The organism is Parapedobacter sp., from assembly GCF_053550995.1.
Genome location: NZ_JBMQOC010000103.1, coordinates 1 through 57,671 on the forward strand (window position 1 = coordinate 1; position 57,671 = coordinate 57,671).

At 52.4% G+C, this 57,671-nt stretch carries 47 protein-coding genes (1 of these 47 running past the window's edge); 29 read left to right on the forward strand and 18 right to left on the reverse strand.

Annotation, left to right across the window (positions count from 1 at the left end):
• The 6 genes from ACO1NT_RS13475 to rfbB all read left to right on the forward strand — a co-directional run.
• Positions 1–1,974 (forward strand): c-type cytochrome (locus ACO1NT_RS13475; RefSeq protein ID WP_449049182.1); only part of this gene is annotated, 1,974 nt, incomplete at its 5' end.
• Positions 1,928–3,124, forward strand: a complete 1,197-nt coding sequence (hemW, locus tag ACO1NT_RS13480) for a radical SAM family heme chaperone HemW (protein WP_449049183.1) — start codon at positions 1,928–1,930, stop codon at positions 3,122–3,124. The genes ACO1NT_RS13475 and hemW, both read left to right, overlap by 47 nt.
• A 151-nt stretch (positions 3,125–3,275) precedes the next feature.
• The gene (locus ACO1NT_RS13485; protein ID WP_449049184.1) at positions 3,276–4,259 is read left to right on the forward strand and encodes a UDP-glucuronic acid decarboxylase family protein; all 984 of its coding nucleotides are present in this window, start codon (positions 3,276–3,278) and stop codon (positions 4,257–4,259) included.
• Positions 4,260–5,288 carry a UDP-glucose 4-epimerase GalE gene (gene galE / locus ACO1NT_RS13490; protein WP_449049185.1) on the forward strand — a complete coding sequence of 343 codons (1,029 nt, stop codon included), beginning with the start codon at positions 4,260–4,262 and terminating at the stop codon, positions 5,286–5,288. It begins immediately after the preceding gene.
• 46 nt (positions 5,289–5,334) lie between these two features.
• Positions 5,335–5,916: a hypothetical protein gene (locus tag ACO1NT_RS13495; protein ID WP_449049186.1), complete on the forward strand. Its 582-nt coding sequence runs from the start codon at positions 5,335–5,337 to the stop codon at positions 5,914–5,916.
• Complete coding sequence (gene rfbB, locus ACO1NT_RS13500) at positions 5,913–6,977, forward strand: dTDP-glucose 4,6-dehydratase (RefSeq protein ID WP_449049187.1); 1,065 nt, start codon at positions 5,913–5,915, stop codon at positions 6,975–6,977. Before ACO1NT_RS13495 ends, rfbB begins: the two co-directional genes overlap by 4 nt.
• Here the strand turns inward: rfbB and ACO1NT_RS13505 are convergent.
• Positions 6,974–7,597 (reverse strand): LEA type 2 family protein, encoded by a 624-nt coding sequence (locus ACO1NT_RS13505; protein WP_449049188.1) that lies wholly within the window; start codon positions 7,595–7,597, stop codon positions 6,974–6,976. The genes rfbB and ACO1NT_RS13505 overlap by 4 nt on opposite strands.
• A 129-nt stretch (positions 7,598–7,726) precedes the next feature.
• Positions 7,727–8,101: a hypothetical protein gene (locus ACO1NT_RS13510; RefSeq protein ID WP_449049189.1), complete on the reverse strand. Its 375-nt coding sequence runs from the start codon at positions 8,099–8,101 to the stop codon at positions 7,727–7,729.
• 197 nt (positions 8,102–8,298) lie between these two features.
• On the opposite strand from ACO1NT_RS13510, the gene ACO1NT_RS13515 reads away from it, so the two are divergent.
• The 12 genes from ACO1NT_RS13515 to ACO1NT_RS13570 all read left to right on the forward strand — a co-directional run bounded on the left by ACO1NT_RS13515 (position 8,299) and on the right by ACO1NT_RS13570 (position 25,341).
• Positions 8,299–9,462: a DNA polymerase III subunit gene (locus ACO1NT_RS13515; protein ID WP_449049190.1), complete on the forward strand. Its 1,164-nt coding sequence runs from the start codon at positions 8,299–8,301 to the stop codon at positions 9,460–9,462.
• Positions 9,452–10,810, forward strand: coding sequence for a PSP1 domain-containing protein (locus ACO1NT_RS13520; protein WP_449049191.1), 1,359 nt, complete (start codon positions 9,452–9,454; stop codon positions 10,808–10,810). Before ACO1NT_RS13515 ends, ACO1NT_RS13520 begins: the two co-directional genes overlap by 11 nt.
• Positions 10,811–10,813: 3 nt before the next feature.
• Positions 10,814–11,290: a gliding motility lipoprotein GldH gene (locus tag ACO1NT_RS13525; protein ID WP_449049192.1), complete on the forward strand. Its 477-nt coding sequence runs from the start codon at positions 10,814–10,816 to the stop codon at positions 11,288–11,290.
• A gap of 8 nt (positions 11,291–11,298) precedes the next feature.
• Positions 11,299–11,487 carry a hypothetical protein gene (locus tag ACO1NT_RS13530; protein ID WP_449049193.1) on the forward strand — a complete coding sequence of 63 codons (189 nt, stop codon included), beginning with the start codon at positions 11,299–11,301 and terminating at the stop codon, positions 11,485–11,487.
• Positions 11,488–11,630: 143 nt separating this feature from the next.
• Positions 11,631–14,639, forward strand: a complete 3,009-nt coding sequence (locus tag ACO1NT_RS13535) for a SusC/RagA family TonB-linked outer membrane protein (RefSeq protein ID WP_449049194.1) — start codon at positions 11,631–11,633, stop codon at positions 14,637–14,639.
• Positions 14,640–14,654: 15 nt separating this feature from the next.
• The gene (locus ACO1NT_RS13540; protein ID WP_449049196.1) at positions 14,655–16,208 is read left to right on the forward strand and encodes a RagB/SusD family nutrient uptake outer membrane protein; all 1,554 of its coding nucleotides are present in this window, start codon (positions 14,655–14,657) and stop codon (positions 16,206–16,208) included.
• A 202-nt stretch (positions 16,209–16,410) separates the two neighbouring features.
• Positions 16,411–16,776 (forward strand): PadR family transcriptional regulator, encoded by a 366-nt coding sequence (locus tag ACO1NT_RS13545; protein ID WP_449049197.1) that lies wholly within the window; start codon positions 16,411–16,413, stop codon positions 16,774–16,776.
• A 55-nt stretch (positions 16,777–16,831) separates the two neighbouring features.
• Positions 16,832–18,460: a PspC domain-containing protein gene (locus ACO1NT_RS13550; RefSeq protein WP_449049198.1), complete on the forward strand. Its 1,629-nt coding sequence runs from the start codon at positions 16,832–16,834 to the stop codon at positions 18,458–18,460.
• Positions 18,461–18,652: 192 nt separating this feature from the next.
• The gene (locus ACO1NT_RS13555; protein ID WP_449049199.1) at positions 18,653–21,082 is read left to right on the forward strand and encodes a TonB-dependent receptor domain-containing protein; all 2,430 of its coding nucleotides are present in this window, start codon (positions 18,653–18,655) and stop codon (positions 21,080–21,082) included.
• Positions 21,083–21,245: 163 nt separating this feature from the next.
• The gene (locus ACO1NT_RS13560) at positions 21,246–24,134 is read left to right on the forward strand and encodes a triple tyrosine motif-containing protein (RefSeq protein ID WP_449049200.1); all 2,889 of its coding nucleotides are present in this window, start codon (positions 21,246–21,248) and stop codon (positions 24,132–24,134) included.
• A gap of 37 nt (positions 24,135–24,171) precedes the next feature.
• Complete coding sequence (gene efp, locus ACO1NT_RS13565) at positions 24,172–24,732, forward strand: elongation factor P (RefSeq protein ID WP_449049201.1); 561 nt, start codon at positions 24,172–24,174, stop codon at positions 24,730–24,732.
• Positions 24,733–24,750: 18 nt separating this feature from the next.
• Positions 24,751–25,341 (forward strand): 5-formyltetrahydrofolate cyclo-ligase, encoded by a 591-nt coding sequence (locus tag ACO1NT_RS13570; protein ID WP_449049203.1) that lies wholly within the window; start codon positions 24,751–24,753, stop codon positions 25,339–25,341.
• Here the strand turns inward: ACO1NT_RS13570 and ACO1NT_RS13575 are convergent.
• On the reverse strand, positions 25,325–26,617 hold the full coding sequence (locus tag ACO1NT_RS13575) for an HAD-IB family phosphatase (RefSeq protein WP_449049204.1): 1,293 nt from the start codon (positions 26,615–26,617) through the stop codon (positions 25,325–25,327). The two genes, ACO1NT_RS13570 and ACO1NT_RS13575, sit on opposite strands and share 17 nt — an antisense overlap.
• Before the next feature lie 9 nt (positions 26,618–26,626).
• Positions 26,627–27,634 (reverse strand): NAD-dependent epimerase/dehydratase family protein, encoded by a 1,008-nt coding sequence (locus ACO1NT_RS13580; RefSeq protein WP_449049206.1) that lies wholly within the window; start codon positions 27,632–27,634, stop codon positions 26,627–26,629.
• Between the two features lie 45 nt (positions 27,635–27,679).
• Here ACO1NT_RS13580 and ACO1NT_RS13585 point away from each other — a divergent pair, with 45 nt between their 5' ends.
• Positions 27,680–28,861, forward strand: coding sequence for a formimidoylglutamase (locus tag ACO1NT_RS13585; RefSeq protein WP_449049208.1), 1,182 nt, complete (start codon positions 27,680–27,682; stop codon positions 28,859–28,861).
• Positions 28,862–28,866: 5 nt separating this feature from the next.
• Here the strand turns inward: ACO1NT_RS13585 and radA are convergent, their stop codons facing one another.
• From radA to ACO1NT_RS13600, 3 genes are read right to left on the reverse strand one after another with little or no spacing between them, the layout of a single operon-like run.
• Complete coding sequence (gene radA / locus ACO1NT_RS13590) at positions 28,867–30,243, reverse strand: DNA repair protein RadA (protein WP_449049209.1); 1,377 nt, start codon at positions 30,241–30,243, stop codon at positions 28,867–28,869.
• Between the two features lie 2 nt (positions 30,244–30,245).
• On the reverse strand, positions 30,246–31,403 hold the full coding sequence (locus ACO1NT_RS13595; RefSeq protein ID WP_449049210.1) for a dipeptidase: 1,158 nt from the start codon (positions 31,401–31,403) through the stop codon (positions 30,246–30,248).
• A 7-nt stretch (positions 31,404–31,410) separates the two neighbouring features.
• Complete coding sequence (locus ACO1NT_RS13600) at positions 31,411–33,192, reverse strand: serine hydrolase domain-containing protein (protein WP_449049211.1); 1,782 nt, start codon at positions 33,190–33,192, stop codon at positions 31,411–31,413.
• Positions 33,193–33,276: 84 nt separating this feature from the next.
• Between ACO1NT_RS13600 and ACO1NT_RS13605 the strand changes: the two genes are divergently transcribed.
• From ACO1NT_RS13605 to miaA, 3 genes are read left to right on the forward strand one after another with little or no spacing between them, the layout of a single operon-like run.
• Positions 33,277–34,074, forward strand: coding sequence for a hypothetical protein (locus tag ACO1NT_RS13605; RefSeq protein WP_449049212.1), 798 nt, complete (start codon positions 33,277–33,279; stop codon positions 34,072–34,074).
• 41 nt (positions 34,075–34,115) lie between these two features.
• On the forward strand, positions 34,116–35,288 hold the full coding sequence (locus ACO1NT_RS13610) for a Gfo/Idh/MocA family protein (protein WP_449049213.1): 1,173 nt from the start codon (positions 34,116–34,118) through the stop codon (positions 35,286–35,288).
• Positions 35,267–36,196 (forward strand): tRNA (adenosine(37)-N6)-dimethylallyltransferase MiaA, encoded by a 930-nt coding sequence (gene miaA, locus ACO1NT_RS13615; RefSeq protein ID WP_449049214.1) that lies wholly within the window; start codon positions 35,267–35,269, stop codon positions 36,194–36,196. The genes ACO1NT_RS13610 and miaA overlap by 22 nt, the downstream gene beginning before the upstream one ends.
• On the opposite strand, the gene ACO1NT_RS13620 is transcribed toward miaA, so the two are convergent.
• The 4 genes from ACO1NT_RS13620 to ACO1NT_RS13635 form a co-directional block, all read right to left on the reverse strand.
• Positions 36,186–37,739: an Rne/Rng family ribonuclease gene (locus tag ACO1NT_RS13620; RefSeq protein WP_449049215.1), complete on the reverse strand. Its 1,554-nt coding sequence runs from the start codon at positions 37,737–37,739 to the stop codon at positions 36,186–36,188. The two genes, miaA and ACO1NT_RS13620, sit on opposite strands and share 11 nt — an antisense overlap.
• 11 nt (positions 37,740–37,750) lie before the next feature.
• Positions 37,751–37,930, reverse strand: coding sequence for a hypothetical protein (locus tag ACO1NT_RS13625; protein WP_449049216.1), 180 nt, complete (start codon positions 37,928–37,930; stop codon positions 37,751–37,753).
• 180 nt (positions 37,931–38,110) lie between these two features.
• Complete coding sequence (locus tag ACO1NT_RS13630) at positions 38,111–38,941, reverse strand: tetratricopeptide repeat protein (RefSeq protein ID WP_449049217.1); 831 nt, start codon at positions 38,939–38,941, stop codon at positions 38,111–38,113.
• Between the two features lie 32 nt (positions 38,942–38,973).
• On the reverse strand, positions 38,974–39,258 hold the full coding sequence (locus ACO1NT_RS13635) for an HU family DNA-binding protein (RefSeq protein ID WP_325637451.1): 285 nt from the start codon (positions 39,256–39,258) through the stop codon (positions 38,974–38,976).
• Positions 39,259–39,509: 251 nt separating this feature from the next.
• On the opposite strand from ACO1NT_RS13635, the gene ACO1NT_RS13640 reads away from it, so the two are divergent.
• The 3 genes from ACO1NT_RS13640 (at position 39,510) to uxaC (ending at position 43,002) form a co-directional block, all read left to right on the forward strand.
• A complete protein-coding gene (locus ACO1NT_RS13640; RefSeq protein WP_449049219.1) occupies positions 39,510–40,331 on the forward strand; it encodes an SDR family oxidoreductase in 822 nt (273 codons plus the stop codon).
• Positions 40,332–40,417: 86 nt separating this feature from the next.
• A complete protein-coding gene (uxuA, locus tag ACO1NT_RS13645; RefSeq protein WP_449049220.1) occupies positions 40,418–41,581 on the forward strand; it encodes a mannonate dehydratase in 1,164 nt (387 codons plus the stop codon).
• Positions 41,582–41,598: 17 nt separating this feature from the next.
• Positions 41,599–43,002, forward strand: a complete 1,404-nt coding sequence (gene uxaC / locus ACO1NT_RS13650) for a glucuronate isomerase (protein WP_449049221.1) — start codon at positions 41,599–41,601, stop codon at positions 43,000–43,002.
• Here the strand turns inward: uxaC and hemL are convergent.
• From hemL to hemA, 4 genes are all read right to left on the reverse strand, one after another.
• A complete protein-coding gene (gene hemL / locus ACO1NT_RS13655; RefSeq protein ID WP_449049222.1) occupies positions 42,997–44,382 on the reverse strand; it encodes a glutamate-1-semialdehyde 2,1-aminomutase in 1,386 nt (461 codons plus the stop codon). The genes uxaC and hemL overlap by 6 nt on opposite strands.
• Before the next feature lie 82 nt (positions 44,383–44,464).
• Positions 44,465–45,442 (reverse strand): porphobilinogen synthase, encoded by a 978-nt coding sequence (gene hemB / locus ACO1NT_RS13660; RefSeq protein ID WP_449049223.1) that lies wholly within the window; start codon positions 45,440–45,442, stop codon positions 44,465–44,467.
• Between the two features lie 49 nt (positions 45,443–45,491).
• Positions 45,492–47,129 (reverse strand): hydroxymethylbilane synthase, encoded by a 1,638-nt coding sequence (gene hemC / locus ACO1NT_RS13665; RefSeq protein ID WP_449049225.1) that lies wholly within the window; start codon positions 47,127–47,129, stop codon positions 45,492–45,494.
• A gap of 77 nt (positions 47,130–47,206) precedes the next feature.
• On the reverse strand, positions 47,207–48,448 hold the full coding sequence (hemA, locus tag ACO1NT_RS13670) for a glutamyl-tRNA reductase (protein WP_449049226.1): 1,242 nt from the start codon (positions 48,446–48,448) through the stop codon (positions 47,207–47,209).
• Between the two features lie 178 nt (positions 48,449–48,626).
• On the opposite strand from hemA, the gene ACO1NT_RS13675 reads away from it, so the two are divergent.
• The gene (locus ACO1NT_RS13675; protein ID WP_449049228.1) at positions 48,627–49,838 is read left to right on the forward strand and encodes a serine hydrolase domain-containing protein; all 1,212 of its coding nucleotides are present in this window, start codon (positions 48,627–48,629) and stop codon (positions 49,836–49,838) included.
• A gap of 17 nt (positions 49,839–49,855) precedes the next feature.
• A complete protein-coding gene (locus ACO1NT_RS13680; protein ID WP_449049230.1) occupies positions 49,856–50,221 on the forward strand; it encodes a CoA-binding protein in 366 nt (121 codons plus the stop codon).
• An 8-nt stretch (positions 50,222–50,229) separates the two neighbouring features.
• Here ACO1NT_RS13680 and ACO1NT_RS13685 read toward each other — a convergent pair whose 3' ends face one another.
• Complete coding sequence (locus ACO1NT_RS13685; protein WP_449049232.1) at positions 50,230–50,745, reverse strand: N-acetyltransferase family protein; 516 nt, start codon at positions 50,743–50,745, stop codon at positions 50,230–50,232.
• 15 nt (positions 50,746–50,760) lie between these two features.
• The gene (locus tag ACO1NT_RS13690; protein WP_449049234.1) at positions 50,761–51,783 is read right to left on the reverse strand and encodes an LLM class flavin-dependent oxidoreductase; all 1,023 of its coding nucleotides are present in this window, start codon (positions 51,781–51,783) and stop codon (positions 50,761–50,763) included.
• Positions 51,784–52,619: 836 nt separating this feature from the next.
• On the opposite strand from ACO1NT_RS13690, the gene ACO1NT_RS13695 reads away from it, so the two are divergent.
• Positions 52,620–53,663 carry a LacI family DNA-binding transcriptional regulator gene (locus ACO1NT_RS13695; RefSeq protein ID WP_449049236.1) on the forward strand — a complete coding sequence of 348 codons (1,044 nt, stop codon included), beginning with the start codon at positions 52,620–52,622 and terminating at the stop codon, positions 53,661–53,663.
• Here ACO1NT_RS13695 and ACO1NT_RS13700 read toward each other — a convergent pair.
• Entirely contained in the window at positions 53,605–54,696 is a 1,092-nt protein-coding gene (locus tag ACO1NT_RS13700) for a LacI family DNA-binding transcriptional regulator (protein WP_449049237.1), read from the reverse strand. The two genes, ACO1NT_RS13695 and ACO1NT_RS13700, sit on opposite strands and share 59 nt — an antisense overlap.
• Positions 54,697–55,015: 319 nt before the next feature.
• On the opposite strand from ACO1NT_RS13700, the gene ACO1NT_RS13705 reads away from it, so the two are divergent.
• Positions 55,016–57,671, forward strand: the 5' portion of a protein-coding gene (locus ACO1NT_RS13705) for a SusC/RagA family TonB-linked outer membrane protein (protein ID WP_449049238.1). 446 nt of this gene lie beyond the right edge of the window; the window shows 2,656 of its 3,102 coding nt (coding positions 1–2,656); its start codon is at positions 55,016–55,018; the stop codon falls past the right edge of the window.

Here is a 57,671-nt window from a genome sequence, read left to right on the forward strand (position 1 = left end):
CCCGATGGCACCGAGATGGAGGTATATACCCACGGCATGCGCAACATCTATGATGTGGCCATCGATCCGTTGATGAACATGTTTACCCGCGACAACACCAACGATGGTGGGGGCTGGAACATCCGGTTCTCCCACCAACTGCAGTCGGGCGAATACGGGTATCCCCTGCTGTTCAAGCATTATACCGAAGAAATCATCCCGGCCCTGGTGGATGTAGGCGGTGGCTCGGGAACGGGCTCCCTGTTCCTGAACGACCACCGGTGGCCCGATGCCTATAACAATACACCGCTGATGGCCGACTGGGGCCGTAGCTACCTGTACAGGCACCCGGTTACGGCCGATGGGCCGACATACACCCAATCCGAGGAACCGTTCATCCAGCTGCCGCAGATTACCGATGTGGATATCGACGGGTCGGGCATCATGTACCTCTCGGCTTGGGATGGGGCGGGGTATTCGGGTAGCCCGGATATCGGGTATGTGGTTCGCGTGGTACCCGATGGGTGGGAATACCAGCCATTTGCAGACGTGACCCAGAAATCGGAACGCCAGCTCATCGCCCTGCTGGAGTCGCCCGATGCCAAAGCCCGGCAGGCTGCCCAGTTCGAGCTGCTCAGCAGGGATCCGGGCGAGCGGGTGGCTTCCTCGGTATGGGAGCGGGTCGAAGACGGGTCGTTGGACAAACCGCAGCGGGTAGCGGCATTATACACGTATGCGCAGTTGGCGGGCAAGGCCGGCGTCGACCGGTTGGTGGAAGCGACCCGGGATACCGCCTTGCAGGAGTCTGCCCTGCGGGCCTTGGCCGACCGCAAAGGGTTGGCCGACGCTGTGCCGGCAGCCCCTTTCTTAACTGCACTCCAATCGGATAACCCGCGCATACGGGCCGCGGCCACCATCGGCGTGGGCCGGCTGGGTATCCGGGAGGCCATAGACCCATTGCTCAGCACCGAGGTGCCGGCCTCTTTCAAAGCACCGGCGCTGGGCACCGAAGGCCCGCATGCTACCCCCAACGCCGAAATCATTATCCCCCACCTGTCGGTGAGGGCACTGGTGGCGCTGGATGCCGTGGCCGAATGCATCGATGCGCTGGGCACCGAACAGACCGATATGGCGCTCTGGGCCATGCGCTATTTTCACGACGACCGTGTGGTGGATGCGCTGATCGGTGCGTATGACCATACGGAAGATGCCGTCTACCGCGGAAAGATTATCAACACCCTCGCGCGCATCTATCACCGCGAGCCGGCATACGATGCCTCCTGGTGGTGGGGTACGCGCCCCGATACGCACGGCCCATACTATAAAACGGAAGAGTGGTCGTCGACACCCGCGATTCGCGGTTTCCTCATCACGCAATGGGAAGCGGCCGACAAGACGGAAAGGGAATCCTTCAGCGCCCTCAACACCAAATACAGGCTGGGTATCGACCGCTTCGGCACCGTCGATTTGGAGAAGGCACGGGAAGCGGCGGCGAAAGTAGACCTCGAAGCCATCAAGAACAAGAAGGGACAGGTGGGTGAGTCGTCTATCGAGGACGTGCTGCTGGCACTGCAGCAAATCAAAGGCGACCCGGAAGCGGGGGCAGCGCTCTTCGCGAAGCAGGGCTGCGTAGCTTGCCATACCGTCGATGCCAGCGGACCAATGAAGGGGCCATTCATGGGGCAAATCGGATCCATCATGAACCGTGAAAAGATTGCCGAATCGATCCTCAAACCGAATGCGTCTATTTCGCAGGGATTCGCCACGGTACAGATTGAGCTGAAAAACGGAGACATGCACGTGGGATTCGTCACGGCAGAGTCGGCCGATAAAATCACCATCAATAACATTGCCGGTGTCGCCACGGAAATCAAAACAGCGGACATCAAAGACCGCCAGGAACTGGAAATGTCCATGATGCCCGAAGGCCTTGCGAACGCATTGAGCTATGAGGAGCTGGCTTCGCTGGTGGCTTATCTGGAAAAACAGAAATAATATCGGCATGGCCGGTATCTATTTCCACGTACCTTTCTGCAAGCAGGCATGTCATTATTGCGATTTCCATTTCAGTACCTCGGTGAGGTACCGCGATGACATGGTAGCGGCGCTATGCCGCGAGGTAGCCTTGCAATCGGACTACCTCGCCGGCCAGGATGAGGCGATTGAAACCATCTATTTCGGCGGGGGGACGCCGTCGTTGTTGGCGGCGGCTGATATCGACCGACTGATCGGTACAGTAGGTAATCACTTCGCGATCGAGGGCGATGCGGAAATCACCATTGAGGCCAATCCGGATGACTTGGATGACGCGTATGTGGCCGCGTTGCGCAACACGCCGATCAACCGCTTCAGTATCGGCATCCAGTCGTTTTTTGAGGCAGACTTGCGGTGGATGAACCGGGCGCATAGTGCGGTTGAAGCGCAAGAGGCCATCAAACGGGTACAAGATGCCGGTTACACCAACATCACGGCTGATTTGATTTACGGGTACCCGCTTCTGTCCGATGCGAAATGGCAATCCAATATCAGTCGTATGGTAGAAGCGGGTATCCCTCATATTTCGGCTTACGCCATGACCGTGGAACCGCGTACAGCCCTGGCTGCATTCATCCGTAAAGGTCGGCAATTGCCTATGGACGAAGAACAAGCGGCTGCCCAATTCGACCAGTTGATGGATGCATTGGCTGCAGCCGGTTTCGTCCATTATGAAATATCCAACTTTGCCCGGCCAGGAAATTACGCCTGCCACAATAGCAACTATTGGAAGGGCGTGCCCTATATTGGCATCGGCCCTTCGGCCCATTCGTTCGATGGCGAGACCCGCCAATGGAACATTCGTAACAATGCCCATTATATCCGTGCGATCCGAGCGGGCAGCATACCATGCGAAAAAGAACGGTTAACAAGCGCCGATAGGGTTAATGAGTATATCATGACTGCCCTGCGAACCATCTGGGGGCTGAACATGGACGTGTTGGAGCAGCGGTTCGGCCTTCAGTACCGCACCGCGATACATAGGGCCTTGCCGCCATTCGTGTCAAGCGGAGACATCGTGCTCGAAGGACCGGTGGCCACCCTGACCAGAAAAGGCAAGCTATTTGCCGACCGTGTCGCTGCGGAATTGTTCGTCGAGCAGGACGATTGACACATTTGTCGCTGAAACGCGACAAAAAGCAACGAACCGACCTGAATTTTTTGGTTATAACCGACGGGGATGCCTACATCTTTGCGATAATCCTTATATTCGCCCCAGATACACTAAGGCCGGAAACTTAGTCGGTTACGCTAAGCGCATTATGTCGAGAAAACGCATACTCATCACCGGTGCGGCGGGATTTTTGGGATCGCACCTGTGCGACCGCTTCATCCAGGAGGATTACCATGTCATCGGCATGGACAACCTGATCACGGGCGACCTCCGCAACATCGAGCACCTCTTCAAGCTGGAGCACTTCGAATTTTACAACCATGACGTGTCTACGTTCGTGCACGTGCCGGGCAAGCTGGATTATATCCTGCACTTTGCCTCGCCGGCCAGTCCGATAGATTACCTGAAGATCCCCATACAGACGCTGAAGGTGGGCTCGCTGGGCACGCACCATCTGCTGGGGCTTGCCCGTGCCAAGGGTGCCCGCATCCTGGTGGCCTCCACCTCGGAAGTATATGGCGATCCTACGGTAAGTCCCCAGCCCGAATCGTACTGGGGTAATGTGAACCCGGTGGGACCACGCGGTGTGTACGACGAGGCGAAGCGCTTCCAGGAGGCCATCACCATGGCCTATCACACCTTCCACGGACTGGAAACACGCATTGTGCGCATTTTCAATACCTATGGCCCGCGGATGCGGCTCAACGACGGGCGGGTATTGCCCGCATTCATCGGCCAGGCCCTGCGCGGGGAAGACCTTACCGTGTTCGGCGACGGCTCGCAGACACGGTCGTTCTGCTATGTCGACGATCAAGTGGAAGGTATTTTCCGCTTGCTGCATAGCGACCATCCCCATCCGGTCAATATCGGCAACCCTGATGAGATCACCATCAAGCAATTCGGCGAGGAAATCATCAAGCTTACCGGTACCACCCAGAAACTGGTGTATCGCGACCTGCCCGTAGACGACCCCAAGCAACGGCGGCCGGATATCACCAAGGCCCGGCAGTTACTAGGCTGGGAGCCCCAAGTAGGCCGCGCCGAAGGGCTCCGTATCACTTACGACTACTTCAGATCCCTGCCTGATCAGGAAATAAAACATAAGGACTTTACATATTACAATAAGAAATAAATGAGCAAGATATTGGTAACGGGCGGTACGGGCTACATCGGGTCGCATACGGTGGTCGAACTGCAGAACGCGGGCTACACCCCGGTAATTGTCGACAACCTGTCGAACTCCAATGTAGGGGTGCTTGACCAGATTGCAAAGATTACGGGAACCAAGCCCGAGTTCCACAACTTCGACCTCTGCGATGAGGAAGCGGTGCGCGCATTTGTGGCCAGCCAGCCGGACATCACCGGCGTTATCCACTTTGCAGCCTATAAGGCTGTGGGCGAGTCGGTGCAGCTGCCGCTGAAATATTACCACAACAACTTTTTCTCGTTGATCAACTTGTTGAACGCGTATCGCGGCAAGCCGGTGAACTTCGTGTTTTCATCGAGTTGTACGGTGTATGGCCAGCCCGACGAGCTGCCGGTTACCGAGGCTGCGCCAGTGAAGAAGGCCGAGTCGCCCTACGGCAACACCAAACAGATTGCCGAGGAGATCCTGTCGGAAACCGCTGCTGCAGCGGGCAACTATCAGGTGGTTTCGCTGCGGTACTTCAATCCGGTGGGTGCCCACGAGACGGCGCTGATCGGCGAACTGCCGTTGGGTGTGCCGCAGAACCTGGTGCCGTTCATTACGCAGAGTGCCATCGGAAAGCGCGGCCCCATCACGGTGTTCGGCGATGATTACGCTACCCCCGATGGGTCGGCCATCCGCGACTATATCCATGTGGTGGACCTGGCCAAGGCGCATGTGGCAGCGATCAAGCTGCTGGAACGGGGTAACCCGAACGGCAACTATGACGTGTTCAACATCGGGACAGGCAACGGCAATTCCGTTTTGGAGGTAATCCGGGCATTCGAGGAATCGACGGGTGTGAAGCTGGATTACCAAATCGGGCCACGCCGTGCCGGCGATGTGGAACAGGTATGGGGCGACGTATCCAAATCGACGGCCGAGTTGGGCTGGAAGGCTGGACTGGGCATTGCAGACATGATGCGGTCGGCCTGGAAATGGGAACAGTACCTGCACGATCATCCGTTGACATAGGCAGGGGCGGCTGGACAAGGTACTGGCAGCTGGAAAAAACACGTAGATGAAACTTAATCAACAACCGGAGTTGAAGAAAGCCATCCTCGCCCTGCCCCAGGCGGAGAAGGATAAGCTGCTGGTTCGGTTGGTTAATAAAGACACGATGTTGGTAAAGCAACTGCATTTCCAACTGCTGGAAGATGAAATCGATTTAGATGAACGGGCGGCCACGCTTCTCGGCCAACTGCAGCAGCTTATCGACCGGGCAGCAGGATATATCCCCAACATGAACCAGGCGCGCCATGCGGATAACCTCATGGGCGAACTGAAATATGGAAGCGGCTTGATTAACGAGCATGCTACCATTACGAAAGACAAAATGAGCGAAGTACGGTGCCGCTTGTTTCTTGTATCGCAGAGTTTCGGTCACTTTGGCCGACTGTTTGAGGAGCACTTGTACCAGCGGAACGACCGGCTATTGAAGTACCAGGCCGGCCGGATGAAATATATCCTCGGGAAATATGATAAACTGCATGAAGATCTGCAGTTTGAATTTCGGGACGAATTGAATGATGCATTGGCCTTTGCGCACCAGTCGGGCATGCAGCCCTATGTGGAGGCGCTGGGCTTACCTAATGAAGTATGAATAACCCAACAAAAAAAATCATTGTTACCGGCGGAGCCGGGTTTATCGGATCGCATGTGGTACGTAGGCTGGTAACCACCTACCCACAGTATGAAATCATTAACTTAGACAAGCTTACCTATGCGGGTAACCTGGCTAACCTTACGGATATCGAAACGGCACCCAATTACCGTTTTGTGAAAGGTGACATTACCGATGCGGCATTTATCGATAACCTGTTTGCTACGGAGCAGCCCGATGCGGTGATCCATTTGGCGGCTGAATCGCACGTTGACCGATCGATCAGCAGCCCGAATGAGTTTGTGCTCACCAATGTGGTGGGTACCGTGAATCTCCTGAATGCCGCCCGGGGGCAATGGGTTGGGGCATATGACAAACACCGTTTTTACCACGTATCTACCGATGAGGTATATGGAGCACTCGGCGAGACCGGCATGTTCACCGAAGAAACCGGCTACGACCCCCACTCGCCCTACTCGGCATCCAAAGCATCGTCCGACCATTTCGTGCGTGCCTACCACGATACGTATGGAATGGACACCGTTATTTCCAATTGCTCCAACAATTACGGCTCACACCATTTCCCCGAAAAGTTGATCCCGCTGGCCATCAACAACATCAAGAACAATAAAGCGGTGCCTGTTTATGGGAAAGGGGAAAATGTGCGGGATTGGCTATGGGTGGAAGACCACGCACGGGCCATCGATGTTATTTTCCATCAAGCGGCTTCTGGGCAGACCTACAACATTGGCGGACATAACGAGTGGACGAATATCGCCCTTATCCGACTGCTGTGCAGCATCATGGACCGTAAACTGGGGCGTGTTGAAGGCGACTCGGCCAAGCTGATCACGTTTGTAAAGGACCGTGCGGGACACGACCTGCGCTACGCTATCGACGCGAGCAAGCTGAAGCGAGATCTCGGGTGGCAGCCAAGCCTGCAATTTGAGGAGGGCTTGGAAAAAACGGTAGACTGGTACCTGGCCAACGAAGATTGGCTAAACGACGTTACCTCGGGCCACTACCAACAGTATTACGAAGGGCAGTACACCCGGCGCTAGCGCGGGATGAGCCCGGCTTTCAGCAATACACTGGCGTCTACCTGCTTCTCGATGTCGATATAGCCGGGATAGTTGAGCTGCTTGTTGCCTAGGGCAAGCGTGGGTTTGATGCTGAAGGTGAGGTTAACTTTTTCGTCGGTAGTACCATCGCGTGCACTTTGGATGAAAGCGAGCAGTTTCTGGAGTGTCTGTTGGTCGGAAAGGAATGGGTAAACGTTGGTCTGCAATTTCACCGGGACGGTAACCGTTTCGCCTGCCGGCACTTCGATGGGCAAGTCTGACGTGCCTTCCAAAACCTCTCTGCCTTCTACGGCGATTTTATAGGCGAATTGTTGGATGCCCGCCAGGTTGTTGGTGGGATTGGTAATGCGCAGATTCAAAATACCCGATAGGGGGATGTCGCGGTTGAGGAAGCCCAATGCCACGCCGGGCAACCTACTGATATCTACCCGCCCGTTTGCCACCAGCTTATTTACGTCGGTTCCCGCTAAGTATACACTATCGGCCGAAACAAATGCATACTGGCACTTTTCGAGCGCCCGCAATGCTTTGGCTTGCCGATCGACACCGCACCCGGCAAAAAGGAGGGTGACCCCAATGAACTGTAAAATAATTCTCATGGTGCAGCACGCACAACATTGGGGCCAAACTCGCTCCCCATTGTCCGATTTATCCGACGGATTGTCCGCAATGGTGAACTTCATGAAAAATGGCCGGCAAACCGGCCATTTTTTATCGACTACCCTTTTTTATCGACTGCAATCCGCTGTCCATGTACCTTCATCATTAGTAACCCCAATATTGAGTGAACTTGCGGTAATTCGAATGCCTGTGAGCCCTTCACCAATACTGACATATACATTGTCGTCCCCTTCTTCGAACCGTACGCCGGTGATATCGGGAATGCCACTTCCGAATATAAAGGAATACGAACTGCCAACTTTTGCTACCGTTACTTTTCCGTCTTCATCGATAATGGTTTCGCCACCGCCATTGAACGATATCGTACCTTCGTACGTCCCCACAAACAAGTCTCGGTCGGCCGGACTGGTATCCTTGTCGCAGGAAACCAAAAATAGCAGGGATACGACCGCTAACGTTCCAATCATCTTCATTGTTTTCATAACTTTCTCCTTTTGTTTTCAAGGTACAAAAGGCAAGCGCTGTGCCAAAATGGCCTGCCTAGTGCCAATACGTAGTACCTAAACTCTTCAGCCCTGCCAAAAACTACGAACATTCCCCTCCTTTTATGTACCTTTGAAAATCTGACTTTCGGCAGCTGACGCTGTCGGTCCGACGAGCAAATACAGTAAAAGAAGGCATGTTATTCAAGGAAATAGGCGGTCAAGAAACGGTGAAACGGCACCTGCTCAATACGGTAAAGGAGAGCCGGGTAAGCCACGCGCAGCTCTTTCTCGGGCCGGAGGGCAGCGGTAGTTTGCCATTGGCGGTGGCTTATGCCCAATACCTGAACTGCGAAAACCGGCAGCCGACAGATAGTTGCGGTGAATGCGCGTCGTGCCGCAAATACAATAAGCTTATCCACCCCGACCTTCACCTTTCCTATCCTTTTTTTGCGAAACACAAGGAAGATACTGCTGCTACCTTCGCTGAGGTATGGCGAAAGGCTTTCCTAAACAATCCCTACATGGGGATGGGGTATTGGCGCGACCAACTAGAGGCGGAAAATAAGCAGGCCAATATCAACATTGCCGAGGCACACCACATCATCAAGAAACTAAGCCTGAAAGCCTTCGAAGCGAGATACAAGGTGTTGATCATGTGGTTGCCCGAATACTTGGAAACCCAAGGCAACGCCCTGCTGAAACTCATCGAGGAACCTCCAGAAAACACCTTGTTTATCCTCGTAGCCGAAAATGCTGATAAGATATTAAATACCATCATATCCCGTACGCAGTTGGTGAAGATCAATCGATTAGACAATGCCAGTGTAAGTCGTTATCTGGTAGATCGGCACGGTGTAAGTGAATATCAGGCCAACGAAATAGCTTTCATTAGCAACGGAAACCTGCAGCAGGCCATCAACCTACTGGGTGAAGACAATAAGGGCTATTTCGACCTGATGGTGCGGTGGCTGCGCTATTGCGTGATGGATGCCGGTGCAGATATCATCCGGACATGCGAGGACGAATTGTCGAAGTTGGGCCGCGAAAATCAAAAAAGTTTCTTACTTTACGCCATTAATATGATGCGGCAGGCGGTACTGTTTAAGGCCGATATGCTGCAAATGATCCACTTGCCCGCTGCCGAATTGGATTTCGTGCAGAAGTTTGGCCAACGCTATCAGTTGGAACAGGTGGAAGAAACGGTCCGACTATTGGAAGAGGCCCACTATCATATTGAACGCAATGCGAATCCGAAAATATTGTTTTTAGATTTATCTTTGCAGTTAGTTTTAATTTTTAAGTATCAAACGTTCCGCCGGCAGGCGGACTCTATATATAGCGAGAATTATGGGATGTAGCAGTTGCTCATCCGGCGGCGGGTGCGGTACTTCAGGTACGACACCGGCAGGTTGCCAGAACCATGGCACCTGCGGAACGAGCGGATGTAATAAGTTGAATGTATACGATTGGCTGGCCGACATGGACATGCCAACAAACTATAAACCCTTCGATATTGTGGAGGTCCGGTTCAAGGGGTCTCGGAAAGAGTTTTTCGTGAACCACGAAAACCTTTACCTCGAAATGGGCGAAATGGTGGCCGTGGAGCCCAATACAGGGGGATATGACATCGGCCATGTGTCGATGACCGGCGAGTTGGTGCGTTTGCAATTGAAAAAGAATAAAGTAACGCCCGAAAGTGTCACCAAGAAAATATATCGCAAAGTAACGGACGCCGACATAAAAAAATGGCAGGCAGCAAAGGACCTCGAATGGGAAACCATGCACCGCGCCCGTACCCTGGCGCTGGATTTGGGGCTGTCGATGAAAATCAGCGACGTAGATTATCAGGGAGATAAGTCGAAAGCAACGTTTTATTATACGGCCGATGGGCGGGTCGATTTCCGCGAACTCATCAAGCGTATGGCCGAAGCTTTCCGTATCCGTATCGAAATGCGCCAGATCGGGATGCGCCAGGAAGCCAGCCGCTTGGGCGGTATCGGCTCTTGCGGGCGTGAGCTCTGCTGCTCTACCTGGCTTACGGACTTCAAAACCGTCTCTACCTCAGCGGCCCGGTACCAGAACCTATCGCTCAATACGCTCAAGCTGGCCGGTCAGTGTGGTAAACTCAAGTGCTGCCTCAACTACGAGCTGGACAGCTATATGGATGCCCTCAAAGATATCCCAAACAACATCGAACGGATAGAAACACTACGCGGAACGGCATACTTGCAGAAAACGGACATCTTCAAGAAGCTGATGTGGTTTACCTATCCCGGCGAGGAAAATTGGATTCCGTTGACGACCGACCGTGTCAAGGAAATCCACCAACTGAATAAAGAAGGGGTGAAACCGGAGGAAATCGGTGCGGTGGTGTTGGAGGAAGTCGTTGAGGAAAAGCCTGTAAGTTATGATTACGAAAATGTGGTGGGCCAGGATAGCCTGACCCGCTTGGATGACCGCAACAAGAAAAAGCGCCGCAGCGGCAAAGGCAAGCGGAAGCCCGATGAAAGGCGGGCCGGGGGCAAACCGGAGAACAAGGCCCGTAATACGGGGCAGTCTACTACGAAAAAAGACGATGCAGCGGAAAGAAAGGGCGACGCGACTGCCGGCGAAGGAAAGCCGAAATCGAAAAGGAGGTTTCGAGGCAATAACCGTCGTGGTAAGCCAGGGGGGCCACAACCGTCCGGCGGAACGGCAAACGGATAGCCCATGCAGTACAGACTGACCGTATGGCAACTGGTTTTTATTTTGGGTATGCTTGTTATATCGTGTACCGACACGGCCCTATTAGACAAGAATGTGGCTATTGCAGACAATACGTGGTACTACGATAGCCAGCCCCAACTGACCGCGCACATTGTCGACACGAACCGGCGGTATGATATCTATCTGAACCTACGCCATACACCTGACTACCGCTATTCAAACATCTTTTTGTTGGTGCACCAGTCGGGGCCGGGCATGCAAGATACTACCGAGCGGTTTGAACTCCACCTTGCCGAGCCCGATGGCCGTTGGCTGGGCCGTAGCACCGGCAGTATGTATGCCCACCAAAAACTCATCAAAGAAAATATTCATTTTGCCGATACGGGGTTATATCACTTCACCATCGAGCAAAACATGCGCGAAAATCCGTTGCGCGAGATTGCCGACGTAGGCCTGCGTATTGAACCTGTAACGAAATAAGGCGAACCATGGAACGGTTTAAGCACCTCATCAAACACCCGTATTTTAGCTACCTATATGTCTTCGTGGTGGTATTCTGTCTCATTTGCCTGCTCGCCTTACCACAGGGGCATTTACTGACCACTTATGCTATGATTGCCGGCATAGCGATGTTTGTCCTCCACCGCTATAGGAAGTGGTTGCTGAAACAGTCCTAAAAAAACACGTTGTTAAAAAACAATTTCCTATCTTCGTTGTTGTGGAAGCAGTGTTTGACGACACACCGTCGGCGCTAAGCTTTTGATTTTGATCGCGACGAACCCGTGATCAACACCAATTAATTACAAACTTATACACTAGTATGAAAACAGTTGTATTCTTTTTTCGGCGCGTGGGCGGTTACGTTTGCGCGTTATCGGCATTGCTATGGGCCATGCCAGGGTATGCCCAAACAGGGGGCATACAAGGAAAAGTATCGGACGAAAACCAGCAGCCACTGGTGGGCGCGTCGGTACACATCGCGGAACTAAACCGACAGGCCGGAACGAATGAGCAAGGCAATTATTCCTTTACGGATGTTCCGGATGGCAGTTACACCCTCACGGTATCTTACATCGGCTATGAACAAGCCGAACGCACTGTTACTGTATCGGGGTCGGTACAAGTGGCCGATTTTAACCTCACATCAAGTGGAGAAAGCTTGGATGAGGTGGTGGTCATCGGATACGGTACCGCCCGCAAAAGTGACCTTACCGGTTCGGTGGCCTCCGTGCAGGCCAAAGATTTCAATAAGGGTGTCGTCGTGGCGCCCGACCAGCTGATACAGGGCCGTACGGCGGGGGTAATGGTTATTAATAATACCGGCCAGCCGGGGGGCGCCACCACTGTTCGGATTCGGGGGAACTCGTCCATTCGCGCCGGAAACAACCCGCTTTTCGTGGTAGACGGTGTCCCGCTATCGGGTACGTCGGCACGCCCCGGTGCTGGCGGCGGTTACGGGTCCGATGGCGGTAATCCGCTCAGCTACCTTAACCCGAACGATATCGCCAGCATGGATATTCTGAAGGATGCCTCCGCTACCGCCATATACGGCTCGCGTGGTGCGAACGGTGTGGTACTCATCACCACGAAACGTGGCCAAACCGGGGCACCTTCCTTGAACGTAATGGCATCTACGGGGTTTTCCACGTTGCTGAAGAAACCGGAGGTGCTCACGGCCAACGAGTTCCGGCAGGCCGTGCAATTTTATACGCCCGATGATACGCAGGCCGATCATGGCGGTGACGTTTATGGATTTGATGCGATTACCCGTACGGCCATGACACAGAATTATAACGTGGACGTATCCGGCGGCAACACGGATGGTCGCTATCGGATTTCTGCCGGTTATTTCGATCAGAATGGCATCATTGAAACTTCCCGGATGCGGAAATATACGGCTAATCTGAGCAGCAGTTTCCGCTTCCTGGAAAGCAAGAAACTGGGGTTGGATATGAACCTGTTGGCTACACAGAGCAACGAGAACGTCGCACCGATTAATTATGGTGTCGGCTTTGAAGGGAATATCATTTCTCAGGCCCTACAATGGAACCCGACCCTGCCGTTGCGGGATAGCGACGGCGAGTTGACTTATCAATCACCCTCACTCATCAACCCGTTGACGTCGCTCGAAGCATTCAAAGATATTGTGGCCGTAAATACCATCTTAGCGAGCTTCGCACCCTCCTATAAAATAACCGACGAACTGGAATACAAGCTATTGTATAGCTATACGAGGCAAACAGGTAGGCGCACCGGTAGGTTTATAGCCGGCATGATTAATCCGAGCAACGTGAATAATGGCAGCGCGTTCATTGGCAATGATTTCGAGACCAACCACCAGTTGACGCATACGTTATCGCTTAACAAAGACATTACCACTTTGCTTAACCTGAACGCGGTAGTGGGTTACGAATACCTGAATTTCGACACACGATGGAATTCGGAAAGCGGAAGTGGCTTTTCTGAATTGGGCGATCTGGATTATTACGACTACCTCAATTATACCATTGCAAGTAACCGGTCGATTAATTCTTACCGGAATCCCTCCAACGAATTACAGTCGTTTTTTGCTCGGGCGGCCTTTAATTACGACGATCGATACCTATTTACGGGAACCATCCGCCGCGATGGGTCGACCAAGTTTGGCGAGAACAACAAGTATGCGAACTTCCCGTCACTGGCATTTGCCTGGAATGTATCCAACGAGGCGTTTATGCAGGATAATGAGCTTTTTAGCAACCTGAAACTCCGTTTGGGTTGGGGGCAGACCGGCAATCAAGAATTCCCGTCGGGCGCGTCGAAGGACCGTTTCGTGTTTGGCGCCCAAAGCATAAGTCAGTCCAACTTTGGTAACCCGGACCTGCGATGGGAAAGTTCCGAAACCATTAATGCTGGCATTGATTTCGGCCTGTTTAACCAACGGCTTTCCGGATCGATCGATTACTTTAAGAAAACGACGACCGACGCGTTATTTGAGCAAACACTTGCCCAACCCGCCCCCAGTGGCCGGATATGGGTGAACCTCGATGGCGAGATTGTGAATGAAGGGGTGGAGGTCGCCTTAACCGGCAACGTGGTGCAGAACGATCGTTGGAACTGGAATATTGCGGCCAATGCCACCTTTCTCAAAAACGACGTGAATGGATTGGTTGGGTTTTACGAGACCGCCGCACTACGCGGACAGGGTTTCTCCGGTGTACTGGGGCAACGGATGGTAAGTGGCCAGCCGCTTAACGTTTGGTATTTAGCGCGGTTTGAAGGTATAGATCCCACAACCGGTACTAGCAAGTATCGTGGACGCAATGGTGAAGTAAGCACGGAGATTGATCCAGCGCAGAATAAATTTTATGTGGGCAGCCCTAACCCTACCACCTTATTAGGTATATCGACAGATATAAGCTATCAACGGTTTACCGCCACCTTAAACATGCATGGGGCGTTAGGCCACTATTTATTCAACAATACGATGGCGACCGTATTGGGGGTGAATAACCTTTCGAACCGGAACATAGGCAAGTCGTTCTTTGATATGCAACTCGGTGAGTCTACGTCCAACTCCGCTGCACCGTCGACACGGTATTTGGAGAAAGGCGATTTCTTGAAACTATCTAATGTGAGCCTGAGCTACAACATAGGCAACCTTGGTGGAATACGCAATGTAAATGTTTCACTCACTGGCCAGAACCTGTTTGTCTTTACCGGATACAACGGGTTTGACCCGGAGGTAAACACTGACGGTACAACGAACGGGATACCATCACTCGGTATTGAATACCTGCCGTATCCACCCGCAAGGACGTTCCTACTAGGTCTTAATTTTTCACTATAACAATATGCTGGAATCATGAAAACATATCGCTTATTATATCGAACGACGTTTTTGCTCATATCGGGATTGTTGATCTCCTGTACGGATTTGGATGAACAACTGCGGAGTGAATTGGAGCAGGGGGTAACCAATGTGAGTACCGCTGATTTGTTAATTGGCGCATACTCCGCACTGAATACGCCCTATCAGCAAGAGCAACGGTGGGTGCTTGAAGAAATCTCTACCGATGCGGCCATGGCGCCTACCCGAGGTGGCGACTGGGATGACAACGGCGTGCACCGCGCCATACACCTGCATACATGGAATGCAGACAACTCGTATATGAACGGCACCTTCAATAACTTACTAGCCGCACAATTTCAGGCGTCCAACGTGCTCCGCAACGAGCCGACCCCACAACAGGCGGCTGAAGCACGATTTATCCGTGCCTTGAGCATGTATGACGTATTGAATCTGTGGGGAGTAGTGCCTTATCGGGATGATTTGGAAGATTACCGGAAAAATCCGACAACCATGCAGACCCAGGAGGCCATTGATTTCATTGCCAATGAACTGAATGCCATCATGAACGACCTGCCCAGTGGCGGCGAGGCATACGTGGCCAATAAGAATGCGGCGCGGACGTTGCTGATGAAACTGTACCTCAATAAAGGCACGTTTCTGAACCGCGAAAACCCGACGTTTGATGCAGCCGACATGAACCAGGTGATTACTTTGGCCAACGCCGTCACGGCCAGCGGTGAATATTCCATATCGGCACCGGGAAAATACTTCGATAATTTCGCACCAAACAACGACGTGGTTTCCACGGAGAACATTTTCACCCTCTACAACGAATTCGGCGTACGGGGCGGAAGCGTGGACCGGACGTGGAATACCATTGCCCACTACAACATGACACCGGGCGGCTGGAACGGCTGGTGCACGTTGTCCGATTTCTACGACCTGTTTGACGAAGGGGATGAGCGGTTGGGTATTGCCTACGATTACCCAGCAGATACCATGGATAACCCCGGTAATCGTCGCAACGTCGGTTTTTTCGTGGGCCAACAGTATAACCTGGAAACCGACGAGCCCTTGATGGCTAGGAATCCGTCGTCGCAACCATTGGTCTTTACACCGGAAGTAACGCTCAGAACATCCGGAAACACGCTGGAAACAGCGGGTATACGCGTGATGAAATATGCATTCGATTATGGCGTGCCCTCGGGGCAACGGAACAACGATTGGGTGGTGTTCCGGTATGCCGATGTGTTGCTGATGCAAGCCGAAGCCATCCTGCGCGGTGGTAACGGTTCGGAAGCGGACGCACGTGCGCTGGTAAACAGTATCCGTGAAAATAGGAGCGTAGAACCGCTTGCTACGCTCACGCTCGATAACCTGCTCGATGAGCGGGGGCGTGAGTTGTACTGGGAGGGTTGGAGAAGGCAGGACCTCATCCGGTTCGGTAAATTTCTGGAACCCTGGCAGGAGAAACCCACTGATGCAGGACCGCACACGCTGGTATACCCCATACCGAGCCAGCAAATTGCGGTAAACCCGAACCTGACACAGAACCCGGGTTACTGATAACGCCGGCTAATACCGGAAGTGAAACCCATCGCAGATTGGATCCCTCACCAATTTGCGATGGGTTTTTTTGGTTTAAAACGAAGTGTTTGTTGCCGTGATAATGATGAGTTGAAATATTTTTATCTTATTATCAGCTAGTTGTGAATTTATATACTACTATGTATTGCATAGTACAAACTAAAACATATATCTTTGCAATATGATAGTAGATAACACGCAAACCCAAATGAGGAAGGGGATACTTGAATACTGTATCCTTTCGATTATCTCGCGGGGCGAGATATATGCCTCAGACATCATCGGCGAGCTCAAGAAAGCCCAGCTGCTGGTGGTAGAGGGTACCTTATATCCTTTGCTCACCCGGTTGAAAAACAATGGGCTTCTCAGCTACGTTTGGAAAGAATCCACGTCGGGCCCGCCGCGCAAATACTACGAAATTACGGCGGCAGGAACCGAGGTGCTCAATAAATTGGATACCACTTGGGAGGAACTGCTATTTGCCGTGCAGACGTCTACGGCGGGGCGTGTTGAACGAACGGCAGACGACGATGCGGGCAGACAATAGACATCAGACAATAGACATCAGACAATAGATATCAGACAATAAAAACCACAAGAAAATGAACAGGACCATCATCATTAACATAAACGGTATCGTTTTCCACATCGAAGAGGATGCCTATGACGTGTTGCGTTCCTATATGATTGAAGTGAAAAAGCACTTCGGGAATACCGCGGATAGCCATGAGATCGTGGGCGACATCGAAAACCGCATTGCGGAGATGTTTAACGATCGCATTGTGCAAGGCAAAAAGGAAGTTATCACCATGCAGGATGTCAATGACGTGATCGCCCAGATGGGGCGTGTGAGCGACTTTGAGACCGAAGGGCAGGAAGAAGGTTATTCGGCGGACGAAACATACGATTTCGTGCCAAACAGCGGAGAGCGTAAACTGATGCGCGACCCGGACGACAAGGTGTTTGGAGGTGTTTGTAGCGGGTTGGGGCATTACTTCGGCATCGAAGCACGGTGGGTGCGGCTGATTTTGGTGCTGCTGTTCATCTTTGGCGGCACGGGGCTTTTGCTCTACATCATCCTGTGGATCGTGATGCCGCTGGCCCGTACACGGGCCGATCGGATGGCCATGCGCGGCGAGGCGCCAAACCTGCAGAATTTCAAACGCAGTTTTCAGGAGGAGATGGAGGGCCTCCGTTCAAATTTTACCGGAGCCGAGGCGGGTATTAAGCGCGGACTCAACTCGGCTGGAAATTTCTTTGTACGCGCATTCGTGGTGTTCGTGAAGATTCTCGGTGTACTCGTGATTATGGGACTGTGCGGCGGATTGATTGTATTGGTAGTTGCCATCGTCGCTAGCTTCGGTTTCTTCGGTGCGGACGCCGATATGGCCATGTTCCCACTCAATGTCATCGATCCGGATTTCCGTACACCGATGCTGGTCAGTGCTTTGGTCGTAGCCGTTATCCCTTTCATCGCGTTGGTAGCGCTCATTATCCGGATTTTGTTTAACCGCAGCGCAATGGGGCAATACACCGGATTTGCCCTATTGATTGTGTGGTTGATAGCCGTGGGCTTCACCACGGTATACGGTACACGTACGATCAACGATTTCCGTGAGGAAAGCACCGTGGTGGAAGAGCGGCCGCTGGAGCAGCATCCCATTTATCGGCTCACGAGAAATGATATGACGGTGATCCGGCTCCAGGATGATTCGTTGGACCGGATATCGAGTATCCGTCAACGGGCCGTCATCCGCAACCGGAATATCCTCGAAGGGCAAAGCCGCATGTATATGCGCATCGTAAGGGTGGATTCCCTCCAGGCACCGTCGCTCACCTATGAATATTCGGCGCATGGTGCTACCTACGAACGGGCAGCTGAGCGCGCGGGAAAGATCGATTACGACTTCCGGCAACAGGGCGATACCCTGGTGTTCGGCAGCCACTTCCGTATCGCCAATGACGACCTGATGCGCGACCAGCGGCTCTACCTGAAGTTGAATATGCCGGTAGGTGCCAGGCTGATTATCGATAGCGATCTGCAACGTCATATTTATGACCTGCCGTTTAACCAATGTGCCGAAAACTATGGATATCCGGATCGGCCTGAGAAAACCGAGTGGGTGATGACCGTTTCGGGCTTGAAATGTGCCGTTGAACCGCCGGCGCCGAAAGAAACGCCTGTGATTGTCGATACGGTACGTGTGGATAGCGTAGCCATTTTAAAATAATTTCAATATCGATGCAACTTTTCCATCCATCCAGGCGTCTTACCATCAGTACTCGGATTCACAAACAAAAAACGTATATCGCCGCGGGCCGTCGATAAGTTGAAATAAACAATACACAACACGCATATTTACCGTTAGTCGAGAAGGCATGTGCTTTTTGACAAGGGGCTGTTATGCAAAGACGAAAACAAAATGAACCAATTTTATATATGGATAACCATACTGGCCGTTTGCTGCAGTGCCCGTGCCTATGCGCAGCAGGCGAACCTTACGGGAAAAGTGGTTGATGAACAGGCCCGGCCCCTCGATTTGGCCACGGTGCATCTCTTGAACGCGAAAGACTCGGCGGTCGTCCGTACCGTATTTCCGGACAAGCAGGGGGGATTTGCGTTCATGGGCATTGCGCCGGGCACCTACCGCGTCAAGGCCGTGCTTGTAGGGTATGACGATGGGATCAGTGAACCGGCAAACGTTGCCTCGTCCGCACAAAGCACAGCTGTCGGCACATTGGTGCTGCGTAGCGGCAACCGGGTGCTGGAGGAGGTCACTGTGGCCGCACCACAGCGGCCCTTGGTGGAACGGCGTGCCGATATGCTGGTCGTGAACGTGGAGAACTCCACCTTGGCCGCGGGCAATACTGCTATGGATATCCTCGAGCGCTCGCCCGGTGTAACGGTAGACAAGGACGACAACATCAGCCTCATGGGCAAGCAGGGTGTCACGGTGATGATCGATGGCCGGCAAACCCATCTTTCGGCGGAACAATTGGCCAATTTCCTTCGGAACACGGATGGCAACACCATCAAATCCATCGAGTTGATTACCAACCCGTCTTCCAAGTACGATGCATCAGGCACGGCGGGCATGATCAACATCGTGCTCAAGAAAAACCGTCTGGCGGGCACCAACGGTTCGTTGACATTGGGTGCCGGTTATGGGGTCGGCCACAAGGCAAACACGTCGCTCAACCTGAACCATAAGCAAGGTCCGGTGAATGTATATGGTACCTATAGTTACATGAACAACCGTGGGGGCAACGAGTTCGATATTTTTCGGTCGATTTCATTGCCCGGCGGAGCCAATACCGATTTCCAACAATACACCGATTTTTTACGGCATAATTCGAGCCACTCATATCGCGCGGGCGTGGACTACCAAACATCCGACCGCAACGTAATCGGTGTGTCGTTCAATGGCTATGCCAGCGGTAACGACAACGATAATTCGAGTCGTACGCTCATCGGGCAAACCATCCTCTCGCCCGATTCGACACTCACCACTTCATCGATGTTTGATGGCAGCTATACGAGTTTGGCAGTGAACGTGAACAACCAGTTTACCATAGACACCAACGGCCGTAAATTGGTGGCCGATGTCGACATCTCCCGCTTTTCGAATCATAACAAAGCCAACTACAACAATACGCTCTTCTTGCCTTCGGGCGACATGAAAAACGAGCCTTTGCTGTCGCGCAGCGACATGCCCACCATCATCGACATCCGCGTGGCCAAGGTCGATTATACGCATCCGTTCAATAAAGATAGTAAGCTGGAAGCGGGGGTGAAGTACAGCAATGTGGCATCCGACAACGATATGCGTTTTGAGAACCAAGTGGGCGGCGTATGGCAGAACGCCGAGAACCGCACCAATCACTTCGTATATGAAGAACAGGTAGCCGCGGCCTACGTCAATTACCATACCCAATTGGGCAAATGGGGGTTCCAGGCAGGGCTCCGCAGTGAATACACCGTTTCTGACGGTAACTCCATCACGCTGGCCAACCGCATCAAGCGCGACTATATCGACGTCTTCCCCAGTGTATTCGTGAACTATAACCTGTCCGACAACCACCAGATGGGACTTTCGTACAGCAAGCGCATCAACAGGCCGAATTACGGAAACCTGAACCCGTTTGAATATTTCCTCGACCAATATACGTTCGAGAAGGGTAACCCATACTTGCGGCCTGAATATACCCACGCATTCGACCTATCGTACACCTTGTTGCAACGCTATAACTTGAGTGCGGGTTATAGCCGCACGAACGACGTGATTGCCGAGTCGATGAACCAAAATGACGAAACCAAGCAGACGTGGGTATCGCGGGATAACCTGGCCAAACAGGATATCTGGTATGCCAACGTGAATGCGCCGGTGAAAGTGGCGAAATGGTGGGATACCAACAATAACCTGAATGCCTTTTACATGGCTTTCGATGGACCCCTGAACGGCGAATACCTCCATCAAGGGCAATTTGCATGGCAGTTGCGTAGTAACCATACGTTTACGATTTGGCCAACGTTTACGGCGGAAGCATCGGCGAACTACCGCTCTTCGCTTATCTACAGCGTGTACCGTATCGGTGCGCAATGGTCGATCGATGCAGGCTTGAACAAATCGTTCTACGATAAGAAGGTAAACCTGAAATTTTCGGTCAGTGATATCTTCGACACGCGGGTACAGGATGTACGTACCCGTTTTGGCGGCCTGCACGCCGTCATCAATCAGAAAAACGAAACAAGGGTTGCGCGGCTTACCCTAACCGTCAACTTTGGGAAACTCAAAAACGGCGCCCGCCGGGAGACCCAGAGTGAGGAGAAAAGCCGTATCAGTATGCCTTAGTGTGTTTGGGCATATAAATTTGTGGTTCACCGCCGCCGATGCGAATCGACGGCGGTTTTTTTGTTCCCATACAGAATGTCCACCGATTAGCTGTTTCTTCCCGACGGCTTTTTTGTCAATTTCGAAATCCTTATGTTTGTCAATAAATAAGATGCCGGAAAACATGGTTAGACCGATAAGAGCGGCTATTCTTACACTCGCCTGTATCGTGTTGGCCACCATTGGCAAAGCACAGGAAATCCAGCGTATCGGCTCGCCCTTGGTGCAGCAGTATACGAAGTCGGATTACAAAGCGGGCAACCAGAATTGGGCGGTGGCAGTAGGCAGCAACGGAATCATGTATGTAGCCAATGCCGATGGGTTACTGGTATTCGACGGCCAATATTGGACACTGCATCCGCTGCCAAATAAAAGTACCGTGCGTAGCGTGGCTGTGGATAGCGCGGGCCGCATCTACACGGGTGGTTTGGGCGAATTTGGTTATTGGGAGGACGCGGGTTACGAGCAGATGCGCTACCAATCGATCAGCCAGTTACTCGGCAAGGACGAACAGACGCGTGACGAAGTGTGGAAAATCATTGTGGATGGTGACCGCGTACTCTTCCAAACGTTTTCTACCATCTATATTTATGAAGATAACCATCTGCATCAGGTGCGGGGTGGTGGCCAGCCTTTTCTTTTCTTGCACCAGGTGCGCAACCGTATCTTCATCGAGTTGATCCCGTCGGGCCTACACGAGCTGACCGGCGATAGTTTGGTGCCAATCAAAGATAAGGATATACTGCAAGGAGCCAATATCCTCACCATGCTGCCGTTCGGAACGGACGATATCCTAATCGGTACCGCTAAATCGGGGTTGTATATCATGGATAATACCGCGACCATCCGCAAGTGGGACAACGCCGCCGACGGCATGCTCCGGGCGGCGCAACTCAATAACGGCCTGAAGGTGCTGGATAAGTATTATGCCTTTGGTACTATCCTCCAAGGTGTGGTGGTGATGGACGGAACCGGTCATGTCGTGCAACACCTCCACAAGGGTAATGGCCTGCAAAACAATACGGTGCTGGGTATGCACTTAGACCATCAGCGCAACATTTGGGTGGGGCTCGATAACGGAATAGACCGCATTGAGATTAATGCGCCGTTGTATTATTATGCAGATAATACCGGCAGCATTGGCACGGTGTATGCAGCGCGCATTTTCGAGGGTAACATCTACCTCGGCACCAACCAGGGCTTATTTTACAGTCGCTGGGTGGAAAGTAAAGGGTATCACCCCTTTTCATTTTCCTTGGTAGCCGGTTCGCAGGGGCAGGTGTGGGACCTCACCGTAGCGGATGGTGAGCTATTGTGCGGCCACAACGACGGTACCTTCATCGTGTCGGGCGATAAGCTCGTGAAACTATCGCCGATTACCGGCGGATGGACGCTTATACCGGCCGCCAGCAGCCCGAATACCCTGTTGCAAGGAACCTATACGGGGCTGGCCATTTTCGAGCGGACGGCACAGGGATGGCGGTTTTCAAACCGCGTAGCTGGATACAATGATCCCACCCGTTTTATCGTGCCCGAGTCGGCCACAGGCGTGTGGGCCAGTGGCTATAAAGGATTGCGCTACCTCAAACTAGATACGGAGTTGACGAAGGTCAACGACGTACAGACGTACGATACCACCAGTGGACTGCCTCCGAGTACGTTTGTGAATGTATTGGAGCTGGCGGGGAACCCCGTGTTCGCTACCGACAGCGGGTTTTTCCGGCATGATGAAATTACGGATAAGTTTTATCCATACCACCAGTTGAATGGCCAGCTCGGATCATTTGCTTTTTCCAATCGGATCATCCATGCCGACAGCAATCGCTATTGGTTTATCAACCGCGCGCGCATTGCGTTGGTCCATTTCGGCCCGAAAGGGGAGGTCCGGGTCGATTCCACGAGGTTTGCCACCCTCAACGGGCGGATGATGAAGTTTTATGAAAGTATCAACCGCGTGCGCGACGATCTGTACCTCATTAGCTTAGACGATGGTTTTGCCATTTACCAAGCCTCCGATACGGTAGCGACCCCGGAAAAGGAACTTCCTTCTCCCCTTATCCGGGCGATGAGTAACATTACCGACAGCCTTTCGGACAGGTGGTATACCATTGGTACCCATCCCGAAATCCCCTACCGCCATAACAACCTTCGCATCAGTTACGCGCTACCCTGGTATAGCGCCATACCGTTGCAGTACCAATTTTACCTCGAAGGGTATTCCCGTACCTGGTCGGAATGGAGCGAGGCCGCCCAGAAGGAGTTTACTAACCTGAAACAGGGGGCCTATCGGTTTAAAGTGCGTGCGAGGACCGCCGATGGCACGGTGTCGGATATCGCCGAGCTACGGTTTACAATCAGCCCCCCATGGTGGCTCTCTTGGAGCGCATGGGTGTTGTATGGGTTGATTTTGGCAATTGTTCTCATCGCTGGCCGAGGTTGGTACCGACGTAAAATACGGAAACATCGGGAGCTGATACAGGCCAATATGGCAAAGAAACAGCGCGATATGCTCGCCAAGGAGACCGAGGAGAACGAACAACGCGTTGTAAAACTGAAAAATGAACAATTGGAACGGGAGCTGGCCAGCAAGAACCGTGAGCTGGCCAATACCACGATGAGCATCGTTTACAAAAATGAGCTATTGAATAATGTGCACGACGAGCTGCTGCAACTGCACGATAGTGAGGGGCGGAAATTATCAAACGAACAGCTCCGCAAGATCAATAAGATCATTGAGGATGCCCGGAGTGACGAGCGCGACTGGCATGTTTTTGAAAAGAGCTTTAATGAGGCGCATGAAAACTTCTTCAAAAAACTCAAAGCAGACTATCCGGAGCTGGTGCCCAACGACATGAAACTCTGCGCATACCTGCGCATGAACATGAGTAGTAAAGAGATTGCGTCGCTGCTGAATATTACTACCCGTGGTGTGGAGATTAGGCGGTATCGGCTTCGGAAGAAGCTGAACCTGACACCCGATAAGAACCTAACCGAGTTCCTGATGGAAGTGTAAACTTTTTTTATCTTTGCACCATATTATACAATAGATTATGGCCAAAGCTTCAGATGTAAAAAGTGGGAATATCTTGCGCTTCAACGGTGAATTGGTATCCGTGGAGGAATATATCCATCGGACTCCCGGCAACTTGCGGGCATTCTACCAAGCCAAGATGCGGAATGTTAAAACCGGAAAACTCGTCGAATATCGTTTCCGTACCGACGAGGAGGTGGAAATTGCCCGCGTGGAAACCAGTGATTACCAATACCTGTATGAGGATGGCGATACGTTTGTGGTGATGGATAATACCTCGTTTGAGCAATTCAATATCCCGAAGCAGCTTTTTGGTGACTCGGCGCGTTTTCTGAAAGAAGGTATGCAGGTGTTGGTGGCGATGGAGAGCGAGGAGCCGATTATGGCACAGGCACCGACAACCGTGGAGTTGGAAGTGACGTATACCGAACCTGCAGTGAAGGGAGATACGTCTACCAACGCACTGAAAAATGCCACCGTGGAAACGGGCGTAGAGATCAAAGTGCCGCTTTTTATCAACCAAGGGGATAAAGTGAAAATAGATACGCGTTCCGGTGGTTATGTCGAGCGTGTGAAATAGTTCCGGGCTCTCTGCCAAATGTACCCGTCTACGAAACAAACCCTACGCAAAATATACCGTGAAAAGCGGATGGGTCTTTCGACCGAGGAATTCCAGCACTTGAATGGCCAATTGATCGCGCGTGTGGAAACGCTTGAGATGGCGCCATGGCAAACGGTACATCTTTTCCTACCCATTGCCGGTAACAAAGAGCCCGATACGTATGCGATTGCCGATGGGTTGCGCCAACGGCATCCCGATATCCGTATCGTGCTCCCCAAGACCGAACAGGGAACCCGGCAGATGAGCCATCTGGTGTGGGATGCTTGGACCACCTTGGTGCCCAACCGCTGGGGGATACCCGAACCGCTGGGGGGTACGGCCGTGCAACCGCGCGAAATCGATGCGGTATTTTTACCGTTGCTGGCTTTTGATGAACAGGGCAACCGTATCGGCTACGGCAAAGGCTTCTACGACCGGTTCCTGGCCGAATGTCGGCCTACGGCTACGAAAGTCGGATTATCCTTATTCGACGCGGTGGAATCCATCAGCGACGTCTCTCCGCATGACGTGGCAATGGACCTATGTGTGACACCTACCCGAATATGGAGGTTTAATACAATACCCTGAATTTAATCGTATTATCTATCTGCCGGAGTTGCCGGAGCAGTTGCTTGCCGTACTGGGTATCCACGTCGGTCACGGCATAGCCGATATCGCCTTTCGTTACCAGAAACTGGGCAACGATGTTGATGCTGTTCTCGGCAAAGACTTTATTGATCTGCGCCATCACGCCCGGAACATTGCGATGGATATGCAATAGCCGGTGGGCCTTATCCATTTTGGGTAACGGCAAGCTGGGGAAGTTCCTGCTGAGATACGTATCGCCTTTATTGATGAACTCGGCCATTCGGCGCGGGATGAATTCCCCATTGCGTTTCTTATCTTTTTTATCGTCGAAAAGAACAATCCCCTTTTCATTGCAGATATCGCGGTTTACACGGTGCTTGCTGTCGCCAAGGTAGCCGATGACCTTGAGCTTGTCCGCCCTGGCCAACTGCTCATCCGCTAGGATGATATCCTTGCCCAGCAGCAGCATCCCTACGTCTTTAACGTATTTCTCTTCAAACGTTGGCTTGGTACGGATGGAAAAGCCATCCCGTTTCAGGATGTGGGCGGCAATCTCCGGTACCTCGCCCACGATGAGGCATAGGATACGGTTTTTCGGATACGAGATGGCGCGTGGGAGGTCGTTCACGTAGAGGAACTCGTCAAAGCTGGGCGTTACGTGGTCCGCTTTCTCCGATACGCTTTTACGCTCGATATTTTCAGTAAAGGCAAAGAAACGTTCAATGAGCCCAGACTCCTTCAACTGGAAATCGGAATAACCATCGCCTATACCATAGATCTTGCCGGGCAGTTGCAATTGCTTCAGGAGTTTCACTTTGCCCCCTTCTTCCGACAGCGGGTTCCCATCGTCATATCCCGTGATGTTGCCCGATTCGTCGAATGTAAACGTGTTGGCATATACGTTTTCTTTCTTGATGTGGTAAGGGATTACCACGGGAAAGATAAACTCCTTGAAACCGCCGGAAACGATCAATACGCTGTCTGCATTCTTCTTGAAGAATTCCTTGTTGCGCGAAAAGGAGCGCGACACTTTCTTTTTCAATACCCAAATGAGCTTGGCGAGGTGTTCGCGATTAGCTTCCAATAGTTTAACGCGGGCGGCAAGGCTTTCGCGGAACGATAGCTGGCCATTCATGGATAGGTTGGTGAGGCGATCGATCTCTTCATACACCAGCTCCTTGGCGGGGTGGTTGGCCAGTGAGATACGAGCCAGTTCGTCTAATGCCTCCACCTGGGTGAAGGTACTGTCAAAATCAATGATGTAATAATTCTCCAATGGATGTTGTTATTTCAGGGTTTTACAAATTTCGTGTAGTGTGTTATCGATGGGTTCGAAAGCTATGCCGGTGGCAGCAACCACCTTTCGGTTTGAAAAACGCAGCCGCAGCCGTGCCGATTTAGCGGTCTCGCGTGTGAGCGTTGGGCGCTTACCGGTAAACAGGGAAAGTAAGGCGGCTGCCCGCCAGGCCATGCTGAGCATCCATGGCGTGGCGCGGTATTTCGGGGCAGGTCTGCCCAAAAGATTGCTACAGCGGGCTAGGAGGTCACGGTACGCCATGTTGGTATTGCTCAACAGGAAACGTTGCCCGGTGATGGTAGGATTGTCCATGAGCAATACCATCGCTTTGGCGGTGTCTTCCACATCAATGAGGCCGACGGATCCGTCGGTATAGAAATGGAGCCCTTTGTGGAGCATCGCGAAGATCGATCCGCTGGTGTCACTGCCTTCAGCCCGGGCCGAGGGCCCGATGATAAGGGCTGGATTGACGATAACGGCATCCAGTCCTTCGGCAACGCCCCGCCATACTTCCATTTCGCCCTCGTATTTGGAAACCGCATACCCCGGTTGGCCGGGCGTATACTCCCAAAGATCATCTTCCGTTGCCTCGCCGTGATGCTTTGGCTGGCCGACTGCCGCGATGGAGCTGACGTGCAGTAACCGTGTGCGGTGTTGTAAAGCCAGGTTGACCACGTTGGCCGTGCCGGCCACGTTCACCGTCATCAGCCGTTGCCGATCGGCAGCATGGTACGAAATCATACCGGCGCAATGATAAACCTTCGATATACCCATGAACGCATCACCTAGCGCGAAGAAATCATTGACGTCCGCATTTACCCATTCCAGTGCCGGCAGGTCAACGAGCGCTTGCGGAACAACCGAGGTTTTCCGTTTGGTAGCCCGGACGGCCACCCCTGAAGCGAGTAATCGTTTGATGAGTATCGAACCAAGAAAACCTGTTCCTCCTGTTACTAAAACCACCGTCGCAGCATAGTTTGATAATAATGTTTTCAAAAGTAAGGTAATAAATGGATATTTGCCAAACGTCAAACAACTATCATGTCCTTATCGGTTTTCTTTTCATCCGTTTCCCACCAGGATTTCACACCCGACGCCGGGTTCTTCCGATCGCAGATCGGGGCGTCCGTCCATCTGTTCGATCGTGATTTCCCGGACTTGGAGGGGGAAAAGCCCGATTTGGCGTTGTTCGGAGTGCTGGATGACCGGATGGCCGTTGACAACTTGGGTTGTGCAGCGGGGGCGGATGAGGTGAGGCGCCACCTGTATGGGCTTTATCAGGGCGAATACAAGCTGCAACTGGCCGACCTCGGTAACATCCGGGCCGGAGAGACCGTAACCGATACCTACGCTGCCGTGAAAACCGTGTGTGAGGAACTCATCAAAGCGGGTATCGTACCGATTATCATCGGTGGCGGGCAAGACATTACCTATGCACAGTATCTGGCGTACGAGAAGCTCGAACAACGTGTGGACGTCTCCATCGTCGATGCGCGGTTTGACATCGATCAAGACCAAACGGAAAGTGCTCCGTTAAATGCACAGACGTACATCAACCATATCATCCTGCATGAACCCGATTACCTTTTTAACCTAAATAACCTTGCTTATCAGACCTACTTCGTCAGTAAGGAGTCTATAGCCATGTATGATAAGCTGTATTTCAACGCGGTACGACTGGGCCTGATTGCTGGACAAGTGGATCAGGTGGAACCGGTTATCCGGTCGGCCGACATGCTCAGTTTTGATATGGCTGCGATCCGGCAGTCGGATGCGCCTGGGAGTGCCCATGCGACGGTCAACGGGCTGTACGGCGATGAGGCATGCCAGATTTGCCGCTACGCCGGGATGAGCGATAAGCTTACATCGATCGGTTTCTACGAATACAATCCGGCGCTTGACAGCCGTGGGCAGACGGCCATGCTCCTCGCCCAGATGATCTGGTACTTTATCGATGGGTTCTACAACCGGAAAAACGATGCCCCGCTGGTACCCAAGTCGGCTTACATTACCTACCGCACGAGCGTACATAACGAAGCTTATGAACTGGTCTTTGTGAAAAGTAAGAAATCCGATCGGTGGTGGATGCAGGTGCCCTATTCGGGCACGAAATCTGTGAACGAGCGATACCACCTGGTACCTTGCCGCTATGAAGACTACCAAATGGCCGTGTCAGGCGAAATGCCTGACCTGTGGTGGAAGACCCATCAGAAGCTGATTTGATCCCATCACCCGAATATCGCTTGGAATACCTCTTCCACGCGGGCAACCGGTTTGATATCGATTTGATAGTCGCTGCGTTCCAATCCCTTGGTATTATACTTGGATAGGAAAATGGTCTCGAAACCGAGTTTTTCTGCTTCGGCGATCCGCTGTTCGATACGGTTCACGGCGCGTATCTCACCCGAGAGGCCCACTTCGCCGGCGAAAGCCACCGTAGCGGCCACCGCCATATCTTGCTGGGAGGAGATGATGGCCACGATGACCGCCAGGTCAATGGCTGGGTCCTCCACCCGTAGACCACCGGCGATGTTGAGAAAGACATCCTGGGCGCTGAGGCGGAAACCGAAACGTTTTTCCAATACGGCGAGCAGCATGTTCATCCGTTTGGTATCGAATCCGGTAGAGGAGCGCTGGGGTGTGCCGTATGCCGAGTTACTCACCAATGCCTGCACCTCGATCAGCATGGGGCGCAGCCCTTCGAGCAGCACGGCAATGGCGGTGCCGCTGGTGCCATCTTCACGTTGCGATAACAGGATTTCCGAGGGGTTGCTCACTTCGCGCAGCCCCGAACCCTGCATCTCGTATATGCCCAGTTCGGAGGCCGATCCGAACCGGTTTTTTACCGCCCGCAAGATGCGGTACGCGTGGTGGCGATCGCCTTCAAACTGTAACACGGTATCGACCATATGCTCCAGTACCTTGGGCCCGGCGATGCTGCCATCTTTGGTGATGTGGCCGACGATGAATACGGGGACGTCGGTTTCTTTGGCAAAGCGGAGCAGTTCGGCCGTACATTCGCGCACCTGCGATACGCTGCCGGGGGCAGAGTCTACCTGCGCGGAATGCAGCGTTTGGATGGAATCGATAATGACCAGGTCGGGTGCAATGGATTCCACCTGTGCAAATATATTCGTTGTCGCGGTTTCGGTGAGGATGTAGCAGTTGGCCTGTGAGGCTTGGGAAAGCCGCTCCGCCCGCATTTTGAGCTGCTGCTCGCTTTCCTCCCCCGAGACATATAGGGTCTTTGCCTTCATGGTGAGGGCGAGTTGCAGCATCAGGGTGGATTTTCCGATGCCCGGTTCGCCACCGATAAGCACGAGCGATCCGCGCACGATGCCACCACCCAGTACCCGGTTCAACTCGCGGTCGGGTGTTACCGTTCGGCTTTCGGCCACGGGTTCGATTTCATGTATCACGGCCGCTTTGCGTGCGGGCTTTTTCAGGTTTGAGGCCGTTCGCCAATCGGGTGTGCGTGCGTTGGCCCGCGCTACCACTTCCTCCACGAAGGTGTTCCACTCGTTGCAAGAGGGGCATTTGCCGAGCCATTTGGCCGATTCATAGCCGCAGTTTTGGCAGAAGAAGGATGTTTTCGTTTTCGCCATGGTCAATTCGTTTGGGCTGCCATTACGCGGAGCACATTTTCACCGAGGATTTTTCGGATATCGGTTTCGGTATATCCCCGTTGCCGGAGACCCGCGGTGAGGTTGGGGAAGTCGCTGCAGTCGTTGAGTCCTACCGGTGTGGATGATATCCCATCGAAGTCGCTACCAATGCCGACATGGTCTATCCCTGCGGTTTTTACCATATAATCGATATGGTCGAGCAACAACGACAGGGGTGGGCGGAGTTCTTCTTTCGCTGCGGGGGGTAGGCGGCTGAATTTGGCGTCGTTCGAACGTTTCACGCTGTCGTTGGCGGCAACGTACTTTTCATACAGGCGATTGATTTTCGTGTAATGCATGGGGTCCAGGAATCCCGAATAGAAGTTGAGGCAGATGACCCCCCCGTTTTCGGCAACCGCTTTGATCTGGTCATCCTGAAGGTTGCGCGGGTGCGCCATCAGCGCGTAAGCGTTACTGTGCGATACGATTACGGGTTTGGTGGTCGCTTCCATTGCATCGAAGAAGGTTTGCCGGCCCACGTGCGAGAGGTCAACCATCATGCCCAGTTCGTTCATCCTATGGATGACCTGGCGTCCGAAATCGGTCAGCCCCTTATGCTTCAATTTTTTGGGGTTACGGCTTTCATCCGTGGCCGAGGTCGCCCATTCGGTGCTGTTGTTCCAGGTCAGGGTGAGGTACCGTGCACCGCGGGCAAAGAGACTATCGAGGTAATCCATACGGCCCTCGATCATGTGCCCGCCTTCCACACCGATCACCGCCGCGATTTTCCCTTGGTCGGTGATGGTCCGTATGTCGGAAGGCGTGGTCGCCAGGGCGATTTCACCCGGATACTTACGGATGACTTCCATTAGTCCATCGATCTGCTTATTGGCGTAAGCAAATGCAGTGCCTTTGCCATACTTTTCGCCGCACCATACGGCAAAAACCTGCACATCGATACCCCCTTCTTTAATCCGGGGGAGGTCGGTATGGCCCGAGGTTATCCGTTTGCCAATGTCTTTGTCCCGCATTACCGACTGGTAGAGCACGTCGTTGTGTGTGTCGATAACGAGGGCATCGTTGTGGATACGTTGGGCATCCTGCGCGAATAGCTCGCCCGTGAAAAGGATGGCAGCGACGAATAGCATGGTTTTTTGCATAGCGGATCTATTTCTTGCGGATGGCTTCGTAGAGGGTGTCTTGTATCCGGCTACGTACGTTCAACTCATACAGTTTGGTGCTCCTCACCGGATGAACCCGATTGGACAGGAAGATATAAATCAGTTGTTCTTCGGGGTCAATCCATATGCAGGTGCCGGTATAACCGGTGTGGCCAAAGGTAGCGGATGAGGCCAGTTTGGAAGGATAAGCTTTGCTGGTATCGGGGTTGGCCCGGTCGAACCCTAGGCCCCGCCGGCTGGTTTTCGATTGCTTGGACGAAAATAGGTCCACCGTTTCCGGCTTGAAGTACCGATCGCCCCCGTATTCGCCGCGGTTGAGGAGCAGCTGTCCATAGATGGCCATGTCGTTTGCTGTGGCGAAGAGGCCGGCATGGCCCGCAACGCCGCCGGCCATGGCCGCACCCTCATCGTGCACATATCCTTGTAGTAGCGTTTTTCGGAAAGTTGTATCGTTTTCGGTCGGCACGATACGCTGCTTCGGGAAGCGTTGTCGAGGGAGGTAACCGGCTGTTTGCATACCCAATGGGCGGTAAAACTCCTGCTGGATATAATCTTGGATAGGCATGCCCGTTTGGTGCTCGGCCACTTCCTTCATCACATACATGCTGATGTCACTATATACATAGTTTCCCGTGGGGTTGATTTTCGAATGGAGCATGGTGGGCCACATGACATCATCGTAAAACCCTGTGCGGATAAAGCAGCCATCGGCAACTTTCACGGAATACGCAGCCGACGAGTCGGAGCTGAGATCGTCCGGTTCGAGATCGGCGTAAAACGGGATGAAGGGAATGAATCCCGCCTCATGGAGCATCACGTCGCGCAGCACGGTGCCGTTTTTGTTGGTGCCCTGCGCCTGTAGCAGGTAATGGCCCATGGTGCTGTCGAGGTTCACGATACCCCGCTCGGTGAGGCGCATGATGGTAGGCGTGGTCGCCGTAATCTTCGTCACGGAAGCCATATCGAAGATATCAGAAACCTTGGTGGGCTCCTCCTTTTCATAGGTGTGGTATCCATATGATTTCTCAAAGATTACCTTTCCGCTTTTTACCGCCATGACCACCCCGCCCGGGATGGCCCGTTCGCGGATAGCCTCTTCCATAATGTCGTCGATATCGGTTTCCAGCTGTGCCTGGTCGATGCCGAGCGTGGAGGCATCCGCATACCCCAACCGGGTCTTTGCAGTGGTATAGCCTGCGCCTACCGTATACCGGGGCGAGAATGATTTCGGTAGCTTGGCCGTACATGCAAGGCCGCCGAACACCGACATGGCAGCATCCACAGCGGAGGCTTCCGTTTTTGCCGGGGTCCACAAAATGGGATAATAGCGGAAGTCCAGTGCTTTAAGGTTTGTGCCGTCACCAAATACGGCGAGTATGACTTGTTTGCCTACGGCTTGCGTAGCGATAAACTGCAAGAGCCGTTGATCGGAAAGGTCTTCCGTGGTCAACGCCGCAATGATGGTATTGTAGAACTTGATGTCCTCATCGAGCGGTAAATAGCTCTCCGGTTGCGTTGGTATCACAAAGCGGTCTAGGGGTGCATAGCGGCTTAATTGGTCACCGAAGGCGACTGACATGGTTTCATCGAGACGGGTGATGAGCGCCATATGCCGCTTGGCGAGGTTGCGGAGAGGGATAACATTGACTTGGTTGTTTAACAAAACGGTTTGGTTTATCGGTGCGTAGGTTGTGGGCTGTGCGTATAGCGCCGCATCGACGTACATGCAAGCCACAAACATGCACAGCAGCATAATCATTCTCTTCATAGTAGACGAATATCGGTAATTTGCGCAAAAAATAGGTGCCTCTCGTATTTTTTATGAATTTTGTAATTCGTTTACCGGTGTCTGATGTTTGCTTTGAACGGCCCTTTCTATACATTTCGCTCTGCGTTAGCCGATCGGCTAACGTTGCCGTTTTATGTGGCAGTACTGTCGGAAAGGGTGGGCTTGCTGTATCCGGAAGACGAGAAGCTCCATATCGTTTACTACGCATGTGGGGCTGAACGGCGCATTCCGATGCCCGGTGGCGGCAAGTGTATCCACATCGATGAAGACCTTTGGGCGACAAAGCCGCAACTGTTGCTCAACCGCATTGCCGCACTGATGGGACAGGCGAAGCGCGTGCACGCGCGGAATACCGTGATGGCACGGCTAGAGAAACGCGTGGCGCTGTCTTTCCTGGAGGAACATCACTTGCAGGTGGCATTGCCGGGCAAATACCGGTACGGCCTTTACCACGATGGCGAGTTGGTAGCCGTGGCGGTGTTCAGCGGTGGCCGGCGCATGATTGATAAGCCGGCGGATTACCGTTCGTATGAGCTGCTCCGTTTTTGCCATAAACAGGGGCTACGCGTGGTGGGTGGTTTCAGCAAGTTGCTCGATGGGTTCCAGCGCGATTTTAATCCCGGCGACATCATGACGTATGCCGATAAAGATTGGTCGGATGGCAGTAGTTACCATAAGCTGGGTTTTACGGCGGTGGGCGAGACTGCACCGCAGCTATTCTGGGTGGATAGGCGTACGATGCAACGATATTACGAGCGTACCTTGCCCCCCGAAATCGCGGCAACGCTCCCCGAAGACCGGCCCGCGGCCGGATATGTGGCGGTTCGAAATAGCGGGAGTATCAAGCTAGTATATTTTTAGTATATTCGACGGATTTTAAACTTTTTAACGCAAGAAAACAGATGAACAGAAAACTTCGCATGGGCATGGTAGGAGGTGGAAAAGACGCCTTCATCGGTGCGGTACACCGTATTGCTGCCAATATGGACGGGTTGGTGGAATTGGTATGCGGCGCATTTAGTATCAACCCCGACATCGCGCGCGAATCAGGAAAAGCACTTTTTATCCCCGACAACCGGGTATACCTCACCTTCCAGGAGATGATTGAAAAGGAGAGCCAGCTCCCCGAGGGTGAACGCATGGATTTTGTGACGATTGTAACACCGAATTTCGTCCACTTCGAACCGGCGAAGCTCGCCTTGGAACATGGGTTCAATGTTGTTATTGAGAAACCGATGACCTTTACGCTCGAAGAAGCCAAGGAACTCAAGGAAATCGTAGACCGTACCGGTAACGTGTTGTGTCTTACCCATACCTATAGTGGCTATCCGATGGTGAAGCAAGCCAAGGCGATGATCAAGGAAGGATTTTTAGGTAAAATAAGGAAAGTAGTGGTCGAATACCCCCAGGGCTGGTTGAGCCGCCTTTCGGAGCGCGAAGGGAATGCCCAGGCCGCTTGGCGCACCGACCCGAAAAAATCTGGGAAGAGTGGTTCGATGGGCGATATCGGCACACACGCGGCACACTTAGCCGAATACGTGACCGGTTTGGAAATCACCGAACTCTGTGCCGATTTGTCTACGTTGGTCGAAGGGCGCATGCTGGATGACGATGGCAACGTCTTGCTGCGTTTCAACAACGGCGCACGTGGGGTGCTGGTGGCTTCCCAGATTTCCGCCGGTGAGGAGAACGCGTTGCGCATCCGGGTGTATGGCGAGAAAGGCGGCATCGACTGGGCACAGGAAGACCCCAATAACCTCATCGTGAAGATGCTCGACCAACCGCGGCAGTACATCCGCACGGGCAATGCCTATGCGGCACCCTATACGCTGAGTAGCTTCGCGGTACATAATACACGTGTACCATCCGGACACCCCGAAGGGTTACTGGAAGCATTCGGTAATATCTACCGCAATTTCGTACTCACGGTCTCCGCTAAGCTTAATGGCGAGACGCCCACGGCGGAGATGTTGGATTTCCCGCAGGTCGATGAGGGTGTGCGCGGCATGGCGTTCATCGATAACGTGGTTGCCAGCAATGGTTCCTCCGAAAAGTGGACCAAATTCGTGGTGTGAGGGCCACGCCCCGTCTTATCGTGATTCTTGGCCCCACCGCCTCCGGGAAAACCCGGTTGGCGGTGGAGGTGGCCAAGCGGGCCGGTGGGGCCATCATCAGTGCGGATTCCCGGCAGGTATACCGTGGCATGGACCTCGGCACGGGGAAAGATCTTGATGATTACGGTGATATCCCCTATGCATTGATCGATATCCGGGACGCCGGAGATACGTATCACGTGGGCCAGTATCAAAGCGATTTCCATGATGCATTGGATCGTATTGAAGAGCAAGGGAAACAACCCATTCTGTGTGGCGGCACCGGATTATACATCCAGTCGGTATTGCAGCAATTTGATTATAGTGGGGTACCCGTAGATAGGGCCCTGCGCAGTGAACTGGAAGCACTGGATACCGCCGCCCTGCGTGATAGGCTACGCGTGCTGCCCGTGCCTGCCGGTTTCAAAGCCGATACCAGCACGAGGAAGCGGCTTATCCGCGCGACGGAAATCTGTACGTGGTGTCAGTACCATGTCCTACCCCAACACCATCACCCGGTCGTTCCGGCCATCCTTTTTGGTATAAACCCACCGGTAGACATCCGCAGGCAACGCATCACCGAGCGGCTTCGCATACGGCTGGAGCAAGGGCTCATCGAAGAGGTAAGGCACCTATTGAAAAAAGGTATACCCCCCGAGCGACTGGTCTATTACGGATTGGAATATAAATACGTAACCCGCTACCTCTTGGGCGAATTGGACTATGAAACATTTTTCGCCCGGCTCAATACGGAGATCCATCGCTTTGCTAAAAGGCAGATGACGTATTTCCGGAAGATGGAAAAGGATGGGCTAGCCATACACTGGTTGGCGAATGGGTCGATAGATGATATGGCCACCGAGGTGATGGCCATATCCGCTACAATTTGATCTCGACCTCTTTGCCGTTGAAAAAATGGAATTCGGTGAGGAAGTATGATGCCACCGGTTTTACCTTGATCCAGCGGCCGAACTTGAAATACCACTTCATCCGCCGTGATACGAAACCCGATTTGAGGTACGTATAGATATATGGGTGCACACACAAGGTGATGTCCTTTTCGTTCTGTTCCTGCAGGATGAAGCTCAAGTTATTTTCGATGTCATCCATCAAAACAATGCTCGACCGTATCTCGCCGGTGCCATCACATGCAGGGCACTTTTCATTGGTGACAATCGTCATTTCGGGCCGCACACGCTGCCGCGTGATCTGTACCAACCCAAACTTGCTGGGGGGAAGGATGGTATGCCGGGCGCGGTCGGTCGCCATGCATTGTTTGAGGTAGGCGTGCAACTCCTTGCGGTTGGCCGGCTTATGCATATCGATGAAGTCGATGACCACAATACCGCCCATATCGCGCAGGCGGAGCTGGCGGGCAATTTCTTTGGCCGCCTCCATGTTCACCTGCAGTGCATTTTCCTCTTGGTTCTCCTTGTTGGCGGTGCGGTTGCCACTATTCACGTCAATGACGTGCAATGCTTCCGTATGCTCGATAACCAGGTAAGCACCGCCGTGCAGGTTTACCGTTTTGCCGAAAGCTGCCTTGATTTGGCGCTCTACACCGAAATGCTCAAAAATGGGCTCGCGGTGTTTGTACAGCTTAACGATTTTTTCCAGGTCGGGCGAAATTTCCTGTACATATGAACGGGTCTCTTCATAGATGGCCTGTTCGTTGACATAGATATGCGAAAATTCGTCGGTAAGGATATCACGCAAGATGGTGGACGTGCGATCCATTTCGCCCAATACCTTATGTGACGGTTCGGCAGTACGCAGACGGCTGGTGAGCACTTCCCATTTTGAAATGAGATCCAATAAATCCTTTTGCAGCTCGGCGACGCCTTTCCCTTCCGAAACGGTACGTATAATAACGCCGAAATTCGTGGGCTTGATGCTTTCTACGATTTTCTTCAGGCGATTCCGCTCCGTGTTGCCTTTGATACGCTTGGAAATGGAAACTGCGCTTGAAAACGGGACGAGTACAACATACCTTCCCGCAATGGACAAGTCCGAACTTAACCGTGGCCCCTTGGTAGAAATGGGCTCTTTGGCAATCTGTACCGGCAGCAGCATATTCCGGGTGAGTACCTCAGATATCTTACCGGCTTTATTGATGTCCTTTTCTAACCTTAAACTATCGAGCAGTTTCTCTTTGTAACTGCCTTTCTTTACTAATTTGGTGAGCTTGATGAGCGATTGGACCTGGGGGCCCAGGTCGAGGTAATGTAGGAACGCGTCTTTCGAATAACCGACATCTACAAAGGCGGCATTAAGGCCGGGCATGATTTTCTTGATCCTGCCCAGATATATGTCCCCAACAGCATAATTGTTGTTCGCCTGTTCCTTATTGAGCTCTACAAGCTGTTTGTCTTGAAGTAAAGCGATAGTGACCCCTCTTTCGGGAGCCGAATCGATAATTAACTCCTTTACCAACAGCTACTCCTTTAGCAAAGCAGGTCACCATCGATGAACACGGTAGCCATGTTCTCATCATCATTTGCGAAAGGATAATAACCTGCTTTGAATGAAAAATAAAATACGTTTAATCCAGATCCCATGCATCTTCCTGGAACATGGTAAGGGCAGAGTTTTATTGCAGGTGCACCAGCGATGTGTGCTGCCATATCACCCGCGCTCATTTATATACCCTATGCCGGAAGCAGGATCTTGTCAGGCAAGGTTATTTTTTCTTGTGCCTGTTTTTTCTTAAACGTTTCTTACGTTTGTGGGTAGCCATTTTGTGTCTTTTCCTTTTTTTTCCGCTTGGCATAGCTTAAATTTTTTAAATGAATAAATTAAAATGATTATTTACTCAATTCATCAATTTTACGATTGATAAATTGGGTTAGGGTCGGATCGGCCGCCAAATCCCTGCTTTTTTCAAAAGCGGCGATGGCCTCACGATTCAGCCCAATGTTTTCGTAACTTGTTGCCAGATAAAAATAGGATTCGGCATCGGGCTGTTGGGATACAACCGTATTGAACCGATCGATAGCGAGGTCAAACTGGCGTGACTGCATCGAAAATAAACCTAGGCTTTTGTTTGCCCCGACGTGGGATGGCTGTACGCTGACGACCTCCCGGAGTAATGCGATGCCAGCCATGGGGTTTGCTGTGCCGGTTACGTACGCGCTACCCAAACCTACCTTCGCATCCAAACTTGTCGAATCGAGCGCCAGCGCTTTTTCGTATGCGTTAATGGCATAGCCGTTGAGGGCGCCGGCAGCCAACGTGTCTTGCAGGTTGGTGTACGCTGCGCGGTAGGCATCGCCGGCTTTGAGCCAATCTCCAAACTGGCCATCCAGCTCGGCTAGTTGCTGGTAAATGAAACCCAATGGGGCTTTCTCATTTACATCGTCCCATTGGGTGGCAAGCTGTTGCAGGAGCGTGCGTTTGTCTGCACCTTCCGCATGCTGCACCTTTTCCTCAAGGGCCGATATTTCCTGGATGATGCTAGGGTTAAGCCCCTCTTTAGCCTGCTGCGATACGGATTCAAGTGTAACTTGGGGCCCGGTAGCCGTGCTCGCGGTGGCCTTGTCTTCATTAACCAAACCTTTGATAGGTTGCGCCAATAAAAATCCCATCAACACAATGATTGATGTAATGGCGACTACCTGTTTGGTCCGTTGCTGCATGTGTACGTGTGTGGTCGGCTTTTACGCAAAAATTATTTATTACCAGTTTTTACCTTTTCAACGAAGGTCTTAGCTGGTTTGAAGGTCGGCACATAATGTGCAGGGATAATGATGGCGGTGTTTTTTGAGATATTCCGAGCCGTTTTTTCCGCTCTTTTCTTAACGACGAAACTACCGAACCCCCGCACATAAACATTCTCGCCCCCAACCATCGCATTTTTGACAACTTTGAAGAATGCCTCAACCGTTTCTTGAACATCTACTTTCTCCAGCCCGGTTTTGTTTGCGATTTCTGCTATAATTTCTGCCTTAGTCATATCTATAATTTTTGTAATTAATTATTTTTCAATACATAAGCCCTTCGAATGTTGGGGATGCAAAAGTATCGCTTTAAAACGACATCTTAAAATAATTTTGTTAAAATTTTGTAAATCCGCGAGTTACCGCTTATTGGCCGTTGCCGTACCTACAACGTTTTCGTGAATATTTATAGAGAAACGTGTTCCTATTAAATCCATTTTTGCCTAATATTGGGGATTAAAATACGCAATAGACCTTATTAAGAACTATGGATGGGATACAACAGTTTTCTTTGGCCGGTAAAGTGATTGTGATTACGGGCGCAACGGGGGTTTTGGGCGAGTCGTTCTCCCTGGCCACGGCAGCGGCGGGAGCGAGGGTAGCGGTATTGGGGCGCAACCGAGAACGGGCTGATGCACGGGTTGCGGCGATAAAAGAGCAGGGTGGCGAAGCCATCGCGGTAATTACCGATGTATTGGATGAGGAGGCGGTGCACCGGGCCAAGGACCAAATATTGGATGCTTGGGGAACCATAGATGGGCTGGTGAATGCCGCGGGGGGGAATATCCCCGGCGCCACCATCGGCCCCGACCAGAACCTTTTCGATACCAAGATTGCCGATACCCAAAAGGCCGTTGAGCTGAATCTCTTCGGTACGGTCATCCCTACCCACGTTTTCGGCAGGGTGATCGCCGAGAAGGGGAAAGGGTCCATCGTAAACATTTCGTCGTTGGCAGCCCAACAGGCCATCACCCGCGTAATGGGTTATAATATGGCGAAGTGCGCCATCGAAGGGTACACCAAATGGATGGCCGTGGAATTGGCCCAGCGTTATGGCGATAAAGTACGGGTGAACGGGATTGCACCCGGCGTGTTCCTTACCGAACAGAACCGGGAATTGCTTACCAACCCCAATGGGTCTTATACCGACCGGGCACAGCGGTTCGTCAACAACACCGCTTTCGGACGCTTGGGCGACCCGAGCGAACTCACCGGTACATTGATCTTCTTGTTGAGTGATGCGTCGGGCTTCATTTCGGGCGAAACCATTTTGGTGGATGGCGGATTCAATGCCTGGAGTGGGGTGTGAATTTGTGAGGTTGTGAGTCTGGGAACATGATTATGGCGAGCAAATAGCATACAGCAAATAGCAAAAGACAAAGAAGCAAAAAAGCAATGACAAAAAAACTTGAACAGACGTGGCGGTGGTACGGTCCTGCCGATACGGTTTCATTGCAAGACATCAAACAGGCGGGAGCGACGGGCATTGTGACGGCCCTGCATCACATTCCCCATGGCGACGTATGGCCGCTAGAAGATATACAGGAACGGAAGGCGCTTATCGAAACGGCCGGACTGACCTGGAGTGTGGTGGAAAGTGTGCCGGTGCACGAAGCTATAAAAACACGGCGTGCCGATGCGGAGCGATACATAGCGAATTACCGGCAGAGCTTAAGGAATCTTGCTGCAGCGGGAATCAAAACGGTATGTTATAATTTCATGCCGGTATTGGATTGGACGCGCACCCAGCTGGATCTGGAGATGAAAGACGGCTCGAAAGCACTCTATTTTGATTGGAATGACCTCGCGGTGTTCGACCTTTTTGTATTGAAAAGGGATGGTGCAGAACAGGACTATCCGGAAGCGGTGAAGGTGGAAGCCAAGAAGCGGTATGAAGCCTATACGCCGCAGGCTATCGAGCTGCTCAACAGCAATGTGTTGATGGGGATACCGGGCGAGCGCAGTATCGAGCTGGAGGAATTGCGGGAAAGCATCCGTGAATATGCGGCTATCGGCTTCGATGGCCTGCGCGAGAACCTGATTTGGTTTTTGTCACGTATCGCCGATGTATGCGAAGAAGAAGGGATTCGGATGACCATCCATCCCGATGATCCCCCTTATCCCATCCTTGGTCTACCACGTATCGCTAGCAATAAAGACGACCTGTTGTACATTATCCGTTCGCTCGATCGGCCTTTCAATGGCATATGTTTTTGTACGGGGTCGCTGGGTGCCGGTAAAGGCAATGACCTGCCCGATATTTTCGATGCGGTGAAATCACGTGTTTATTTTGTACACCTGCGTAACGTAAAGAAGGATAACCAGGGTAATTTTTACGAGGCGGATCATCTCGACGGCGACGTCGATATGTATGCGGTGATGAAGGCACTGGTGGCCGAGAACCAACAACGCCGGGAAGCGATACCGTTCCGCCCGGACCATGGGCATCAAATGTTGGACGACATCGGTAAGACCACGGCTCCCGGTTACTCAGCCATCGGGCGGCTGCGGGGCCTGGCTGAACTGCGAGGGCTGGAGCTAGGGATAACAGGACGGTAATCAGATAACCTATACGCATGGCTTATTTTCTCCACGACGATTTCCTGCTTCAGTCGAAGCACGCCGTACGGCTTTACCACGACTATGCCAAAGAGCTGCCGATCGTAGACTACCATTCGCATCTGCCTCCGGACGCCATTGCGTCTGACGGGCAGTTCGAGAACCTCACGCGTATCTGGTTGGCGGGCGATCATTATAAATGGCGTGCATTGCGGGTATTGGGCATCGAAGAACAATACATAACCGGCGAGGCGACCGACCGGGAAAAATTCCGGAAATGGGCGGAAGCAGTTCCTTATACGTTGCGTAATCCGTTGTATCACTGGACACACATGGAACTCAAAAACCCATTTGGTATCACCGAGCTGCTCGGACCGGATAATGCGGACCGTATCTTTGATACGGCATCGGCCCAGTTACAGACCGCAGCATTTTCACCGCGCGGTTTGTTGAGGCATTTCAACGTAGATATGGTCGGAACCACTGACGATCCTGTGGATGATCTTCGCCATCACCGGGCCATTGCGGGGTCGGATTTCGAAACCAGGGTGCTGCCAACATTCCGGCCGGATAAGGTGTTCCAGCTTGGTAAAGGTGACGACTATCGCCGTTACATCGATCAGTTGCAGGCGAGCAGCGGCGTAGCCATCGTTGACTTGGACACGTTATTGGATGCCTTATGGAACCGGCTGTATTATTTCCATAGCCAGGGCTGCCGGATTGCCGACCATGGCCTCAACAGCCTGCCACGGCAACTGGATGTAAGCCTGTCGCTGGACGAGGTATTTAAGCGCGTGCTTGCGGGCGACGATGCCCTCGCGGCCGAACATGAAGAAGCTTTTACCTATTTGGTGCTTTCGGAACTCTGCAAGTTGTACCACGATAAGGGCTGGGTGCAGCAATTCCACCTCGGCCCATTGCGCAACACCAATACGCGCAAGCTACGGGAACTCGGCGCCGATACGGGATACGACTCTATCGGCGATTTCCAACAGGCGCAGTCCATGCAGCATTTCTTCAATACGCTGGAGGAAGAAGGACGATTGGCCAAGACCGTGGTTTATAACCTTAATCCCGCAGACAATGCCGTGTTTGCCGCCATGATGGGCAATTTCCAGGCATCGGGAACAAAGGGCAAGATGCAGTTCGGCTCGGGATGGTGGTTCCTGGATCAGCTTGATGGCATGACCCAACAGCTGAATACGCTGTCAAATATCGGCTTGATCAGCTGCTTCGTGGGGATGCTGACCGACTCGCGCAGTTTCCTTTCGTACTCCAGGCACGAGTATTTCCGGCGGTTGCTTTGCAACCTATTTGCCGAGGATATCAACAAAGGCCTGCTGCCCGATGATACCGAGTGGACGGGCAAAGTGATACAGGATATCTGCTATTACAATGCCAAGCAGTATTTCGGCCTATGATTTCGGGGCTCCCATCGTCCGGAATACCTCATCTAGGCTTTCGAAGATAGCACGCTTCGTCTTTTCCAGTTCCACCTTCGTGTGTGCTGCGGAGACAAAGCCCACTTCGTATCCGGAAGGGCCGAGGTATACACCACGGTTGAGTAATTCTCGATGGAATGCCTTGTAGTAATCCATGCTGCCATGGTCGATATCACTGGCGGCATGGATCGCTTCTTTATCGGTAAACGCAAACCAAAAAATGGAGCCGATTTGGAATACCTTGAAACGGTAGTTCTTGGCTGTCGCGTAGCGCTGTATCGCGGCTACGAACTCCGTCGCCTTCGTGTTTAGGTTCTTGTAGAAATGATTGCTTTTGAGTACCGTGAGCTGTGCGATTCCCGCAGCCATGGCGACTGGATTGCCCGAAAGGGTGCCTGCCTGGTAAACTGCGCCCTCGGGCGATATATGGCCCATCAATTCGGCAGAAGCGCCATAGGCGCCCACGGGCATACCACCGCCGATGATTTTACCGTAAGTGATGATATCGGGGTGTACATCGTAGTGGGCGGCAGCCCCTTCAAACCCGAGGCGAAACCCGGTAATGACCTCGTCGAAAATAAGCAGCGCCTTGTGCTGGCGGGTGATATCGCGTAAAAAATGGAGGTATTCGCGGTCTTGGATGAGGAGCCCGTTGTTCGCAGGCACCCCTTCAATGATGATTGCGGCGATCTGCCCCTCGAATTGGTCGAATGCGGCCCCCACTGCACGCCTATCGTTCAATGGGACAACGATGGTCTCGTCGGCAAATGCTTTGGGTACACCCGCCGAAGACGTTTCGCCGAATGTCACCAATCCCGAACCGGCCTTCACCAGCAGCGAATCGGAGTGCCCATGGTAGCATCCTTCGAATTTGATGATTTTATCGCGGCCAGTATACCCCCTGGCCAGTCTGATAGCCGACATGACGGCTTCCGTGCCCGAGCTGACGAAACGGATTTTCTCGATGTATCGGTTGTGTTCAAGGATCAGCTCGGCGAGCTCGTTTTCCAAGGCGGTGGGCGCACCGAAACTCAAACCTTTCTCCAGGGTCTGGACTACCTTTTCCCGTATTTTGGGGTAGTTGTGGCCCAATATCAATGGCCCCCAAGAACAACAGAAATCGATGAATTGATTGCCATCGGCATCCCATAGGTAGCAGCCATCGCCGCGTTCAATAAACAACGGGGTGCCATGCACCGATTTGAAAGCCCGCACGGGCGAGTTGACCCCACCTGGAAAATACCGTTGGGCCTTTTCGTACAATTCGGCTGATTTTTCCCGTGTAATATCGTTCCCTTTGCCTGATGATGGTTGGGGTTCGTCGCCACCGCCAAAGGCTTTTTTTAATGCATCTAACATCTTTATGAATTGTTAATGGTCAATTGTTAATGGTTAATCACCAATAATCGATCATCAATCTGAAATATATAATCTAAAACCGTCACGCTTGAAGCCATCCCTTTTCCAGCACTTCCTTGGCATGGTAGGTGAGGATCGCCGTGGCTCCCGCCCGGCGGATTGCCGTGAGGACCTCCATCGTTGCACGTCGCTCATCGAGCCACCCGTTACGTGCAGAGGCCTTCACCATGGCATATTCGCCGCTAACGTTATAGGCTGCGATCGGGAGGTCGAAACCATCGTGCAGTAACTTGATAACGTCTAGGTAGGCCAGGGCTGGCTTCACCATGAGGAAATCGGCACCCTCTTGCGTATCCAATTCGGCTTCAATCAATGCTTCACGCTGATTGGCGGGGTCCATCTGGTACGTCTTCTTGTCGCCATGTTTCGGTGCCGAATTGAGCGCATCACGGAAAGGGCCATAAAAGGCACTGGCATATTTCGCGGTATATGACATCAGCGATACATTGGCGAATCCGTTTTCGTCAAGCACGTGGCGGATGTGGCCGATCCGCCCATCCATCATGTCCGATGGTGCGATGATATCGGCACCGGCCCTAGCGTGGGCAAGTGCCATCTGGCCTAAGATATCCAGTGTTGCATCGTTTAGTATTTCACCATTTTCAACCACGCCATCGTGCCCATCGCTGCTATAGGGGTCCATGGCCACATCGGTGATGACACATGCGTCGGGGAAATGGCGTTTCACTTCGGCAATGGCGCGCAGGTATAGGCTGCCCTCCCTTGTGCTTTCCGTTGCGTACTTGTCTTTGAGCGATTCCTCGATGTTGGGGAACAGATCAAACGCACGCAGGCCGATTTCCATGCAGTGCTCCACTTCACGGAGCAGGTTGTCTACCGTATACCGGTAAATGCCGGGCATGGAGGAGACCTCCGTTTTGATGTTGTTGCCCTCGATAACAAACAAGGGGAATATGAGGTTGGCCGCCGTGATATGCGTCTCCTGAACCATATCCCGTATCACCGCTGATTTGCGGTTCCTTCGTGGTCTTTTTAACATTTTCAATTCATCAAACCCCGGGGGGGCACATCAATCCGTGTTTAAAATTTCAGTAATCCAGCCCGAATACTGCTTCGGCAAGGCCGATTTCATCGGGCGAGTAGGGGAGCGTGTAGGGCAGTCCGAACTCTTCCATTTTCCGGCCAGTAGACCGCCCGATACAGATAATCTGCTGGCCCGGGTCGACCAGGTTGTCCACAAAATAAGCCTCCACGTTTGAGGGGCTGGTAAAAATCAGCACGTCAGCGTTAGACTTGGATACATTCGTGTCGATGCGCGTCTGGTATACGGGGAGGTTGATGACCTTCGTGTCTTCCGTCAACGACTTCTGGATGGTTTCCAGGGAATCTTTGGCACGCGGGATCAGCACCGTCGTGCCGGCTGCGAGTTTGGCAAATTCCCCAGCGATTTCTTCCATGTTGATACCCAGCCGCTCTCCGGTGAATTCGGGGGTATGGCCAAATTGCCGGAGCATCTCTTCGGATCCCCGCCCGATGACGGCAAATTTCGTCCGTTTGCTCAACCGGGGTTCTAGTTTAAAGAAGTTCTCGATGCCGTTTTTGCTGCCGAAAAAGACCCAGTCTACGTACTTGAGGATATAGGGGTCCAATTTGTTGATCATCGGGAAAATGCGGATCAGCGAGCGGCCTTCGACCTTGATGTCATGTTTGGCCATGGCGCGGTGGAAATAGCTGGCTTCGGACAGGTCGCGCGTAATGAACACATGGCCGGGCAGTTTCCTGTCCTTGTCGAATTTATCGGCAATCCGTTCGGCGAGGCCGGCCGTACTTCCGGCCGCCAGGTAAAGCCGGTCGGGAAACGCTTCGCTATCGTCGGCTTTAGAAGTCCACACTTCATAGACATCGCCCTGCTTACGGCAGTAGCAGCCCAGCGGTGCGTGGCATCCTGCATCGAAAAGATTCAGCACTTTGCGCTCGACGGCGATGGTGTCTGCCACTGCAGCGTTGTTTATCGACTGCAACACGTCCGCAAGCTGCGTGTCGTTTTCACGGATCTGTATGGCCAGCACACCCTGTGCCGGGGCCGGTATCACCTCAACCGGAGGGAGCTCTTCGACATGGAATTCGCTAAGGTCGACATTGACACGGGTAATGCCCGCTTTCGCCAGCATGATGGCATCGAAATTCTCATCGCGGAGTTTCTGCACGCGGCTCAGCACATTCCCGCGGAGGTCGTCAAATTCAAGGTCCGGCCGCATAGCCAGCAACTGCGCTTTCCGGCGGTTTGAAGAAGTGCCCACGATGGCGTTGTGTTTGAGCACCAAGCGTTTCTTCAAGTCTACACAGTCTTTGTGGATGATGAGCAACTCCGACGGGTCTTCACGGGCCGTGACGGCGGCGATGGTTAGGCCGGGTGGATGTACCGTAGGGAGGTCCTTATGTGAGTGCACGGCGAGGTCAATACCCCCGTTTAAAAGCGCTTCCTCCAATTCTTTGGTGAAGAAGCCCTTGCCCTCCAGCTTGTCCAGCCGCAGGTGCTGCACGATGTCGCCCTGGGTCTTGATGACTTTGAGTTCCGCATCCACGCCGATTTCGGCCAGCCGATCTTTCACATAATTGGCTTGCCATAGGGCCAATTCACTTCCTCGGGTACCGATAATAAGCGTACGGTCTACCATTTTTGCAAGGGTAGGGGCCGTTTTAGTCAGGGGTTCATCTGTTAGCATACACAAACTTAATGAATATAAGACGTTATCCGAACGGATAAGTTAAAAGAATGCACGTTTCGGATAACTGAAGCAGACTAATGGATGTCCGAATGACTCGTCTTTACCAAAATATCCTTGGCCATCACCATGGGCACTTTGATATACTTTTTTTCCATATAGTCAATTACCTTTTCGAGCACCGCCCTTGAATTGGCATCCAGCCCGCTTACTTCGGTGGCGAATACTTCATTGAGTGCGAAAGAACGTATTTCTTTTACTTTCTCGGGTACTTCACGCATGGCCAGTTCCACTCGGCGCTGTTTGAGCAGGGGGAGGAATTCGCCGATGTTATCGGCGATGATTTGCTCGGCGTGGACCAACTCGTCATAGCGCTCCTGCAGGTTTTTGGATGCGATGGCCTGTAGGCCGCTTACTTCGATATAATGTAGCGGATAGGCTTCCAACACCTCGGGATGGACATCGTTTGGGATGGCCAAATCCACGATCACTTTCCGGTCGGTCTCGCCATTGAGGAGCGATTGGTACAGCTGCTTGTCGATAATCGCTTCGGGCGATCCGGTACAGGTGATGAGGATGTCGAATCCGCCCTTATAATGGGGGAGTTCACTTAACGGATATGCGTCAGCATTCAATTCGGCACTCAGCGCCCGTGCATTCTCGAGCGTGCGATTGAACACCACGAAATTGGAAAAACGGTGTTTCAGTAAGTATTTGGCGATATTCTGGTTGGTTTCGCCCGCACCCACAATGAGGATGCGCGGGTTGTTTTCCAATTTGATTTCGCGTAGCTTGCGATAAGCAAGAGAAACCACCGAAACCGGATTGCGCGATATGCGCGTATGGGTATACACCTCTTTAGCTGTCTTGACAAGCCGATCCATCACCAACCGGAGGAAATCACCGGTGAAACCACTCTGCCGGCAACGCTCGTATGCTTTGCGAACCTGCGCGAGGATTTCCTTTTCGCCTACGACCAAACTTTCCAACGAGCACGACATCCGGAGCAGGTGGTTCAGTGCATCGAGGCCCTCGTACGTGTTGACCTGGCCTAAGAAACATTCGAGCTGCTCGGAAGGAACGCAGAAGTTGAGCTTGTGCATGAATTCCTTGATGAACATGGGCGTCAATTCATGTGCCCCATAGAACACGAATTCCACGCGGTTACAGGTGCCCACATAAAAAATTTCGGGAATATCAAAGCTGTTCTTAAGGTTAATCAGTCGGCTCTCCAACTCCTCATTACAAATCACAAGGTTCCCTAAATCCTTAAGATCCACATGTTTGTGGGTAAATGCTATGACTTTAAGATTCTTCAAGGCTGTACTATGCTCACTTAATTTCGGTAACAAAAGTACAACATCTCCTATCTGACCACTGTCAGAACTGTGTAAAACACAGATATTTAGAATGGTTATAAATAAATGTGTTCTGGTTTCGATTCGATGTTAAAATAGTTGCCAATGCAAGTTGATTGCAATACCTTAGCGGCCGCGTATGATTATTAGTAAAAAACCGTGGTTGGGAAATAGCCTTTTCTTCTTATTATCGATGGCCATTGTCGTTGCGTCGTGTACTTCGGCCGAAAAGAAACGCGCCCGGGTGGAGCGGAAGCAACACAAGCGCGACAGCCTGGCGCTGGAGTATGACCCCGCCAAGGCCGATAAGCGATTGGATGCGTTCATGCAGCGGCTGCATAGCCGGTCGGGCTTCAACGGCAACGTATTGATTGCCAAAAAAGGGAAAATCCTTTATCAGAATGCCTTTGGCTGGGCAGATTACCTGATGCGCGATAGTTTGGAAATCGACTCGCAGTTTGAATTGGCATCGGTGTCCAAACCGCTTACCGCTACGGGCATACTGCGGTTGATCGAGGCGGGCAAGATCCGGTTGGACCAGACGGTGGATGAGTTTTTCCCGGATTTCCCCTACCCCGGTATTACCATCAAGTTATTGCTTACGCACCGGTCGGGGCTAACGAATTACCTCTATTTTACGGATAAGAAGGAAATCTGGGCCGACAAACGTAAAGGGATGACCAATGCGGATGTGATGGCCCTGCTGGCCAAGCATAAGCCGGCCAAATATGCCAATCCCGATGTGCGGTTCTTCTACAACAATACCAATTACATGGTTTTGGCGGCCATCATCGAGAAAGTGACGGGCGAGGATTTTGCCGTTTACATGAAAGAAAACGTGTTTGGACCAGCAGGGATGAAGCATACGGCGGTATATTCAAAGGCGGTCTATGAAAAGATACCGACGGGCGTTGTGGGCCATGACAAGGTATGGCGCCGCTCGGTGGTTCAGAATTTCCAGGACGGACCGGTGGGCGATAAGGGCATATACAGCACCGTTCGGGACCTGTATCTGTTTGACCGCGCGTTGCGCGACGGGCGCCTACTTAAGCCGGAGACACTCGATTCGGCCTACGCCGGTTATAGCAAGCCTACAAAAAGCGTATTCAACTATGGTTTTGGTTGGCGTACCTATGAAACAAACAATCACCAGGTGGTGTACCATACCGGTTGGTGGCACGGCTTCCGCAACATTTACGTACGCGACATCACCAGTGATGTGACCATTGTGCTGCTCGCCAACCTCGCCAATGGCAGCCTACTGCATTTGGACGAACTTTACCACCTACTGGATATGCCAGTTATCCGCCGGGGTGCCTATTCGTCCGAAGGGGAATATATGGCGGAATAGCTGTAGCTTTGTAAGCTATGGAAAAGAAGAAAACATTGGTTTTGGGGGCTACGACCAATCCGGGCCGGTATGCATCCCTGGCTGCCCACCGATTGGTTGCGGCGGGGCATGACATTGTGAATATCGGGATAAAGAAAGGGGCGTCTGCGGGGGTGGAAATACAACGTGCCGGTGAGGTTATCCCGGATATCGATACCGTAACGCTCTATATCGGTCCGCAACGGCAGCCCGAATACTACGATTATATCTTGGCGACGAAGCCTAAACGTGTGATCTTCAATCCCGGCACGGAAAACCCGGAACTGGAAGACCTGGCGCGGCAGCGGGGAATCGAGGTGGTGCGCGCGTGTACCTTGGTGCTGTTGAGCACGGGGCAATATTGATGTATGGGTTAAGCTGTGCCGACGGATAACAATTTCTCATACGCCTTTCTTGGGCTCCCGCGGAAATACACCTCACCACAGTAGCGGTATCCCATCGATTCGAAAACCCGCAACATGGCGGGGTTATCGTAGTTTGTGTCTGCTTTGATGCTACCTATCTTATGGTTTGCGGCAAATGTTTCGATGTGCTCCATCATTTTCCTCGCCAGCCCTTTCCCCAGGTGGTCTTTGGAAACCGCAATGCGGTGGAATACAACAAAGTCGCCATTGGTGAGCCATTTACCATCGATGGTGGCGTAGGCAGGCTCCTCGTTGATCATTACCGCACAGTAGCCCGCAACGGTTTCACCTTCTGCGAGGACAAATCCCGCACCTTTATCGATATCATTACGCAATACCGTAGGATTTGGATAGCCATCCTGCCACTGCGCGCTACCCGCTTCTTTCCGCCGAGCAATGGCATATTGGATGACTTCCCATATCTGCGGCAATTCGTGGGGTTTTGCTTTTCTAAATGTATACATCCGAGCTTTCCATTTTTAGCGCCAACCCAATCCCGGTGCTACATGTTCCAAAATGGAAGACAGCACATGCACATTATAGTCGACCCCTAGCGTGTTGGGAATCGTGAGTAGCAACGTATCCGCTTCCTGGATGGCTTCGTCCCGAGCCAACTCCTCAATCAGTCGATCCGGCTCCGCGGCGTAACTGCGTCCGAAGATCGTACGTTTGTCATTTTCAATGATTCCGATTTTATCGGCCCGGCTAGCTTCCTGGCCGAAGTAATAACGGTCTTGCTCGTTTACCAAAGCAAAAATAGACCGGCTTACCGAAACCCTGGGTTGGCGCTGGTGCCCTGCTTTTTCCCAGGCCTCTTTATACAGTCTGATCTGCTCTGCCTGCTGTACGTGGAAAGGCTTGCCACTCTCGTCGTACTTCAAGGTGGAGCTTTGCAGGTTCATGCCCTGCTCAGCGGCCCAAATGGCGGTTGCGTTAGAGGCGGCTCCCCACCAGATACGTTCGCGCAACCCCTCAGCGTGGGGTTCCAGCCGAAGCAGTCCCGGCGGGTTCGGAAACATTGGGTTCGGGTTGGGCTGGGCAAACCCGATGCCGTTGAGGTGTTCCAGAAACTCCAGTCCTTTGCGGCGCCCCATATCGGCGTCGGTTTCACCTTCGGCCAGTTCATACCCGAAGTAGCGCCAACCATCGATCACCTGTTCGGGCGATCCCCTGCTGATGCCCAACTGCAGGCGCCCCTGGGAAATCAAATCGGCTGCCCCGGCCTCTTCCACCATATAGAGCGGGTTTTCATAACGCATGTCGATGACGCCTGTTCCCATCTCTATACGGCTCGTCTTGGCGCCAATGGCCGAGAGCAGTGGAAATGGAGATGCCAATTGGGCGGCAAAATGGTGCACCCTGAAATAAGCGCCGTCTAGGCCGATTTCTTCAGCGGCAACAGCCAAATCGATGGATTGTAGCAACGTGTCGCTTGCTGTGCGGGTATGGTAGGCAGGGTGGTTCGACCAATGCCCAAACGATAAAAATCCTATTTTCTTCATAGCTTACCTACAAAGGTAACGATTCGTGGTTCTGTAAACTAAGAATATCTTCTACTTATGTAATCGGTAACCCAACGCGGCTGCTAGCCTCTATTTCGTAGTACTTCCGTTCGGTTTCCACATACCACGGAACCGCGGCGTAGCCGTAGCCCGCCGCTGGTTGGAACGACGGTGCTGAGCCGTAGTACATGGACGCCGCAGGCTCGTACTATGGCGCCGCATCGTAGTATGTGGACGCGGCACCCTAGCCTTACGACAATGCGTGGTAGTATTTGGAAGCGGCAAGTTAGCGCTAAGACGCAACAAACTAGTATGTGGATGCGGTAACTTGGTACTACGTCATAGCACCGTAGTACTACGATGCTATGACGTAGTGCATAGATGCGGCAACCTAACCCTGCGACACTACAGGGTAATATGTGGAAGCGGTAAGTTAGCGCTACGATGCCATAACGTAGTACGTGGATGCCGCACCGTAGTACTACGACGCCACAACGTAGGCCATGAATGCGGCAACCTAGCCCTAGGACACTGCATGGTAGTGCGTGGGTGCGACAACTTAATACGAGGAAGTTGCTTCGTAGCTCATGGCTGCGGTAAGTTAGGGCCGCGGTATTGAAAGGTAGTACATGGAAGACGAAACTTTGTGCTACGAAGCGGAGCTTGGTCGGCATTCCGGAGAAATCTATCGCCTTTCATGTCTTCCGTTTCGATTTGTAGAATACCGAAAGTGTGGACGAAGGCTACGTTTTCGGTACAACGACAGACTTCGGCTACATCGCATTTGCATTTTCCAGCAAAATAACGTTGCTTTGGCAGCAAGCTGATTATACAAGATGACACCGAAGAAACCGAAATCGGAGAATAGCATAGTAGACATTGCCAAGGCACTCGGGATATCCCCGGCTACCGTATCCAGGGCACTCAACGATAACCCACGGATCAGTGAGGCCACACGGCAACGGGTGAAAGCAATGGCAAAGGAAATGGGGTATCGGCACAACAGCATGGCATCTTCGTTGCGCAACCGTCGCTCTAACATCATCGGGCTGATCGTGCCCCGTATCTCCATGTACTTCCATGCCTTTTTCATTACCGCTTTGCAGCGGCAGCTACAGGCGGCGGGCTACAACCTGATGATATGCCAATCCAACGATTCCGTAAGCTTGGAGAAGGAATTAGCCAATACACTGTATTCGGCCCGTGTGGATGCTCTTGTGGTCTCATTGGCATTGTATACGGAAGATACGGCACATTTCGAAGGGTTTTTCCAACAAGGCATACCCTTGGTATTTTACGACCGTGTACCCTTGGGGCAGGACACCCCGGCCTATATTGTGAAAGGCGATGATTACCGCGGAGGGCTGTTGGCGGGCAACCACCTGTTACAGGCGGGATGCCGGCGGATTGCATACATCAGCGGTCCACAGACCTGCAGTATCTACCGCGAGCGTACGCAGGGGTTTGCCGACGCATTGGCGAAGGAAGGGGTATCACTACGGGATGAATGGATTTACCACCAGGAGCTGACGGCAGAGAACGCTTGGGGCAGCTTGAGGCGGATATTCGATGGAGCCGAACAACCCGATGGATTGTTTGCGGCCAACGATACGACAGCCATTGCGGCCGTGGAGTTCGCCCGGGAGCGCGGTATGCATATCCCCGAACGCTTAAAGATAATCGGTTACTCCAATGATCCACGGGCCGCCATCATCTCTCCCCCCATTACGTCGATCGAACAATATCCGAATGCCATGGCTGATAAAGTGGCACGGACACTTATCGGTGCCCTGCAAGGTGCTCCCGGTCGGTCGGGCACGATTACACTGGGTGAACCGCTGGTATGCCCGGTTGATCTGGTAAGGCGGATGACGACGTAGGTCGGGCGAGGGCGCTTGAAGAGTCGCGGATCACCAGCTCCGGTTTGAGCACTTCATAACGGTAGGGCCGTTGTTGGTCGGCGTTGGCAAACCGGTCGAGCAGTATTTTCGCCGATAGCATACCCAATTCATAAACCGGCTGCCAAACCGTAGATAATGGAGGATAATAATACTGGGCGTAAGATTCATCGTCAAACCCTAGGAGCGAAATGTCATCGGGCACCCGATATCCGTTTTCGCGTAATACGTGGGCGGTACCAATGGCTACCCCGTCGTTGACGGCAAAGATGGCATCGAGTTTCTCCCGGCGGGCCATCAGTTGGGCCGCAGCCTCCACACCGTCATCCGAAGAGAAACCATTGCTGTAAACGATCAGCTCAGACCTGATCGGGATGTTGTTGTCGTAATGTGCGTTGAGGTAGCCATCCAACCGTTGTTTGAAGGTGGGGATAGCGATGGGACCGGCAATGTGGGCAATGCGTTGGCACCCCGTCTTGATCAGGTATTCTACGGCTTGGTATGCCCCGTCGTAGCTGTCTACCACCACCCTGTCGGCTTCAAAGCCAGGGCAATCCCGATCGAAAATAACAAGGGGGATACCTGTTTTTTTCAGTTTTTCGAAATGGTGGAATGAGTTTGTACGAAAGGTGGGCGAAATCAGCACGCCATCTACGCGCAGCAAAGCCATGTCTTGCAATAGCTTTTTCTCTTCTTCAAACGACTCATCCGACTGGCAGATCAGCAGTTTATAGCCGGCTGACGAAACCATATCCTGTACCCCGCTGATGACCGTGGCGAAGAAGTAGCTCGTGATTTCGGGCACCACGATGCCGATGATCCCGGTCTTCTTATTCAGTAAGCTTAGCGCCAACAGATTCGGTTGGTAACTGTATTTTTCGGCAAGGACCATCACGTTGCGCTTGGTTTTAGCACTGATCGACGGGTGGTCGTGCAAAGCGCGCGAAACGGTGGATGGCGAAACACCCAATTGGTTCGCGATGTCGACGATGGTTGTTTGCCGGGCTTTTTGCATAAGGTTTTACAATCAGTGTCATTGAATTACGACTTTCCTAAGTTCGTGAAGATATCCTAGATAACCAAATCCTGAGCGCCTTGTTACGCAAACCTTTGCGTAGTGATAAAGCTCCAACTCCTTGATTTATCGGCTAAAAAGCGATTAGTTTGCTTGGACGATTATAAATTATAAATGGGTTAGCGTGTTGGCTTCAATGGGCTCCGCAAGGAGGTTAATCCATGTTAGGAGAAAGATAACATGGAATTAATAATGAGCTAGAAAATGGAGCATATACTTGCGCCGTGAAAGGTTGACATAGCTATAAAAAAGTATCAATATGAGGAAAATCTATTATTTAAACATGTGTGTGTTGATGGCCCTGGCAATTTTGACGGGCAGGGTGTATGCCCAAGGGACTATAACGGGCAAAGTTACGGAGCAGCATAGCGGGCAGCCCTTGGCTGGTGTAACCGTGGCGGAGAAACACACAAGTAGGTCAACAATGACCAACGAAGAAGGCGAGTATTCCATCGAGGTGGGCGCCAATGCGATATTGGTTTTCTCATACGTGGGGTTCCCGACACTGGAGGAACATGTGGCCGACCGCTCGACGGTTGACGTTCAACTGGGTGGGGATAACAACATGCTGGATGAGGTTGTGGCCATCGGTTACGCTTCGAACCGTAAACAAGATCTTTCCGTTGCCGTCTCGTCCGTCAATGTGGGCGACCGGTTCAAGGGACGGCCCGCATCGCTAGCCAATATTATCCAAGGTGAAATGCCGGGTGTTCGCGTGGTTCAAAGCGGTGTTCCCGGATCGACGGGCGATATCAGTATCCGAGGGCGGGGAAACCGCGGCGGTGATGGCGTGCTTTATATCGTGGACGGCGTGCCCAATGCGCCGTTCAACCCCGCGGATATCGAAACGGTGACCGTGTTGAAAGATGCGGCTTCATCGGCCGTGTATGGAGCGTATGCCGGGTCGGGCGGCGTAATCGTGATAACCACCAAACGGGCAAAGGCGGGAGCAATACGGGTAGACGCCAATGTGTGGAATGGCATGCAAGCGGCGTGGAAAACACCGGAGGTCCTGACCGCCGAAGATTTCAATCGGGTGTGGAAGGATGCGTCCGTAGCGGCAGACCGTAACTTGCCACTGGTATACGATCCCGAGCAATTCCCCTATGGTAATGAAACCCGAACGGATTGGGTGGACGAAATTTTCCGAACGGGTAAGGTACAACATTACGATGTGACCATCAGCGGCGGTAGCGAGTCTATAAACGCATTGGCGTCATTGGCTTACGACGATACGGAGGGAACGCTGTTGAACACGTGGAGCAAGAACCTCACGGCACGGCTGAATTTGGGGTTCAAGTTCAATAAATGGGCAAGCCTGAACCAAAACCTGCTGTATGGCTACAGCAACGGGCAGAGCAATATCGGGTCAGGCCATACCGGGGCGGTATTCAGCGCGATGGCCTACCCACGTTTTAACGAAATGTATGAGTACGATGACCAAGGTAACCGCATGCCAAGTGGAACGGTACCGCGCTGGGCGCTCGCGGAAGGCTTTAGCGTGGAAGCGGATCTGCTCAACCCGGTAACCCAGCTGCTGAATACACGCCAGCACAACCCCACGAATCGGGTGTTTTCATTGACATCCCTCAGTATTAAGCCCATTGACGGACTGGAGTTCAAGTCGGATTTTTCGTTCAACACTTCGAGCTTCCGAGGCGAGAGTTTTACAGGCCGGTTTACGGCACCGGGAAGGACCGTCGATCAAAATTACCGCAGTATCGGGTCTTCGCTAGACAAAAATTGGAACTGGGAGAACGTCTTGTCATACGCTAAAACGTTTGCGGATAAACATTACGTTTCGGCATTGGGGGCATTCACGATGAATTACACCACAGGCCGAAGCCACAACGTATACACACGTGGCTACCAATTTGAATATCCGCACTACGTGGTATTTGAAAACGCGACCGATTGGAGTTCGGACCGGCCAAACGAATCCATTTGGGAAGAATCAATAATGTCCCATCTCGCACGTTTGTCTTATTCTTTCGATGATCGTTATTTCTTGACCGGAAGTTTGCGTAGGGATGCATCGTCCAAACTAAACCCCGATGATAATGCCGATATTTTTCCAGCTGCATCGTTCGCTTGGAAAGTGACATCGGAACCTTTTATGCCGGCGAGCGATGTGCTCAGTTTCATGAAACTCCGTGCCAGCTGGGGGCAGGTGGGCAACATCCGTTCGGTACGCCGGTTTATCTACGCGCCGCCGTATTCGTTGGGTGCCTACGGCGTATTCCTCGGCGAAGGAGCGGATCGCCAGCTATTCGGTCTCTACCAGAGTACCATTCCAAACCCAAGCCTGAAATGGGAACGGACCGAACAGGCAAACTTCGGTGTCGATGTGGGCTTCTTCGGGAATAAGCTCAATGTCACCGCAGACTACTTCATTAAGAAAACAAAAGATTTGATTGAAAGTCTGCCCGTTCCGTCCGTGGCGGGGGTCGCTTCGCCCCCGGAGACGAATATCGGCCAAGTGGAAAATAAAGGCGTTGAGTTCTCGCTGGCCTATAAGCAACAGTTTGGGGAGTGGGGAGTAGATGTGAGGGGTAATTTGGGAACGGTAAAGAACAAGGTGCTCAATATTGGTAAGCGCACATTGATTGCCCATGGTGAGGGGGTGAATTCCATGCAACCCCTCCAGTCGACCGTCGGACAGCCCTGGTATTCCTATTACCTGATTGAAGCCAATGGGATTTTCCAGACACAGGACGAAATTAACAACTATACATGGACGGACCCTGAAACCAGCGAAAAGTCGCTGGTCCAGCCGCTGGCCAAACCGGGAGACATCCGGTTTGTCGACCATAACAACGATGGAGTCATCAACGATGGTGACCGGCAATACATGGGGGCTTATGATTACCCTGATTTTTCATATGGTCTTAATCTGGGCGTTACGTGGAAAGGGG

Bases quoted from the DNA above. Each gene is read 5' to 3' on its own strand.
- hemB (WP_449049223.1), bottom strand. From the start codon at position 45,442: ATGTTAAAAAGACCACGAAGGAACCGCAAATCAGCGGTGATACGGGAT.
- ACO1NT_RS13560 (WP_449049200.1), top strand. From the start codon at position 21,246: ATGGTTAGACCGATAAGAGCGGCTATTCTTACACTCGCCTGTATCGTG.
- ACO1NT_RS13585 (WP_449049208.1), top strand. From the start codon at position 27,680: ATGTCCTTATCGGTTTTCTTTTCATCCGTTTCCCACCAGGATTTCACA.
- galE (WP_449049185.1), top strand. From the start codon at position 4,260: ATGAGCAAGATATTGGTAACGGGCGGTACGGGCTACATCGGGTCGCAT.
- ACO1NT_RS13685 (WP_449049232.1), bottom strand. From the start codon at position 50,745: ATGTATACATTTAGAAAAGCAAAACCCCACGAATTGCCGCAGATATGG.
- uxuA (WP_449049220.1), top strand. From the start codon at position 40,418: ATGACAAAAAAACTTGAACAGACGTGGCGGTGGTACGGTCCTGCCGAT.
- ACO1NT_RS13545 (WP_449049197.1), top strand. From the start codon at position 16,411: ATGATAGTAGATAACACGCAAACCCAAATGAGGAAGGGGATACTTGAA.
- ACO1NT_RS13610 (WP_449049213.1), top strand. From the start codon at position 34,116: ATGAACAGAAAACTTCGCATGGGCATGGTAGGAGGTGGAAAAGACGCC.
- ACO1NT_RS13690 (WP_449049234.1), bottom strand. From the start codon at position 51,783: ATGAAGAAAATAGGATTTTTATCGTTTGGGCATTGGTCGAACCACCCT.
- ACO1NT_RS13550 (WP_449049198.1), top strand. From the start codon at position 16,832: ATGAACAGGACCATCATCATTAACATAAACGGTATCGTTTTCCACATC.
- ACO1NT_RS13505 (WP_449049188.1), bottom strand. From the start codon at position 7,597: ATGAGAATTATTTTACAGTTCATTGGGGTCACCCTCCTTTTTGCCGGG.
- ACO1NT_RS13605 (WP_449049212.1), top strand. From the start codon at position 33,277: ATGTTTGCTTTGAACGGCCCTTTCTATACATTTCGCTCTGCGTTAGCC.
- ACO1NT_RS13535 (WP_449049194.1), top strand. From the start codon at position 11,631: ATGAAAACAGTTGTATTCTTTTTTCGGCGCGTGGGCGGTTACGTTTGC.
- ACO1NT_RS13635 (WP_325637451.1), bottom strand. From the start codon at position 39,258: ATGACTAAGGCAGAAATTATAGCAGAAATCGCAAACAAAACCGGGCTG.
- ACO1NT_RS13570 (WP_449049203.1), top strand. From the start codon at position 24,751: ATGTACCCGTCTACGAAACAAACCCTACGCAAAATATACCGTGAAAAG.
- ACO1NT_RS13675 (WP_449049228.1), top strand. From the start codon at position 48,627: ATGATTATTAGTAAAAAACCGTGGTTGGGAAATAGCCTTTTCTTCTTA.
- radA (WP_449049209.1), bottom strand. From the start codon at position 30,243: ATGGCGAAAACGAAAACATCCTTCTTCTGCCAAAACTGCGGCTATGAA.
- ACO1NT_RS13485 (WP_449049184.1), top strand. From the start codon at position 3,276: ATGTCGAGAAAACGCATACTCATCACCGGTGCGGCGGGATTTTTGGGA.
- hemL (WP_449049222.1), bottom strand. From the start codon at position 44,382: ATGTTAGATGCATTAAAAAAAGCCTTTGGCGGTGGCGACGAACCCCAA.
- ACO1NT_RS13625 (WP_449049216.1), bottom strand. From the start codon at position 37,930: ATGGCAGCACACATCGCTGGTGCACCTGCAATAAAACTCTGCCCTTAC.
- ACO1NT_RS13700 (WP_449049237.1), bottom strand. From the start codon at position 54,696: ATGCAAAAAGCCCGGCAAACAACCATCGTCGACATCGCGAACCAATTG.
- ACO1NT_RS13695 (WP_449049236.1), top strand. From the start codon at position 52,620: ATGACACCGAAGAAACCGAAATCGGAGAATAGCATAGTAGACATTGCC.
- efp (WP_449049201.1), top strand. From the start codon at position 24,172: ATGGCCAAAGCTTCAGATGTAAAAAGTGGGAATATCTTGCGCTTCAAC.
- ACO1NT_RS13510 (WP_449049189.1), bottom strand. From the start codon at position 8,101: ATGAAAACAATGAAGATGATTGGAACGTTAGCGGTCGTATCCCTGCTA.
- ACO1NT_RS13630 (WP_449049217.1), bottom strand. From the start codon at position 38,941: ATGCAGCAACGGACCAAACAGGTAGTCGCCATTACATCAATCATTGTG.
- ACO1NT_RS13530 (WP_449049193.1), top strand. From the start codon at position 11,299: ATGGAACGGTTTAAGCACCTCATCAAACACCCGTATTTTAGCTACCTA.
- ACO1NT_RS13640 (WP_449049219.1), top strand. From the start codon at position 39,510: ATGGATGGGATACAACAGTTTTCTTTGGCCGGTAAAGTGATTGTGATT.
- uxaC (WP_449049221.1), top strand. From the start codon at position 41,599: ATGGCTTATTTTCTCCACGACGATTTCCTGCTTCAGTCGAAGCACGCC.
- ACO1NT_RS13520 (WP_449049191.1), top strand. From the start codon at position 9,452: ATGGGATGTAGCAGTTGCTCATCCGGCGGCGGGTGCGGTACTTCAGGT.
- hemW (WP_449049183.1), top strand. From the start codon at position 1,928: ATGAGGAGCTGGCTTCGCTGGTGGCTTATCTGGAAAAACAGAAATAAT.
- ACO1NT_RS13595 (WP_449049210.1), bottom strand. From the start codon at position 31,403: ATGCAAAAAACCATGCTATTCGTCGCTGCCATCCTTTTCACGGGCGAG.
- ACO1NT_RS13555 (WP_449049199.1), top strand. From the start codon at position 18,653: ATGAACCAATTTTATATATGGATAACCATACTGGCCGTTTGCTGCAGT.
- rfbB (WP_449049187.1), top strand. From the start codon at position 5,913: ATGAATAACCCAACAAAAAAAATCATTGTTACCGGCGGAGCCGGGTTT.
- ACO1NT_RS13495 (WP_449049186.1), top strand. From the start codon at position 5,335: ATGAAACTTAATCAACAACCGGAGTTGAAGAAAGCCATCCTCGCCCTG.
- ACO1NT_RS13540 (WP_449049196.1), top strand. From the start codon at position 14,655: ATGAAAACATATCGCTTATTATATCGAACGACGTTTTTGCTCATATCG.
- ACO1NT_RS13515 (WP_449049190.1), top strand. From the start codon at position 8,299: ATGTTATTCAAGGAAATAGGCGGTCAAGAAACGGTGAAACGGCACCTG.
- hemC (WP_449049225.1), bottom strand. From the start codon at position 47,129: ATGCTAACAGATGAACCCCTGACTAAAACGGCCCCTACCCTTGCAAAA.
- ACO1NT_RS13600 (WP_449049211.1), bottom strand. From the start codon at position 33,192: ATGAAGAGAATGATTATGCTGCTGTGCATGTTTGTGGCTTGCATGTAC.
- ACO1NT_RS13525 (WP_449049192.1), top strand. From the start codon at position 10,814: ATGCAGTACAGACTGACCGTATGGCAACTGGTTTTTATTTTGGGTATG.
- ACO1NT_RS13680 (WP_449049230.1), top strand. From the start codon at position 49,856: ATGGAAAAGAAGAAAACATTGGTTTTGGGGGCTACGACCAATCCGGGC.